Origin of the sequence: Paraclostridium bifermentans (assembly GCF_019916025.1) — a bacterium.
Lineage (GTDB): Bacteria > Bacillota > Clostridia > Peptostreptococcales > Peptostreptococcaceae > Paraclostridium > Paraclostridium bifermentans.
In genome coordinates, this window is the sequence record NZ_CP079737.1 from 980,413 (window position 1) to 1,038,083 (window position 57,671).

The 57,671-nt window shown below is 28.4% G+C and carries 52 protein-coding genes and 2 riboswitches (1 of these 54 running past the window's edge); of the genes, 48 read left to right on the forward strand and 4 right to left on the reverse strand.

The features are described 5' to 3' along the window. The 11 genes from KXZ80_RS04740 to KXZ80_RS04790 all read left to right on the forward strand — a co-directional run. Positions 1-719, forward strand: partial view of a glycoside hydrolase gene (locus KXZ80_RS04740; protein WP_021432309.1) — the final stretch only. The gene continues 1,594 nt to the left of window position 1, outside the view; only the last 719 of its 2,313 coding nucleotides appear in the window; the start codon falls outside the window, past its left edge; its stop codon occupies positions 717-719. Positions 720-933: 214 nt separating this feature from the next. After that, positions 934-1,809: an FUSC family protein gene (locus KXZ80_RS04745; protein WP_021432310.1), complete on the forward strand. Its 876-nt coding sequence runs from the start codon at positions 934-936 to the stop codon at positions 1,807-1,809. A gap of 115 nt (positions 1,810-1,924) precedes the next feature. Beyond that, positions 1,925-2,848 (forward strand): LCP family protein, encoded by a 924-nt coding sequence (locus tag KXZ80_RS04750; protein WP_021432311.1) that lies wholly within the window; start codon positions 1,925-1,927, stop codon positions 2,846-2,848. A gap of 452 nt (positions 2,849-3,300) precedes the next feature. Beyond that, positions 3,301-5,010: an AbgT family transporter gene (locus tag KXZ80_RS04755; protein WP_021432312.1), complete on the forward strand. Its 1,710-nt coding sequence runs from the start codon at positions 3,301-3,303 to the stop codon at positions 5,008-5,010. A 252-nt stretch (positions 5,011-5,262) separates the two neighbouring features. After that, positions 5,263-6,786 (forward strand): FAD-dependent oxidoreductase, encoded by a 1,524-nt coding sequence (locus KXZ80_RS04760; protein ID WP_021432313.1) that lies wholly within the window; start codon positions 5,263-5,265, stop codon positions 6,784-6,786. Positions 6,787-6,999: 213 nt separating this feature from the next. After that, entirely contained in the window at positions 7,000-7,725 is a 726-nt protein-coding gene (locus tag KXZ80_RS04765) for a gamma-glutamyl-gamma-aminobutyrate hydrolase family protein (protein ID WP_021432314.1), read from the forward strand. 329 nt (positions 7,726-8,054) lie between these two features. Further along, positions 8,055-9,053: an aspartate-semialdehyde dehydrogenase gene (locus tag KXZ80_RS04770; protein WP_021432315.1), complete on the forward strand. Its 999-nt coding sequence runs from the start codon at positions 8,055-8,057 to the stop codon at positions 9,051-9,053. An 18-nt stretch (positions 9,054-9,071) separates the two neighbouring features. Then, positions 9,072-9,950: a 4-hydroxy-tetrahydrodipicolinate synthase gene (dapA, locus tag KXZ80_RS04775; protein ID WP_021430862.1), complete on the forward strand. Its 879-nt coding sequence runs from the start codon at positions 9,072-9,074 to the stop codon at positions 9,948-9,950. Positions 9,951-9,960: 10 nt separating this feature from the next. Continuing rightward, positions 9,961-10,707, forward strand: coding sequence for a 4-hydroxy-tetrahydrodipicolinate reductase (dapB, locus tag KXZ80_RS04780; RefSeq protein WP_021432316.1), 747 nt, complete (start codon positions 9,961-9,963; stop codon positions 10,705-10,707). 14 nt (positions 10,708-10,721) lie between these two features. Continuing rightward, complete coding sequence (gene dapD, locus KXZ80_RS04785; RefSeq protein WP_021430864.1) at positions 10,722-11,435, forward strand: 2,3,4,5-tetrahydropyridine-2,6-dicarboxylate N-acetyltransferase; 714 nt, start codon at positions 10,722-10,724, stop codon at positions 11,433-11,435. A 214-nt stretch (positions 11,436-11,649) separates the two neighbouring features. After that, a complete protein-coding gene (locus KXZ80_RS04790) occupies positions 11,650-14,016 on the forward strand; it encodes an HAD-IC family P-type ATPase (protein WP_021432317.1) in 2,367 nt (788 codons plus the stop codon). A gap of 116 nt (positions 14,017-14,132) precedes the next feature. On the opposite strand, the gene KXZ80_RS04795 is transcribed toward KXZ80_RS04790, so the two are convergent. Then, positions 14,133-15,788 (reverse strand): ABC transporter substrate-binding protein, encoded by a 1,656-nt coding sequence (locus KXZ80_RS04795; protein ID WP_021432318.1) that lies wholly within the window; start codon positions 15,786-15,788, stop codon positions 14,133-14,135. Positions 15,789-16,229: 441 nt separating this feature from the next. Here KXZ80_RS04795 and KXZ80_RS04800 point away from each other — a divergent pair, with 441 nt between their 5' ends. The 12 genes from KXZ80_RS04800 to KXZ80_RS04855 all read left to right on the forward strand — a co-directional run bounded on the left by KXZ80_RS04800 (position 16,230) and on the right by KXZ80_RS04855 (position 28,731). Beyond that, positions 16,230-16,418, forward strand: coding sequence for a hypothetical protein (locus tag KXZ80_RS04800; protein ID WP_021430867.1), 189 nt, complete (start codon positions 16,230-16,232; stop codon positions 16,416-16,418). Between the two features lie 597 nt (positions 16,419-17,015). Further along, complete coding sequence (locus tag KXZ80_RS04805; RefSeq protein ID WP_021432319.1) at positions 17,016-18,464, forward strand: amino acid permease; 1,449 nt, start codon at positions 17,016-17,018, stop codon at positions 18,462-18,464. Positions 18,465-18,988: 524 nt separating this feature from the next. After that, positions 18,989-21,124, forward strand: a complete 2,136-nt coding sequence (gene fdhF / locus KXZ80_RS04810; RefSeq protein ID WP_082435282.1) for a formate dehydrogenase subunit alpha — start codon at positions 18,989-18,991, stop codon at positions 21,122-21,124. Between the two features lie 116 nt (positions 21,125-21,240). After that, a complete protein-coding gene (locus tag KXZ80_RS04815; protein ID WP_021432322.1) occupies positions 21,241-22,443 on the forward strand; it encodes a molybdopterin molybdotransferase MoeA in 1,203 nt (400 codons plus the stop codon). Next, entirely contained in the window at positions 22,421-23,716 is a 1,296-nt protein-coding gene (gene fdhD / locus KXZ80_RS04820; RefSeq protein WP_021432323.1) for a formate dehydrogenase accessory sulfurtransferase FdhD, read from the forward strand. The genes KXZ80_RS04815 and fdhD overlap by 23 nt, the downstream gene beginning before the upstream one ends. Positions 23,717-23,742: 26 nt before the next feature. Then, positions 23,743-24,300, forward strand: coding sequence for a 4Fe-4S dicluster domain-containing protein (locus KXZ80_RS04825; protein ID WP_021432324.1), 558 nt, complete (start codon positions 23,743-23,745; stop codon positions 24,298-24,300). An 11-nt stretch (positions 24,301-24,311) separates the two neighbouring features. After that, on the forward strand, positions 24,312-25,688 hold the full coding sequence (locus KXZ80_RS04830) for a [FeFe] hydrogenase, group A (RefSeq protein WP_021432325.1): 1,377 nt from the start codon (positions 24,312-24,314) through the stop codon (positions 25,686-25,688). Next, positions 25,688-26,230: a 4Fe-4S dicluster domain-containing protein gene (locus KXZ80_RS04835; protein WP_021432326.1), complete on the forward strand. Its 543-nt coding sequence runs from the start codon at positions 25,688-25,690 to the stop codon at positions 26,228-26,230. The genes KXZ80_RS04830 and KXZ80_RS04835 overlap by 1 nt, the downstream gene beginning before the upstream one ends. Positions 26,231-26,245: 15 nt before the next feature. Next, positions 26,246-27,010 carry a molybdate ABC transporter substrate-binding protein gene (modA, locus tag KXZ80_RS04840; RefSeq protein WP_021432327.1) on the forward strand — a complete coding sequence of 255 codons (765 nt, stop codon included), beginning with the start codon at positions 26,246-26,248 and terminating at the stop codon, positions 27,008-27,010. 1 nt (position 27,011) lies between these two features. Beyond that, entirely contained in the window at positions 27,012-27,653 is a 642-nt protein-coding gene (gene modB, locus KXZ80_RS04845; protein WP_021432328.1) for a molybdate ABC transporter permease subunit, read from the forward strand. A gap of 168 nt (positions 27,654-27,821) precedes the next feature. After that, positions 27,822-28,292 (forward strand): cyclic pyranopterin monophosphate synthase MoaC, encoded by a 471-nt coding sequence (gene moaC / locus KXZ80_RS04850; protein ID WP_021432329.1) that lies wholly within the window; start codon positions 27,822-27,824, stop codon positions 28,290-28,292. Position 28,293: 1 nt separating this feature from the next. Further along, positions 28,294-28,731 (forward strand): MOSC domain-containing protein, encoded by a 438-nt coding sequence (locus KXZ80_RS04855; protein WP_038285443.1) that lies wholly within the window; start codon positions 28,294-28,296, stop codon positions 28,729-28,731. 105 nt (positions 28,732-28,836) lie between these two features. On the opposite strand, the gene KXZ80_RS04860 is transcribed toward KXZ80_RS04855, so the two are convergent. Continuing rightward, positions 28,837-29,031 (reverse strand): hypothetical protein, encoded by a 195-nt coding sequence (locus KXZ80_RS04860; RefSeq protein WP_021432331.1) that lies wholly within the window; start codon positions 29,029-29,031, stop codon positions 28,837-28,839. A 261-nt stretch (positions 29,032-29,292) separates the two neighbouring features. Here KXZ80_RS04860 and KXZ80_RS04865 point away from each other — a divergent pair, with 261 nt between their 5' ends. The 15 genes from KXZ80_RS04865 to KXZ80_RS04935 all read left to right on the forward strand — a co-directional run bounded on the left by KXZ80_RS04865 (position 29,293) and on the right by KXZ80_RS04935 (position 43,230). After that, a complete protein-coding gene (locus KXZ80_RS04865; RefSeq protein ID WP_021432332.1) occupies positions 29,293-30,174 on the forward strand; it encodes an SH3 domain-containing protein in 882 nt (293 codons plus the stop codon). Between the two features lie 321 nt (positions 30,175-30,495). After that, the gene (locus KXZ80_RS04870) at positions 30,496-31,752 is read left to right on the forward strand and encodes a dicarboxylate/amino acid:cation symporter (protein ID WP_021432333.1); all 1,257 of its coding nucleotides are present in this window, start codon (positions 30,496-30,498) and stop codon (positions 31,750-31,752) included. A 54-nt stretch (positions 31,753-31,806) separates the two neighbouring features. Next, positions 31,807-31,909: riboswitch (TPP riboswitch) on the forward strand. A gap of 90 nt (positions 31,910-31,999) precedes the next feature. After that, on the forward strand, positions 32,000-32,803 hold the full coding sequence (gene thiD / locus KXZ80_RS04875) for a bifunctional hydroxymethylpyrimidine kinase/phosphomethylpyrimidine kinase (protein WP_021432334.1): 804 nt from the start codon (positions 32,000-32,002) through the stop codon (positions 32,801-32,803). 31 nt (positions 32,804-32,834) lie between these two features. Then, complete coding sequence (gene thiM / locus KXZ80_RS04880; protein WP_021432335.1) at positions 32,835-33,620, forward strand: hydroxyethylthiazole kinase; 786 nt, start codon at positions 32,835-32,837, stop codon at positions 33,618-33,620. Then, positions 33,620-34,297 (forward strand): thiaminase II, encoded by a 678-nt coding sequence (gene tenA / locus KXZ80_RS04885; protein ID WP_021432336.1) that lies wholly within the window; start codon positions 33,620-33,622, stop codon positions 34,295-34,297. Before thiM ends, tenA begins: the two co-directional genes overlap by 1 nt. Then, positions 34,285-34,887, forward strand: coding sequence for an energy-coupled thiamine transporter ThiT (thiT, locus tag KXZ80_RS04890; protein WP_021432337.1), 603 nt, complete (start codon positions 34,285-34,287; stop codon positions 34,885-34,887). Before tenA ends, thiT (KXZ80_RS04890) begins: the two co-directional genes overlap by 13 nt. A 12-nt stretch (positions 34,888-34,899) precedes the next feature. After that, complete coding sequence (thiE, locus tag KXZ80_RS04895) at positions 34,900-35,520, forward strand: thiamine phosphate synthase (RefSeq protein ID WP_021432338.1); 621 nt, start codon at positions 34,900-34,902, stop codon at positions 35,518-35,520. Between the two features lie 16 nt (positions 35,521-35,536). Then, positions 35,537-36,139 carry an energy-coupled thiamine transporter ThiT gene (thiT, locus tag KXZ80_RS04900; RefSeq protein WP_021432339.1) on the forward strand — a complete coding sequence of 201 codons (603 nt, stop codon included), beginning with the start codon at positions 35,537-35,539 and terminating at the stop codon, positions 36,137-36,139. A 233-nt stretch (positions 36,140-36,372) separates the two neighbouring features. Continuing rightward, positions 36,373-36,882, forward strand: a complete 510-nt coding sequence (locus KXZ80_RS04905) for a DUF6241 domain-containing protein (protein WP_021432340.1) — start codon at positions 36,373-36,375, stop codon at positions 36,880-36,882. 79 nt (positions 36,883-36,961) lie between these two features. Continuing rightward, entirely contained in the window at positions 36,962-37,219 is a 258-nt protein-coding gene (locus tag KXZ80_RS04910) for a hypothetical protein (RefSeq protein ID WP_021430879.1), read from the forward strand. 108 nt (positions 37,220-37,327) lie between these two features. Further along, a riboswitch (M-box (ykoK) riboswitch) is annotated at positions 37,328-37,484 on the forward strand. Between the two features lie 131 nt (positions 37,485-37,615). Then, complete coding sequence (locus tag KXZ80_RS04915; protein WP_160165091.1) at positions 37,616-37,759, forward strand: hypothetical protein; 144 nt, start codon at positions 37,616-37,618, stop codon at positions 37,757-37,759. A gap of 143 nt (positions 37,760-37,902) precedes the next feature. After that, complete coding sequence (gene mgtA, locus KXZ80_RS04920; protein WP_207643737.1) at positions 37,903-40,596, forward strand: magnesium-translocating P-type ATPase; 2,694 nt, start codon at positions 37,903-37,905, stop codon at positions 40,594-40,596. 164 nt (positions 40,597-40,760) lie between these two features. After that, positions 40,761-42,035, forward strand: a complete 1,275-nt coding sequence (locus KXZ80_RS04925; RefSeq protein ID WP_021432342.1) for a 5'-3' exonuclease — start codon at positions 40,761-40,763, stop codon at positions 42,033-42,035. Between the two features lie 102 nt (positions 42,036-42,137). Then, a complete protein-coding gene (mobA, locus tag KXZ80_RS04930; RefSeq protein WP_021432343.1) occupies positions 42,138-42,749 on the forward strand; it encodes a molybdenum cofactor guanylyltransferase in 612 nt (203 codons plus the stop codon). Between the two features lie 16 nt (positions 42,750-42,765). Continuing rightward, positions 42,766-43,230 (forward strand): MOSC domain-containing protein, encoded by a 465-nt coding sequence (locus tag KXZ80_RS04935; RefSeq protein ID WP_021432344.1) that lies wholly within the window; start codon positions 42,766-42,768, stop codon positions 43,228-43,230. Between the two features lie 142 nt (positions 43,231-43,372). Here KXZ80_RS04935 and brnQ read toward each other — a convergent pair whose 3' ends face one another. Beyond that, entirely contained in the window at positions 43,373-44,659 is a 1,287-nt protein-coding gene (brnQ, locus tag KXZ80_RS04940) for a branched-chain amino acid transport system II carrier protein (RefSeq protein WP_021432345.1), read from the reverse strand. 888 nt (positions 44,660-45,547) lie between these two features. On the opposite strand from brnQ, the gene yjeM reads away from it, so the two are divergent. From yjeM to KXZ80_RS04980, 8 genes are all read left to right on the forward strand, one after another. After that, entirely contained in the window at positions 45,548-47,092 is a 1,545-nt protein-coding gene (gene yjeM / locus KXZ80_RS04945; RefSeq protein ID WP_021432347.1) for a glutamate/gamma-aminobutyrate family transporter YjeM, read from the forward strand. A gap of 148 nt (positions 47,093-47,240) precedes the next feature. Continuing rightward, positions 47,241-48,062, forward strand: coding sequence for a hypothetical protein (locus KXZ80_RS04950; RefSeq protein ID WP_021432348.1), 822 nt, complete (start codon positions 47,241-47,243; stop codon positions 48,060-48,062). 118 nt (positions 48,063-48,180) lie between these two features. Then, positions 48,181-49,368, forward strand: coding sequence for a trans-sulfuration enzyme family protein (locus tag KXZ80_RS04955; protein ID WP_021432349.1), 1,188 nt, complete (start codon positions 48,181-48,183; stop codon positions 49,366-49,368). 180 nt (positions 49,369-49,548) lie between these two features. Beyond that, complete coding sequence (locus KXZ80_RS04960) at positions 49,549-50,055, forward strand: RNA polymerase sigma factor (protein ID WP_021432350.1); 507 nt, start codon at positions 49,549-49,551, stop codon at positions 50,053-50,055. Between the two features lie 12 nt (positions 50,056-50,067). Next, the gene (locus tag KXZ80_RS04965) at positions 50,068-50,928 is read left to right on the forward strand and encodes an anti-sigma-V factor rsiV (protein WP_021432351.1); all 861 of its coding nucleotides are present in this window, start codon (positions 50,068-50,070) and stop codon (positions 50,926-50,928) included. A gap of 290 nt (positions 50,929-51,218) precedes the next feature. Continuing rightward, complete coding sequence (locus tag KXZ80_RS04970) at positions 51,219-52,757, forward strand: phosphoenolpyruvate carboxykinase (ATP) (RefSeq protein ID WP_021432352.1); 1,539 nt, start codon at positions 51,219-51,221, stop codon at positions 52,755-52,757. A 198-nt stretch (positions 52,758-52,955) separates the two neighbouring features. Next, positions 52,956-53,495, forward strand: a complete 540-nt coding sequence (gene hpf / locus KXZ80_RS04975) for a ribosome hibernation-promoting factor, HPF/YfiA family (RefSeq protein WP_021431434.1) — start codon at positions 52,956-52,958, stop codon at positions 53,493-53,495. 166 nt (positions 53,496-53,661) lie between these two features. Then, positions 53,662-54,552, forward strand: coding sequence for a potassium channel family protein (locus tag KXZ80_RS04980; protein ID WP_021432353.1), 891 nt, complete (start codon positions 53,662-53,664; stop codon positions 54,550-54,552). Positions 54,553-54,563: 11 nt separating this feature from the next. Here KXZ80_RS04980 and KXZ80_RS04985 read toward each other — a convergent pair whose 3' ends face one another. After that, on the reverse strand, positions 54,564-55,856 hold the full coding sequence (locus KXZ80_RS04985) for an HdeD family acid-resistance protein (RefSeq protein ID WP_021432354.1): 1,293 nt from the start codon (positions 55,854-55,856) through the stop codon (positions 54,564-54,566). 189 nt (positions 55,857-56,045) lie between these two features. Here KXZ80_RS04985 and KXZ80_RS04990 point away from each other — a divergent pair, with 189 nt between their 5' ends. Both KXZ80_RS04990 and KXZ80_RS04995 read left to right on the forward strand, forming a co-directional pair. Then, positions 56,046-56,348, forward strand: coding sequence for a DUF898 family protein (locus KXZ80_RS04990; RefSeq protein ID WP_021432355.1), 303 nt, complete (start codon positions 56,046-56,048; stop codon positions 56,346-56,348). A gap of 167 nt (positions 56,349-56,515) precedes the next feature. Next, positions 56,516-57,589 (forward strand): efflux RND transporter periplasmic adaptor subunit, encoded by a 1,074-nt coding sequence (locus tag KXZ80_RS04995; protein ID WP_021432356.1) that lies wholly within the window; start codon positions 56,516-56,518, stop codon positions 57,587-57,589. Positions 57,590-57,671: the final 82 nt, after the last annotated feature.

Genomic DNA, 57,671 nt, shown 5'->3' on the forward strand with positions numbered 1-57,671 from the left:
ATCATATTACAACTCAAGAACAAGATTTAAATGCTAGATTAAAAAGAATGAGTTATATAAGCGATGATAAAAATATGGTTGTAGGATCAGAAGGTGGAAATGATTTTGCGAGTACGACTATAGCATTTGCACATGGGCTTGAAACACCTGCTTTTTCATGGATAGATCCAGATATGAATAAAAATAAAGATAGTGAGTATTATGTAGGTAGATATTATTCACCTACAGGAGGAGTTCCAGAAATTTTTGAAAAACAAGTTCCTGTTAAAGATTTATATAAAAAGATATTTATAGATCCAACATATTCACTTCCTTTATTTAGATTAGTTTATAATGATTCTGTTGTAACTTCAGATCAGTGGCTATGGGGTACATTTAAAATACAAGGTGAAGTGGAAAATAGAATGATGAAAGAAGTTTTATATAACACAGCTCCTATGTATCATATAGATAAAAGTGAATGGGAGAAACATAAAAAAGAAATTTTAAACCATGATAAAGTTTGGTCAGAGTTTGATAAAAAAGCTATAAATAAGCCTATGACTGACTTTGAGTTTTTAAGTAGTGATAGATTAGTTCAGACGACTTGTTATGGAGATGATTTGAGAGTTGTAGCAAATTTCTCTAATAAAGACTTTAAATATAAAAATGATACAGTAAAAGCAAATTCTCTTATTATATATGATAAGGAAGAAAAAACTGTTTATAATCCTCAATAAACTAAAGTAGAGTATCTAAATGAGATACTCTACTTTATTGTGCTATAATTGTATAGTATAATTATTAACTGATTATATTAAAAAAAGTGGGGTAAAAATAAATTACAAAATAAATGATTTTAAGTATACCAAAATGTTAAATAATAAATTATACTATATTAATGACAAAATAAAGAGTAAAGACTAATCGTAGATATACTAGGAGGTAAATATAGTGAAGCTACAGAAAATGGGCATGAGAACCATAAAAACAGGAATAGCTGTAATGCTATGTATATTATTAGGGCAATTTCTTGTTCAAAAAATTTTTTACTGCGCAATAGCATGTGTAATTTCTGTTCAAGATACAGTTAAAGGATCTATGAAAGCAGGTCTAAACAGAGTAAAAGGAACAATTGTAGGAGGTATAATAGGATTTTTATTTGCACTTATACAGCCAGGAGAACCTATTTTATGTGGAATAGGTATAATGCTAACTATATATGCGTGTAATTTATTAAAAGTGAACTCTGTAGTAGTATCATGTGTAACATTTTTAGCAATACACTTAGGCGTTGGAACATATAATCCGGCATACTATTCTATACATAGAGTTATAGATACATCTGTTGGGGTAGTAATAGGAGTAGTTACAAACTACTTAATAGCAAGACCTAATTACTTAGACAAGACTATAAATGAATTTAAAAATATAGAAAAATCAGCTATACAACTTATAGAGTCAAAAATTGTAAACGAAGAAAGCTTAGATATAAACATATTTAAAAAGAATATACAACAATTAGATAAAATATACTCTAAATTGTCTGATGAATTAGATTATGGTGGTAAATATGAAGCTGATATAGAAAATTTAGAAAGATCTATAAGTATATGCAGAGAAATTTATTTCCACATGCAGTCTATAGAGCTATTAGAAAATAAGTTATATCTAAATAAAGAAAATTTTAATGCAATAAAAGAATTGTACAACACAGAGGAAATTTGTTTTGATGTTGAAGAAAATAAGAGTCCTGTGTTCAATTACCATTTAAGTAAGATAATAGACGAAATAAAAACTTTAAAAGATTTTAATGAATCTATTCAATAAATGTCCTGGGTCAAAATACCTAGGATATTTTTTACGCTTAAGAAATTTTGAATTATTTATAAAACCTAGTTAATTATTAATAATTAAATCATAAATAAAATGAGGATGTGAATTTGTGAAACTTAATAAAAAAATTATTTTTATTTTATTAATAGTTATTATTTTGCCTATATCTGCATTGTACTTATTAATAAAAGATAGTAATAAAAAACAAAAAATTGATATGGAAAAAACACAAAGTGAAAAAATTGAACATCAAAAAGTTATTAATATAGCTTTATTTGGATTAGATAGAAGAAGTAAGGAAGAAAAAGCTAGAGCAGATTCTATAATGGTTGCTAGTGTGGATTTGGAAAATAAAACTGTTAACTTAGTATCTATACTTAGAGATACATTAGTAGATATCGAAGGGCATGGAAAGGAAAAACTAAATCATTCATATGCATATGGAGGAGCTAAGTTAGCGCTTGATACTTTAAACTCAAATTTTGATTTGAATTTAAAGAACTATGTAAGTGTAGATTTTTTTAGTTTAGCTAAATTAATTGATTTAGTTGGGGGCGTAGATATAGACCTTAAAGATTATGAAGCAAATCAAATAAATAAAAACTTAGATGAAATTAATAATATAGAAAAATTACCTTATGGAACTGATTACATTGAGGGAATGGAGAATAAAAATTTAAATGGAAGACAAGCTGTTGCATATAGCAGAATAAGAAAAGAAGGTAATGGAGATTACGAAAGAACTCAAAGACAAAGAACAGTTTTAAAATCTATAATAAATAAATATGAAAATTTAGATTCTAGCAAAAAGTTTGAAGTTAATATGGAAATGATGTCTCAAGTTAGTACGAATATACCAGTCAATGATATAAAATATATACAAGAAAAAATGCAAAATGAAAAAAATTATAAAATAAATCAGTATATGATTCCAGTTGAAGGTAGTTTTGAAACAAAAACAATCAATGGAATGTGGGTTATTGATGCTAACATGAAAGAAAATATAAATCAATTACATAAATATATAAAATAAAAAGACGGGTGTCAGTGGTAGCACCCGTCTTTTTTAAAGGAGAAATAAGTATAGTATGTTTAGTGATATAATTAAAAATTGCATTTGAAATTATATTAAAAGTATAAACAAAAAAATGAATTATATACAAAAAAATATTCAATTTTATAAATAAAACTGAAAAATAAGAAATCTTATTAAAAAAATTGAACAAAAAAATGAGCTTGAAAATTTATGTTTTTATTATAATAAGAAATCTAACTTGCTTTTTATACATAAAAATACTTTTATATATAAAATTAAATTTTAAATTTGCTAAAAATGAAACGAATTCGACAAAAAAACTCGAAATAAGAAGAAAAGTTTCAAATATTAAAATATTCTAAATTGTAGAAAAAATAAAATATATGTAGTATAATGAATCTCGGGAAAACGAATTCATATGTATAAATTTTTTTTTAGGAGGAATTATAATGGAATTAAATGTAACAAGTAAAAAAGAAAAACAGTCGAGGCTCCAGTCGTGTATGGGTGTTATCGAAAGAGTTGGGAATAAGTTACCAAGTCCAGCGTTATTATTTGTTTATATATCTGTAGCTGTACTTATACTATCAGCAATACTAGGAACTTTTAATGTAGTTGCTGAAACGGAACTTGGTAAATTCCCTATAAATAATCTATTAGGGCAAAAGCCTATAGAAGTTTTAAAAGTAACGGCAGCTGGAACTGCAGTTTCAGAGACTTACTCAAATGGATTATCATATATTATAGGTTCAGTTATCCAAAACTTTATGGGGATGACAGCTCTAGGAGCAATACTTATTATAATGTTATCAATAGGGGTAATGGAACAAAGTGGATATTTATCGATAGGAATACAAAGTATAGTTAAAGCTACACCAGCTAAACTTGTAACACCAGTTGTAATATTTTTAGGGGTTATGTCAAATGTAGCATCTGATGCAGGATATGTTGTGTTAATACCACTTGCAGCATTAGTATACTATACAATAGGAAGAAATCCTATGGTCGGATTAGCAGCAGGATTTGCAGGGGTTTCAGGAGGATTTAGTGCAAACTTACTTATAGGTTCATTTGATGCATTATTAATACCGTTTACTCAAGCAGCAGCGGAAACAGGTGATGCTTTAGTTGGGACAAGTTTTGCACCAATGTTAAAGTCTACATCTAATATGTTCTTCTTAATGGCATCAACATTTATAATCGTAGCAATAGGTACTTTTATAATAGATAAAATAGTTGAGCCAGGAATGGAAAAATATGATAAGAGTGAAGCTGATGTTGTTGAAAAATCAGGAGATTTAACTGATCAAGAAAAGAAAGCATTTAAAGCAGCTAATTTTAGTTTATTAGGAGTAATAGCATTTATAGTATTAACAGTTTTACCATTTGATAAAAATAATGTAATACCGATAGTTGGAGATTTATCTACTTCAGTTTCTTTAACATCAATAAGCCCTGAAGGAACTATGGCACTAAAGGGAGTAAATAGCTTCTTAGATTCTATATTCTTTAGTGGAGATATGATAATGATGTTAATGTTTATCGTATTCTTAGTACCTGGTTTAGTTTATGGATTCAAATCAGGAACATTTAAAACTAAAGATGATGTTATAGGTGCAATGGTTACATCTATGAAGAGTATGGCTTCTATAATAGTTATATTATTCTTTGTTGCACAATTCTTAAACTTCTTTAATGATTCGCATTTAGGTATATTAATAGCTTCATTAGGTGCAAAACTAGTAGCTCAAATACCAACAGACAATACTTTTATGGCTATGATGTTAATGATTGCATTTATATGGTTTACTGCAATAGTTAACTTATTTATAGCAGGAGGTACATCGAAGTATGGATTGCTAGCTCCAATATTTATACCAATACTTATGAGTGCTGGATTCTCACCTGCTGGAGTACAGTTAATGTATAGAATAGGGGACTCATCTACTAATATAATATCTCCACTTATGAGTTATATGGGAGTTATAGTTATATTCGGACAAAAGTATAAGAAAAACTTTGGTATAGGAAACTTAATGGGAATGATGCTACCGATATCAATAGGATTTTTATTAGCATGGACAGTATTTGCAGTAGCATGGGCATTATTAGGAGCTCCTATAGGACCAGGAGAATTCTTCTTTATAAATCAATACTAAAAAGTGTAGATATGGCTCAGTATTATATCTAATATTCCTTAACTAAAGCCTATAAATCTCGGCTTTAACGTTTCGTCATATTAGATATAATACATTCGCCTAATATCTTTAAATGAAAAAATAAAGTATCGCATTTGCGATACTTTATTTTTTTGATCTAATTTAGATTAAATTTAATAAAATGGGAATTATACAAATATAAGGAAATAATATAGAAAGGAGTAACTAGGTTAGCTAGTTATATATAAACTTATGAAAGAATCATATTGGATATTAAGTTCTAAAGGTGAATGCTATGAAAAGCTAAAAGAAGATTTAGAGGTGGATACTCTTATAGTTGGAGGTGGAATAGTAGGTGTAACAACTGCTTACTTATTATCAAAAAAGGGAATAGAAACTGCAATTGTTGATGCTAATAAAATAGGATATGGAAGTTCAGGAAGAAACACAGGAAAAGTAACCTCACAGCATGGTATTGTATATTCAAAAATAAGAAATAAGTATGGATTAGATAGTGCTAAACTATATCATGAAGGAAATGAAAGTGCTATAGATTTAATAGAAGAAATTGTAAAGAGTAATAATATTGATTGTAATTTTGAAAGATTGTCTTCTTTTATATACTCGGATAATGAAAACTACATAGAAGAGCTTGAGGAAGAATATCAAACTTGTAAAAAATTAGGAATTGATTGTAAATATCATAAGAGTTTAGATATACCATTTGATGTAAAAGGAGCAATAGAATTTTATAATCAAGCTCAGTTTAATCCTAAAAAATACTTAGATGAATTAACTAAGGAATGTTTAAAATTAGGAGTTAAAGTGTATGAAGAAACGCCTATAGTAGATCATGAAAAAGAAAATATATACAATTTGAAGACTAAAGATGGAAAAACAATAAAAGCATTAAATGTTATATTAGCTTCTCATGTTCCTTGGTATGATGGATTAAACCTTTATTTTGCTAAAGAAAAAGGTGAAAGATCATATTTATTAGCTGGAGAATATGAAAGAGATATTCCAAAAGGAATGTATTTAAGTGTTGAAGACAGTGGATTTACATTTAAACCTTATTGTGGAGATGGCCAAAATCTAATCATTTTAGGTGGAGGAGATCATAAAGTTGGACAATGTAAAAATGAAGGTGAAATATATGAAGATTTAATACATGAATTAGGAGAAAAATTTAAAGTTAAGCAATTTAAATGTAAGTGGTCAGCACAAGATTATATAAGCTTTGATAATATACCATATATAGGGTATGTAAATAAAAAAGAAGATAATTTTTATGTTGCAACAGGTTTTTGCAAATGGGGAATGACAAACGGTACATTAGCATCTATGATAATTAGAGATTTAATATGTTATAGAGAGTCAAAGTTTGAAGACATATTTAATCCATCTAGGAAAGGTAGCGTATTTACAACTGAATTTATAACTCAAAATGTTAATGTGGCTTGGGAGTATATAAGTGGAAAGTTAAAAATAGGGGATAATAATTTAATATTAGAAAAAGGCGAAAGTAAAGTAGTTAATGTAGATGGTAAAAGATGTGGTGCATACAAAGACTATGATGGAAAGCTATATATAGTAGATATTACTTGTACACATTTAGGATGCGAACTAACTTTTAACTCCGCAGAAAAAACATGGGATTGTCCATGTCATGCATCTAGGTTTGACTATAAAGGAAATGTAATAGAGGGACCTGCTTTAAGAAATTTAAATAGATATGATGAAGAAAAAAATGATATAGACCCTAAAATACTGTAAATAAAAAAACCTACCATATAAATCTTTATATATAGATTTAATGGTATGTTTTTTATGTTTAATGAAAGAATTAATTTAAAAGAAATTAAATATATTATAAAAGAAATCAATTTAGAGGGAGGAAACTTAGGTAAATAGAATCATAGTATAAATGTAGCAGTAAATTAAAAGATATTTTAATTTAAATAATTTTATAAGGTGGGGGGAATAAGTATGAAACCTTTAATAGGTATATTGGCAAATTTAGCTACTATAGATAGCGGAGCGTTTACTGGAATAGAGAGAGTTCACTTGCCAAATTCGTATATACATGCAGTTGAAAAAGCTGGTGGGGTTCCAGTTGTAATTCCTGTAAATGGAGACAAAGAAAATATAAAAATACAAATTGAAGCTATGGATGGAATTCTAATTTCAGGTGGAGATGATGTAAATCCTACATTATACAAAGAGGAACCAGTTAGAGAGTTAGGTTATATTTACCCAGATATAGATGAATTTGATATAGAGGCTATAAATGTAGCATTAGAAAAAGATAAGCCTATACTTGGAATTTGTAGAGGGTTACAAATACTAAATGTAGCATTAGGAGGAAGCTTATATCAAGATTTAAAATATATAAGAAGTAGTCATATAAAACATAATCAACAAACAAAGCCATATTTAGGAACTCACTATATAGATATAAAAGAAGAATCTATATTAAAAGAGATTATTAATGAAAAAGTTTTAGTAAATAGCTATCATCATCAAAGTGTAAAAACATTAGGAAATAACTTAAAGGTAATAGCATATTCAAATGATGGTGTAATAGAAGCTGTTCAAAAAATAGGTAAAAAATTTGTTCTTGGGATTCAATGGCATCCAGAATTAATGGTGGACCATAGTGAGCATATGTTAAATATATTTAAAAGATTTATAAAAGAGTGTAAAGAAAATTAAAGTTAAAACAAAAAGGAAAAACCGATAGAAATAAATCATTATCTATCGGTTTTTCCTTTTGTGATGTATTCAAATTAAGTGAATTATATCATAATTGCTAAGCGTTTGCAATATAAATTAAGATACTAATTAGTTCACTAAAGAAATATTAATATCATAGTATAAATTATAGATGATAGTAACATGGATATTAGTGCTTAAATTTTCTAAATTATTGCGATTAATGCTATGTTTATCTACAATATATTGATATTTAAAATAATATATACTAGAATTACGTATATATTATTTAGATGATGAAATTTTTAAGTAGAAAGAGGCGTATGGATATGAAAAAAGTAAACGTTGCTATAGTTGGAGCGACAGGTATGGTAGGAAGAACATTCTTAAAAGTATTAGAAGAAAGAAACTTTCCAATAGATAACTTATACCTATTTTCTTCAGCTAGATCAGCAGGATCTAAAGTAGAATTTGCAGGAAAAGAATATACAGTAGAAGAACTAAATGAAAATTCATTTGATAGAGATATACAAATAGCACTTTTCTCAGCAGGAGGAAGTATAAGTGAAAAATATGCACCGATAGCAGCATCAAAAGGTGTAATAGTTGTAGATAACTCAAGTGCATGGAGAATGGATGAAAATGTTCCTTTAGTAGTACCTGAGGTTAACCCAGAAGCTGTTAAAGAACATAAAGGAATAATTGCAAATCCAAATTGTTCTACTATCCAAGCAATGGTTCCATTAAAACCTCTTCATGATAAATATAAAATAAAAAGAATAGTATACTCAACATATCAAGCTGTTTCAGGATCAGGCGTAAAGGGTACTAAAGATTTAGAAGATGGAATAAATGGTGTTGAAAACCAATTTTATCCACATCCTATAGCTTATAACTGTTTACCTCATATAGATGTATTTATGGAAAATGGATACACAAAAGAAGAAATGAAAATGATTAATGAAACTATGAAGATTTTAAATGACTATAATTTAAAAATTACTGCAACTACAGTAAGAGTTCCAGTAGTAAACGGACATAGTGAGTCAGTTAACGTTGAGTTTGAAAATGATTTTGAAATAGATGAATTAAAGAATGTATTAGCTAATTTTGAAGGATTAGAGTTAGTTGATGATATAGCTAACAACGTATATCCAACTGCATTTGAATTAAGTGGAAGAGATGAAGTATTTGTAGGAAGAATAAGAAGAGACTTCAGTGTAGACAGTGGAATAAATATGTGGGTAGTAGCTGACAATATAAGAAAAGGTGCGGCAACTAATACTGTTCAAATAGCTGAACTTCTTTTAAAATATGATTTAGTATAAAATTGGGAGGTATAAATTATGTTATTTAAGGGATCTGGAGTTGCTTTAGTTACTCCTTTTAATGAAACTGGTGTAGATTTCAATAAACTTGGAGAATTAATAGAATACCATATAGAAAATAAAACGGATGCATTAATAGTTTGTGGGACTACTGGAGAATCTACAACTATGTCAGATGAAGAGCAATTTGCAGTTATAGATTTTACTGTTAAAAAAGTAAATAAAAGAATACCTGTTATAGCTGGAACAGGTTCTAATAATACTATGCATTCAGTTTACTTAAGCAAAGAAGCTGAAAAATTAGGAGTAGATGGATTATTAGTAATAACTCCTTATTATAATAAAACAAATCAAAGAGGATTAAAACTTCATTTTGAAACAATAGCAGCTAGCACTAAGTTACCAATAATATTATATAACGTTCCAGGAAGAACTGGGGTTAACATAAAACCTAGTGTCATAGCAGAACTTGCTGAAATTAAAAATATAGTAGCTGTTAAAGAAGCTAGTGGTGATTTAGCTCAAGTAGCAGAAATAGCTAGATTAGTTCCAGAAGGATTTGCAATATACTCAGGAAATGATGATTCAATATTACCTCTATTATCTCTTGGTGGAGTAGGAGTTATATCAGTAGTTGCTAATATATGTCCTAAAGAAACTCATGATTTAGTAGAAAAATTCTTAAATGGTGATGTTGAAGGTTCAAGAAAATTACAATTGGGTATGAAATCATTAATAGATAAACTATTTATCGAAGTAAATCCAATACCTGTAAAAACTGCTATGAATTTATTAGGTTTTGAGGTTGGAGATTTAAGACTTCCTTTAGCTCCAATGGAAGAAAGTAATTTAAAAACATTAAGAGACGAACTTGTAAACTATGGGTTTGAGTTATAGGAGGAAAGACATGATAAAAGTTATAGTAAATGGCGCTCTTGGTAAGATGGGAAAAGTGCTTACTAGATGCGTTAATGAAGATAAAGATTTAGAGTTAGTTTGTGGATGCTCAATGCCAACAGGTGAGACAACTGATTATAAACTATACACTAAAATGAGTGAAATACAAGAAAGTGCTGATGTTATAATAGATTTTTCACATTTCTCTGCACTTGATGATGTTTTAGATTATGCACTTAAAACAAAAACACCTTTAGTAATTGCTACAACAGGATTTACTAAAGAACAATTAGAAAAAATAAAAGAAGCTTCAAAGATAATACCAATATTCCATTCTTCTAATATGTCTTTAGGAGTAAATGTAATGTTAAAGCTTGTAAAAGAAGCTGCAAAAGCATTACAAGGATTTGATATAGAAATAATAGAAAAGCATCATAATAAGAAAGTAGATGCTCCAAGTGGAACTGCTATAATGGTAGCAAATGCTATGAAAGAAGTTTTACCTGATTCTATATATAACTATGGAAGACATGGTAGAGATGCCAAAAGAAATGAAAATGAAATTGGTATACATGCTATAAGAGGTGGAACAATAGTTGGAGAACACGAAGCTATATTTGCAGGATTAGATGAAGAGGTTATGATATCTCATAGAGCTCAATCTAAAGATATATTTGCAAATGGAGCAATAACAGCAGCTAAATATTTAGCAAATAAAGAAGCTGGATATTATAATATGGATGACATGTTAAAGTAATTAGGAGGGTACAGATGATAAACTTAAATGACGCATATGAAATAGCAAGGTATATAAAAACAGTAGAAAAAAAGACACCAGTGAAGGTTTATGTTAATGGAGAATTAGATGCTAAGTCAACTGAAGACTACAAAGTATTCGGAAGCAACGGATCATACACTATAATAGGAAACTATGATTCTATAAAATCAGTTTTAGATGCTCAAAAGGATAAATTAGTTGACATACACATGGAATATGACAGAAGAAACTCTGCTATACCAATGTATAACTACTTACATGAACATGCAAGAATAGAGCCAGGTGCTCATATAAGAGACATGGTTACTATAGGTAAAAATGCAGTAGTAATGATGGGTGCAGTTATAAACATAGGAGCTGTAGTTGGAGAAGGTTCTATGGTAGATATGAATGCAGTAATAGGAGCTAGAGGTACACTTGGTAAAAACGTACACCTTGGAGCTGGAGCAGTAGTAGCAGGTGTTTTAGAACCACCTTCAGCAGATCCTGTTATAATAGAAGATGATGCAATGATCGGTGCAAACGCAGTTATACTTGAAGGAGTAAGAATAGGAGAAGGTGCAGTAGTAGCTGCTGGATCTGTAGTTACACAAAATGTTCCTGCCGGAGCGGTAGTAGCTGGTTCTCCTGCTAAAGTAATAAAAATGAAAGATGAGAAAACTGCTGATAAAACAAAATTAATGGATGATTTAAGAAATCTAGATTAATAAAAAGATAAAAAAGCTGATATTAATATCAGCTTTTTTTTATTTATAAAAATTATATGATAGTAGAAATTTTAAATATGTGAAAAAATTTGAAAAATATAGTTTAATTAGTTTTTTATAGGTTAATATATTTTTATATTTAAATGTTAAAAATAGTATATAACTATGGTACTAATAAATGTTTAAAAATTATGCGGAAAGGATGGTTTAGTCTATGAGTATAGAGTTTAATCAAGAGGGATTATCGACTAAAGAAGTCATAGATAGAATTGAACGTGGGGAAAGAAATGTTCCAATAAAGCCATTAACTAGAAGTTATAATAAAATATTTAAAGATAATATATGTACATTATTTAATCTTATAAATATTATAATTGCTACTTTAATCATATATACTGGAAGTTATAAAAATCTATTGTTCTTAGGCGTTTTAATCTCGAATGTATCTATTGGTATATTCCAAGAAGTAAGAGCTAAAAAAAGCATAGATAAGCTATCTTTATTAAATCAATCAAAAATAACAGTTATAAGGGATAATCAAAAGAGTAAAATTAATCAACATGATTTAGTAAAAGATGATTTGATGGTAATAAATAGAGGTTCTCAAATTTGTGCAGATGGAGTAGTTGTTAAGACTGATGGGATAGAGGTAGATGAATCTCAACTAACTGGAGAATCTGATCCAATTTTAAAGACAGTAGATTCTAAAGTTATGTCAGGAAGCTATGTTATAAGTGGGATGGCATATGTAAAAGTTGTAAATGTTGGAGAAGAAAGCTATTCGTCTAAAATTGCAATGGAAGCAAAGAAAGAAAAAGATATAAATAGTCAATTAATAAAAACTCTTAAACAAATTATAAAAGGACTTGCTTTTTTTATAGTGCCAATTGGAATAGCACTATTTTTATCAAAGTCAACTTCGGGTATAAATACAAATGAGGTTATATTAGGTGTTTCAGCAGCTATGATTGGAATGATACCAGAAGGTTTAATATTAATAACTTCTATTGCATTAGCAGTTGAGGTTATTAATCTAAGCAAGAAAAAAGTTCTTGTAAAAACTATGGGGTCTATTGAAAACTTAGCTCGTGTAGATTTATTATGTTTAGACAAAACAGGTACTATAACTGATGGAAATATAAAGTTAGTAGACATAATCACATGTGAAGATTTTGAAATAGACAAGTTGAAAGAAGGAATTTCAACTTTAGTAGAAAATTTAGAAGAAAACGCAACAAGTAAAGCCTTAAAGGTAGAACTTCCAAGTCCGAAATCTTGGAAAACTATTAATAGGGTGCAATTTTCATCAGCTAGAAAGTGGAGTGGAGTTACTTTTGAAAATGAAGGTAGTTATATAATGGGAGCTCCTGAATTTGTTTTTGAAAAAATATCACCAAGTATTCAAAGCATAATAGATGAAGCTACTAATAAAGGGGAGAGAGTTTTAGTTTTTGCACATTCAAATGACCCTATAGTTGATAATGAGTTTCCAAAAGGTAGAAAATTAATAGGTATTTCTATTATGGAAGATACAATAAGACCAGAGGCTGCAAATACATTGAATTATTTTAAAAAACAAGGAGTAGCAATCAAAATTATATCAGGAGATAATCCAAAAACTGTTTCACAAATTGCAAAACGAGCTGGTGTTGATAATTCTGATAAATACATAGATATGAGTAGTATTTCAGATAATGATGACTTAAAAAACTATACAAGTAAATATGAGATTTTTGGGAGAGTTAGCCCCGAACAGAAAAAGGAGCTTGTAAAAATATTTAAAGATGAAGGACATACTGTTGGAATGACAGGTGATGGAGTGAATGATATTTTAGCTCTTAAAGAGTCTGATTGTAGTATAGTGATGGCAGAAGGTAGTGATGCAGCAAAGGGAGTTTCTGATTTTGTACTTTTAGATTCTAATTTTGATTCCATGATAGGGGTTGTCATGGGAGGGCGAAGAGTAGTAAATAATATACAGCAAGTAGCATCTCAGTATTTAATGAAAACCGTATATTCAATTATATTAGCTATAATTTTTATATTTATGAAGGGATCTTACCCATTTCATCCTATACAGTTGATGCCAATAACTTCACTTGGAGTTGGAATTCCATCGTTTTTTTTAGCATTTAGACCAAACTATTCACAAATAAAAGAAAATCTATTATTAAATATTTCAATACCAGCATTAACATCTGGAATTTGTGCAGTTTTTTATATAATGATAATTTCAGTAGTTGGGAATATGTTAAACTTTAATGAATCAGTTATATCAACTTTATGTGTATTACTAACAGGATCAGTTTGCTTCACATCCTTATGGCATATATCTAAACCAATTGATAAAAAAATAGGATTTATGATAATTACATTAGTTACTCTATTTGTTTTAACTATTGTACTTTTTAGGAATATATTCTCGTTTGTAAATATTATTAATTTAAAAATGATGATACTATATATACCTTTAATTTTGTCAGTTATACCTATATACAAGTTTATTAGAAAAGTGGTAACTTACATTGTGATGAAATACGTTAAATACAAACATGAACTGAAGCAAAACAAAAAAAGCTGACACCCGTGTGTCAGCCTTTTTTATTGGCAAGATTCACCTCTATTTCAAGGCAGCTATCTTTATATATATACACTATAATTAGGTTTCTAAACATTTTTTTGGAATTTATAGAAAAATTATTTAGAACCTTTATTGTTAATTAATAAGAAGAATGTTTCGGCTTTTTTAGTTGTCATAAATTCTTTAGAATCTTTATATTTATCAACATTTTCAGAAGATAAACCAACTACATCTATTTGATCAGTTTCATATAAATTTATAGCTGCATTAGGGTCTTTAACAACTTTAAGATTGACTGTATCTAATTTTACAGCATTTTTATCCCAATAATTTTGATTTTTACTTAAAACACATAAATCATCCATTTTCCAAGTTGACATAGTAAAAGGTCCGTTATATACAGAGTTTTCAGCTGTAGTACCATTTTTACCATCTTGAGCTTCTACAAATTTTTGGTTTTGAGGGAAGAATACACAGAAAGACATAAGTTGGTCAAAATAGTTAACACGTCTATTTAATTTAACTTCTAAAGTATAATCATCTACTGCCTTTACTCCAACATTATCAGCATTTTCAGATTTACCACTATTATAATCACTAGCACCTTCTATATCATACATAACGTATCCATATTGTGATGCAGTTTCAGGTTGTAAAGTTCTTTTCCAAGAGTATTCAAAATCACGAGCTGTAACGAGGTCACCATTTGACCATTTAGCATCTTTTCTAATTTTAAACGTCCATGTCTTCCCATCATCTGATTGTTCCCAGCTTTCTGACATAGCAGGAGTTGCAACTCCGCTTGCATCTACTCTTGTTAGACCTTCCATAGTATTTGTTATCATATAAAATGAGTCCATATCTGATGCTTTACTAACATCAAGCGTAGGAATATCTCCAGCTAAAGTTAAATTTAATTGTTTGGATTCTTTATCTACATCAGCCCATTTATATGAAGCTGGAGAACCATAAGTATATCTAACTACATCTTTAACACAACTTTTTTGTAAGAATGATGTCCCTTGTTGATAAAGCGGGGCAGCATTGGCAGAATCTAAGAATATTTTTTCAGCTTCTCCAAATTTTTCAAAACTTTCCTCAGGTGTTTCAGCTACCTTTGCTTCTTCAATTAATTTATCGTAATCAGGATTAGAATAAGATAATCTTTGTCCATACATACCTTGCGTTGTAAAAATTTCTAAAAATGTTAGAGGATCTGGATAATCAGCAGACCAACCATTTAAATCTATATGATAATCTCCTTTAGATGCTAAATCTAGTTTTTGCTTTAAAGGTTGCTGCTTAATTTCTAAATTTAGACCTTCTAAATTAGAATTAAGTTCTGATTGTATAAATTCAGCTGTTTTCCTTCCAGATTCACCTTCATAAGATAGTAATTCAAGTGTAACAGTATCAAACCCTAACTCTTCTTTAGCTTTAGCCCAAGCTTTTTTAGCTTCTTCATCATTTGATTTATATCCCATATCTCCTACTATATCTCTATAATCTTTTCCATCTTTCGTAAATGCTAACTCCTTAGGTGTAATAAATGAAACTGGTTCAGAACCATTGTTTAATAGCACATCGGTAATTTCAGATCTGTCTATTGACATGACTATGGCCTTTCGAGCATTTTCATTTGCAAGCACTGCATAAGGGTCTATAGATTTTGAAGAACCTTGATTTGAATCTGTACTAGAACAACCGACTAAAGACAATGCTCCAACTGACGAGAGTGCAAATATTAAAGCTAATTTTTTTCTTAGTACCATAAAAATACCCCCTAAAAACATATTAATTATAATAAAAAATTTAAGATAAACTAAAGAAGTTATTTGTGAGTAGTAAATTTGAAAAGTAGATAAAGATTAGATTAATTTAAAATTAGTTAAAATTTTTAAGTAATACTAATATTAGATTGCAAAATAATCAAATGTTAATTTGAAAAATTTATGTCAGAAGTAAAATATATTATGAGTATAGCAGTATTTAATAATATTATAAAGCAATTAAATATAATTTTTGAAAAGTATTGAAAATTATAAAAATTTACTTAAATTATTTCATTATGATGAAATTTATATAAGGGTAATTTTATATTATATACTTTTAAATTTAAAAATAATTTAGTTATATTATTTGAAATTTTAACCATGAATAATAAAGTTTGAACATTGGAATAATATTAATAAATACATAGTGAGGTGATAATTATGGAAATGAATACACAAGATTGTTTAAAAAAAGCATTATTAGATACTCAAGAAAAAGTAAGAGATTTTATGCAATATGCTGATAATGTTGATGACAAAGAATTAAGTAAATGTTTTAAAGACTTTGCGGAAGCTGAAGGGTTACAAGCTCAAAAGTTACAAGAACACATTGAAAAAAGATTTAAATAATGTAAAAAGAAAGGCTATTGAAGCCTTTCTTTTTTTACGCTTAAGAAAATTATACTTAATTAAATTTCGTGTATAACTTATGTAACATAGTGATACAAATGTTTTGGTGAAAGTAAAAAATAACATTTTGAGCAACGGACGGAGTCGTTGGCGACATGAGAGAAGCGAATTTTTTATTTAATAATAAAGATAGGTATAATAACTTAAAAAAATAAATGATTTAATTCAAAAAATATATATAAATTATATATATTGAATAAATAGATTAATAAAAAAATTTTGAAGAAAATAAAAAGTTAAAAATTAAAATTAAATTATATAAAATGAAAGAAGTAATAAAAAATATATCAAAAAAAATTAATATAATATATAACTAAATGCATGAATAATACTAATTTTAAAAAATAATGAAAATTGATAAAATACATACGTTTAGATTTTGAAAAGATTATGAATAGAAAAAGTTAATTGTCAAAAAATTGAGAATAAAGAAGGAAAATACAGGAAGAAAACGATTTACAATAGTGTATTGACAATAAATTATAACGATATATAATAGAAACCGTAATCATACAAATTTTGGGAGGTAAAAGATCAATGTCTGATCAAAATAGAAATTTAACGTGGCAAAATATTGCTTTAATGGGATTTGTTATGGTATGGGGATTTGGAAATGTTGTTAATAACTTTGCAAATCAAGGACTTACTGTAGTATTCTCATGGATATTCATGATAGCTTTATACTTTGTACCATATACATTAATGGTTGGGGAACTAGGGTCTGCATTTAAAGATTCTCAAGGTGGAGTTTCAGCTTGGATAAGTTCAACTACAACACCAATGCTTGCATTTATGGCAGGATGGACTTATTGGGTTGTTCATGTACCTTATTTAGCACAAAAGCCACAAGCATTATTAATAGCACTTTCTTGGGCAGTTAGTCCATCAGGAGAACTTGCTACAACATTAAAGGAATTAAACCCTTTAATATTACAAGGAATGGTACTTGTTGTATTTTTAATATTTTTATATATTTCAACAAAGGGAGTAAAAGTATTAAAGGTTATAGGTAACGTAGCAGGTATGTCAATGTTTGTTATGTCTTTATTATACATAGTATTAGGATTAGCAGCTCCAGCTATAACTGGACATGTTGCAACACCTGATATAACGCCTAAGTCATTTATTCCTAAATTTGACTTTGCATACTTAACAACTTTATCAATGTTAGTATTTGCTGTTGGAGGATGCGAGAAGATAGCTCCATACGTAAACAATACTAAAAACCCATCTAAAAACTTCCCTAAAGGAATGTTAGTTTTAGCTGGAATGGTTGCTGTATGTGCACTTTTAGGATCAATAGCTATGGGTATGATGTTCAATGCTAACGCTATACCAGAAGACTTAATGATGAATGGTCAATACTATGCATTCCAATTATTAGGAGAACATTATGGATTAGGTAGTTTATTTGTTATAGTTTATGCATTAGCAAATACTGCAGCACAATTATCAGCTTTAGTATTCTCAATAGATGCTCCGCTTAGAGTATTATTAGGAGAAGCTGACTCTAGATTTATACCTAAGAAATTATCTAAAACAAATAAAAATGGTGTTTTAGTTAATGGATATATAATGACAGCTGTATTAGTTTCTATATTAATAGTAATTCCAGCATTAGGAATAGGTAACACTAATGAGTTATTTAACTGGTTGTTAAAATTAAACTCAGTTGTAATGCCAATGAGATACTTATGGGTATTCCTAGCTTACATGGGTCTTAAGAAGATGAGTAGTAAATTTAAAACTGAATACAAGTTTATAAAGAGTGATAAATTAGGTTTCATAGTTGGAGCTTGGTGTTTTGGATTTACAGCATTTGCTTGTATAATGGGTATGTTCCCAACTGATGTTCCTGCATTTAGTAAAGAATGGATATTTAGAGTTTCTTTAAATGTTATAACACCTATAGTGTTAATGGGAATAGGATTAATATTACCTATTATAGCTAAGAAAACTAATGGAAGTGAAAATGCATCTAACTAATAAACTTAGTTAATAAATAGAGAAAAAAATGAGTGAAGGAGACTTCACTCATTTTTTATGTTTAAGGAAACTATATTTAACTAATATTTGTGGATAATATTTGGATTATAGTCAATAAAATATGTTTTTTCTATGTATAAAAATAATTAATGGTAATATATGGTAAAAATGTAATTTATATAAATTAAAAATAAAAAAATTTTAAAAAAATTATTCATAAATTAAAAGATTTGTAATATTTAATCTAGTTTGAAATATATTGATACATACGAAAATACATAATCAACAGTAAAGAGGTATATACAAAATAATATTGAATTTATATATAAAAGCATATACAAAAAGCAAATATTGGAATATAAAGAAAATTTAGGTATTTATGAGTCGAATTATTAATATATACTTTTGGAAATTTATAGTATTGTAATCTGAAATTTAGAGTAGTAATATATACATGTTACATACATTATACAAATTAAATACATTAAATATTAAGAAATAAAACTTAGAGAGGTGGAGTACGTTTGGAAAAAAAAGTTTTAACTGTATGTCCATATTGTGGGGCAGGGTGTCAGCTTTATTTAGTTGTTAAAGACAATGAAATAGTTAGAGCAGAACCTGCAAATGGAAGAACTAATGAAGGAAACTTATGCCTAAAAGGATATTATGGATGGGATTTTCTAAATGACCCCAAAATTCTAACATCAAGATTAAAAAAGCCTATGATAAGAAAAAATGGGAAGTTAGAAGAAGTTGAATGGAAAGAAGCTATAGATTATACAGCATCTAGATTAAATGAAATAAGAGAAAAATATGGTCCAGATGCAATAATGGGAACTGGTTCTGCAAGAGGACCTGGGAATGAAGCAAACTATGTAATGCAAAAATTTATGAGAGCGGCAATAGGAACTAATAATATAGACCATTGCGCCCGTGTTTGACATGCGCCATCAGTAGCCGGTCTGGCTTACTCATTAGGAAATGGGGCTATGTCTAACTCTATACCAGAGATAGAGAACTCAGATTTATTATTTATATTTGGATATAATGGAGCAGATTCACACCCTATAGTTGCTAGAAGAATTATTAGGGCAAAAGAAAAGGGTGCTAAGTTAATTGTTACAGATCCAAGGGTAACAGAATCTGTAAGAATTTCAGATATGTGGTTACCTATAAAAGGTGGAACTAATATGATTTTAGTCAATGCATTTGCTAATGTATTGATAGAAGAAAATCTTTATAATAAAGAATATGTTGAAAAATACACTGAAGGATTCGAAGAATACAAAGAAATGGTTAAAAAGTATACTCCAGAGTATGCTGAAAAAATGACAAACGTACCAGCAGAAGATATAAGAAAAGCAATGAGAGAATATGCAAATGCTAAAAATGCTACGATTTTATATGGAATGGGTGTATGTCAGTTTGGTCAAGCTGTGGATGTTGTAAAAGGGCTTGCATCATTAGCTCTTTTAACTGGAAACTTTGGAAGAGAAAGTGTTGGAATAGGACCTGTACGTGGACAAAATAATGTTCAGGGAACATGTGATATGGGAACTTTACCTAACTTATTCCCAGGGTATCAAAAGGTAACAGATGACAAAGTAAGAAAGAAATTTGAAAAAGCTTGGGGAGTTAAACTTTCTTCTAAACCAGGTATTACATTAACTGAAGTACCTCATTTAACATTAAAGGATAACAAAGTAAAAGCTTATTATATATTTGGAGAAGATCCAGTACAAAGTGATCCACACGCAAGTGAGGTAAGAGAAACTTTAGATGCTATGGAATTTGTAGTAGTTCAAGATATATTTATGAATAAAACAGCTCTACATGCAGATGTAGTACTTCCTGCAACTTCATGGGGTGAACATGATGGAGTATATTCATCTGCAGATAGAGGATTCCAAAGAATGAGAAAAGCAGTAGAACCTAAAGGTGATGTAAAACCGGACTGGCAAATTATGTGTGAAATATCTACAGCTATGGGCTATCCTATGAGTTATAATAACACTAAGGAAATATGGGATGAAATGATATCATTATCACCATTATTCGCTGGAGCATCGTATGAAAAAATAGAAAAGCAAGGAAGTGTTTTATGGCCGTGCACAGATGAAGATCATAAAGGTACACCTTACTTATATGAAGGAAATAAATTTGAAACTGAAAGTGGAAAAGGAAAACTATTCGCATGTGAATGGAGACCTCCTAAAGAAATTCCTGATGAAGAGTATCCTCTTGTATTATGTACAGTTAGAGAGGTAGGACATTATTCAGTAAGAACAATGACAGGAAACTGTAGAGCACTTAGAGCTTTAGAGGATGAGCCAGGATACATACAATTAAGCATAGAAGATGCTTCAAAGCTAGGAATTAAGGACAAAGAATTAGTTAGAGTAAGTTCAAGAAGAGGAAGTATATTAACTAGAGCCTTAGTAACAGATAGAGTTATAAAAGGTGCTACATATATGACTTACAGCTGGTGGATTGGATCTTGTAATGAGTTGACTATAGATAACTTAGATCCAATATCTAAAACTCCAGAATATAAATACTGTGCAATAAAAGTAGAAAGTATAAAAGACCAAGATTCAGCAGAGCAATATATAAAAGATGAATATGAAAAAATAAGAAAACAAATGTTAATTGAAAAATAGACTATATATCTGATTTTAAAGATCTATCTGATTAATTATAAAAATGATAGGTCTTTAATTGGGTTATAAAATAAAAGTATATTGTTAAGTTAAAAATAAAACAAAGGGGAATAGGTATGATAGATATTTCTACGGCGATTAATAAAGTTATTGAAGGATCTAAATTAATAGGGACATGTGAAAAAGATTTAATGGAATCGATAGGATATACATTAGCTGAAAATATATATTCTAATGATAATTTGCCCCCCTTTAATAAATCAGCTATGGATGGGTACGCAATAAAAAGCAAGGATTCTTTGATTTGTAATGAAAATGAAAAAATTTGTTTAGATATTGTAGGGTTAATAAAAGCAGGAGATTGCTTTGAAGGTAAAGTAGATGATAATCAAGCTATAAAAATTATGACAGGAGCTCCTGTTCCAGATGATACTGATGCAGTTATACAAATAGAAAATGTAGAATTAGATGAAAATAAGATTATATTATCGGAAGTAGTTAAAAAAAATAGAAATATAATTAATATTGGTGAAGAGCTTAAAGTTGGAGATTTAGCATTAGAAGTCGGGCAAAAAATTAGGGCTAGTGAAATAGGACTTTTAGCATCTCTAGGATATTCAAAGGTTAAGGTTTATAAAAAACCAACTTTATCAGTATTAACTACTGGGGATGAACTAGTTGATATAACTGATTCTATAGAAAATGGTAAAATAAGAAATAGCAATGAATACTCATTAAAGGCTTTAGCAAAAGATTTAGAAGTGAAATCATTTGGAATAATTGAGGACAAAAAAGATGTTATAAAAGAAAAATTAAAAGAAGCTATAGAAATTTCAAATATAATAATAACATCAGGTGGTTCTTCTACAGGTGATTATGATTTTATAGAAGATGTATTACTTGAGTTAGGTGCTGATATTAAATTTAATAAAATAGCAATAAAACCTGGCAAGCCAGTTATATTTGCTACTATTGGTGAAAAATTAGTTTTTGGATTACCAGGAAATCCTCTATCATTTATAACTACCTATGAAGAGTTTGTAAAGCCTGCTATATTAAAAATGAGTGGTGAAGATATAAAAGAAAATAAATTTCCTGTTATATTAAAGCATGATATAAAATGCAAAGTGGGAAGAACAAACTATGTTTATGTTGATATAAAAAAAGAAGATGGTAAATTTTATGCATATGAAACGGGTTCTCAATGTTCTAATCAACTTTTAATGATTACAAAATCTAATGGAATAGTGATAGTTCCAAAGGATAAAGGATTTGTAAAAAAAGGAGAAATATTAGATGGGAAATTTATATTCCAATAATAAACAGAAAATAATATCTGTAGTTTCTACAAAGTCTGGAATGGGAAAAACAACTTTGGTGGAATCATTAATAAAAGAATTTAAGAAAAAAGGATATAAAGTTGGAGCATTAAAGCATGATGCTCATAAGTTTGATATAGATAAAGAAGGTAAGGACAGTTATAGGTTTACAAAGGCAGGGGCTAAAGATGTAGTTATAGCTTCAAGTGAAAAAATAGGGGTAGTAAAAATCCTAGAAGAAGATAAAAGCTTAAGTAAAGTATTAGAACTATTTGACGATGTAGATATTATATTTACTGAAGGATTTAAACAAAATCCTTATCCTAAAATTGAAGTTCATAGAAAAGAAGTCGATAAAAATTTTCTTTTTAAAAATTCAATAAATAAAGATACATTTATAGCTATAGCGACAAATGAACATATAGAGGGTATAACCAACTTAGATATAAACAATATAGATCAAATAGTTAATTTTATTGAATCTTATATAAAAACAGAGGAACTTAAGATTCCATTAATAAATTATGATTATGATAAAACTATAAAAATAGATGTGGTTAAAATAGATAATCAAAATGCTAAAGAAGAAAAAGAAACTATAATATCAGAATACCCATTAAGTTTAATTTTAAACGGAAAATATTTAAATACTTTCTTATGTACTCCAGATAAGCTGGAGGAATTGATTGTTGGATTTCTAGCTACAAAAGGCTATATATCTAATAAAAATGATATAGAAAGTATAATTATAGATGAAAAATTAAAGGTAGCACAGGTTATATCGAATAAATCTAACACTAATTTAAACTTAGAAAAAATATTTTTAAATGATTTAGATTTTATTGAGTGTAATCCAGTTAAAAATAGTTTTGAAATAGATATAAATACAATTTACAATTCAATGCACATGAACTTGACATCATCTCAATTATTTAAAGATACTGGAGGAGTTCACAGTGTAGCACTGTTTGATGGATCTGATCCTGTAGTGATATGTGAAGATGTTGCTAGACATAATGCTATGGATAAGGTAATTGGATATAGTGTATTAAATGATGTAAATTTTGAAGATAAATTTATAGTAGTTAGCGGAAGAATTTCTCTTGAAATGATGCAAAAGGCATGTAAGATGCAAATTCCTATAGTAGTTTCAAAGTCAGCCCCTACAAATCTTTCAGTAGAGCTTGCAAGAAAGTTAAATATAACTTTAGTTGGATTTGTAAGAGGAAGAAGAATGAATATATATGCTAATGGATATAGAGTTAAGTATTAAAAAGTAAACTTAAAAGGTGGGAAAATATGAAAAGTACATTAAATTCGTTTGTAATAGCAGACGCAAATAAATGCGTAGGATGTAGAGCTTGTGAGGTTGCATGTTTTGTTGAGCATAATAAGAATAATAATGTTGGATATACTGTTGGAACTGTAGAAATACCTGTTATACCAAGATTATATTTAGTTAAACAAGGCAATTTTTATATGCCTATACAATGTAAACATTGCGAAGATGCACCTTGTTTAAATACATGTCCAAATAAGGCAATAAAAAAAGAAAATAATGCAATAATTGTAAAAGAAGAAGCATGTGTTGGGTGTAAAACATGTATATTAGCATGCCCTTTCGGAGCTATAGACCTATTGCCTCAATATAAAGATAGAAAAAAAGTAGAACAAATAGAGTTAGAAGATGAAAAAGTAATAGCATATAAATGTGATTTATGTAAAGATAGCGATAAACTAGCATGTATAAATGCCTGTCCAGAAAATGCATTAAAACTAGTATCTCCTATAGAAGATAAAAAATTAAAAAATAAAAAAGCAGCACTTGCTTTGCTTGGAATTTCAAATAATAAATAGGAGGATAAGTTATGATTGTAAATATAGATAAAGACTTATGTACGGGTTGTAAAAAATGTAGTGATGTTTGTCCAGTAGATGCAATACAAGGAGAAAAAGGAAAGGCTCAATTTATAGATGAAGATAGATGTGTAATCTGTGGTCAATGTGTACAGCAATGTAAATCATTTGCTCCTATATACGAATTAGGACAAGATACAATAGAAGCAAAGAAAGAAGAAAGAGGTATGCTAGAAAGCGTACAAGAACCTCTATTTGCAGCTTATAATACATGTGATGTCGAAAAAGTTAAAGAAGCTTTAGCTGACCCGAATTCATTTACAGTGGTTCAATGCGCTCCAGCAGTAAGAGTTGCATTAGGAGAGGAATTTGGTTGTGATTTAGGAGAATTAACATATGGGAAGATGGTTGCAGCATTAAAACAACTAAAATTTGATAGAGTATATGATACAAACTTTGCAGCTGATTTAACTATAATGGAAGAAGGTAGTGAACTTATAAAAAGAATAGGGGAAAATAAAAATCTTCCTATGTTTACTTCTTGCTGTCCTGCATGGGTAAAGTTTATGGAAGATAATTATCCTGAACTTACAAATCATTTATCAAGTTGTAAATCTCCTCAACAAATGGGTGGAGTAGTATTTAAAACTTATGGTGCTCAAATGAATAATGTAGATCCTAAAGATGTATTTAGTGTAGCTGTAATGCCATGTACTTGCAAAAAATTTGAATGTGATAGAGAAGAAATGAAGTCAAGTGGATACAAAGATGTAGATGTTGTAATCACAACTAGAGAATTAGCCTATTTAATAAAAGATATGGGAATTGACTTTAATAGTTTAAACAATGAAGACTTTGACTCTCCTCTAGGAGATTATACTGGAGCAGGAACTATATTTGGTGTTACAGGTGGAGTTATGGAAGCTGCTATAAGAACCGGATATGAGCTTATAACTAACCAAGAAATTCCTAACGTAGAGGTAACTCAAGTTAGAGGTGGAGAGGGAATAAGAAAATCTGTTATAAAAGTAGGAGACTTAAGTCTAAAAGTTGCAGCGGTAAGTGGTTTAAAAAATGTAGTTTCTATATTAGAAGATATTAAAAAGGGTGACTGTGACCTACACTTTATAGAAGTTATGACATGTCCAGAAGGATGTATTAGTGGTGGAGGGCAACCTAAACTTTTACTAGATGAATATAGAGAATTAGCTTATTCAAATAGAAGAAAATCAACTTATAATCACGATAGAGATATAGAGATAAGAAAATCTCATGAAAGTCCTGCTATAAAGAAAATATATGATGAATTTTTAAAAGAACCATTAGGAGAAAAATCACATCATTTATTACATACAAATTATTGTACTAGAAAGGAAGTGGCTAAATAATGAATTGTTTTGTTATATCAGACCCAAATAAATGTATAGGATGTAGAACATGTTCTATTGCATGCGTAGTAGCTCACTCTGAAGAAAATATATTTTTACAAGACCCAAATCATATAAACTTTAATCCAAGACTTACTGTTGTAAAAACTGCAGAAGTAAGTGCGCCTATTCAATGTAGACAATGTGAAGATGCGCCTTGTGCAAATGTATGTCCTAATGAAGCTATAAAAAGAGAAAATGGGGCAATAGTAGTTAAGGAAGAAAAATGTGTTGGCTGTAAAACATGTATTATAGCATGCCCTATAGGAGCTATAGAAATAGTGAGTAAAGAAATTAAATTAGATAATATAGATTCAGATAAATTATATTTCAAAGAGCAAATGGTAGCAAATAAATGTGATTTATGTGCAGGGAAGGAAGACGGTCCTGCATGTGTAAATGTATGTCCTACTAAAGCATTTAAAATAGTAAAAGAAGAGGATGTAAAAGTAATCATAAATGATAAAAGAAAACAAGCAGCAGAATGCATTTCCAACTTATAATAAGGAGTATAACTAATGAAAAAAACAAATAAGATTTTACTTATTGTAAGTGTTATATTAGCATTAGGTTTAAGTGGGTGTAGTAAAGTTTCTAAAGAGAAACAAAATATAACTATATCAGCTGCGGCAAGTTTAAAAGAACCTTTAGAAGAAATAAAAGGTATATATGAAAAAGAAAATGATGTGAATATTACCCTTAATTTAGGTGCATCTGGAACTCTTCAAAAGCAAATAGAACAAGGTGCAGATTGTGATATATATATATCTGCTTCACCTAAGCAAATTAATGTATTAGAAAAGAAAAACCTTATAAAAAAAGATTCTAAAATAGATTTATTACAAAATAAACTTGTGATAATATCAAATAAAGAATCAAATAAAAATTTAGATCAAAATGACAGCAATCTGAAGTTCTCTATAGGAACACCCAAAGTAGTTCCAGCTGGAGACTATGCTAAAGAATCATTAGAGAATATGGGAATGTATGATAAATTAAAAGATAAAATAATATATGCAAAAGATGTAAAGCAAGTATTGTCTTATGTTGAAACAAATAACGTAGACTTTGGAATGGTATATAAGTCAGATGCATTAAGTTCTGATAAGTGTAAAATCTATGAAGTAGTGGATGATAATATGCATAAGCCAATAATATACCCAGCAGCTATTGTAGCAAGTACAAAGAATGAATCTCAATCGGATAAATTTATTAAATACTTAAATAGTTCAAAGTCTAAAGAAATATTTAAAAAATATGGATTTGAATGTGTAAATAATTAATATGAAAGATGCCATAATCTTATCCATAAAAATTTCTGTAGTAGCTACAATGATAACTTTAGTAGTAGGTATTTTTTTGGCTAGAATATTTACAAAATATAATTTTAAATTTAAAACAATTATAGAATCTTTTATAATTATTCCTATGGTATTACCACCATCTGTTGTTGGTTATGGACTTTTAGTAGTTCTTGGAAAAAATGGTCCAGTAGGAGAGTTTGTATATAATTTATTTGAAAAATCATTGATTTTTACTCCACAGGCGGCATGTATAGCATGTATAGTAGTTGCGCTTCCGATGATGTATCAAAGCTGTAAAACTGCTTTTTTAGAAATAGATACCACATATGAAGATGTAGCTAAAGATCTTGGAGCTACTGATAGTAAGGTTTTTTGGAAAATAATAATACCATTATCTAAAAAAGGTATTATAGGCGGAACTATATTATCATTTGCGAGGGCTTTTGGAGAATTTGGAGCAACTTTAATGGTAGCTGGAAATATACCAGGTAAGACTCAAACGGTACCTTTAGCCATATATTTTTTCGTAGAAAGTGGCGATATAAGAGAAGCAAATATATTAATAATAATAACTATAATAATAAGTTTTACTACTATATTTATATTAAATAAATTAAAATAGAATATAAGATTATGTTTTAATTAAAAAATAAAAGCACAAAGCTTAAATATAACATTAGATTTTAAATTGTTTAAGTTTTGTGCTTTAAACATTTTTATTTACAAAGATAATACAATTTAAAAAGTAGAGAATATGTGGAAATAGACATGGTACGAATAGGAGGTTAATATGGAGTTTACTCACTTTAATGAACATGGGAAAGCCAAAATGGTAGATGTAAGTGAAAAAAATGAAACAAAAAGAACTGCTACAGCTAAAGGTAGCATATCTATGAAGTCAGGAACTATAGAGATAATAAAGCAAGGAAAAATAAAAAAAGGCGATGTACTTTCTGTAGCACAAGTCGGAGGAATAACAGGAGCAAAGAAAACATGGGATTTAATACCTATGTGTCATAATATATTTTTAACAGGAGCGGATATTAAATTTAATATATTAGAAACAGAAATAGAAATAGAAGCTACAGTATCTACTGTAGGTAAGACTGGAGTAGAGATGGAGGCTTTAACAGCTGTGTCTATGGCAGCACTTACTATATATGATATGTGCAAAGCTATAGATAAGGATATGGTTATAAATAATATAAGACTTGTAAAAAAAGTAGGTGGAAAAAGTGGGGAGTACATTAGAAATGAATAATATAGGAAAAGTAATATCTATAAATATAAGTGAGAAAAAAGGAACTATAAAAAAACCAATAGAAAAAGGTATGTTTAAACAAAATCATGGTCTTGTTGGAGATGCTCATGCAGGTGAGTGGCATAGACAAATAAGCTTACTTGGAATTGAAAGTATAGAAAAAACAAGAAAACAAGGAATAGATGGTTTAACTCCTGGAGTTTTTGCCGAAAACCTAACAACTGAAGGTATAGTTCTGTATGAGTTACCTGTAGGAACGAAGTTGAAAATAGGTAATACAATTCAAGAAGTTACTCAGATAGGGAAGAAGTGCCATAAAGGCTGTGAAATAAAAACTAAAGTTGGGGACTGTGTAATGCCTAGAGAAGGAATATTCACTAAAATAATAAAAGATGGTGAAGTTAAATGTGGAGATAAAATAGAAATTATTGAAGCATAATATAAAAGCAACTAAGAAATAAATATATCCATTTCAAGTGGACACATATAAAAATCACTTTTAAGTGGCATGAGTACGGTATTTAACCGGACTCATGCCATTTATTTATTTATTTAATATTTCTAGAGCCTGAGCTATAAAGTCTTCTTTATCTTGTGCTGTTATTAATTCAGTATCTACATAAGCTGTAAATTCTGATCCACATTCACATATACAATCTTCTTTTATATCAACTTCTAATAAAGCTTTTTTTAATTCATACTCGCTAATACCAGAACACATTGAGCAAAAACTTATCATACATAATACCTCCATATTAATATATGGATATTTATACACTCATCCTTAGGGGTATGAAACATTAAATTGTTACTAAAATTGTAACTAATTTGTAACCCTTTTTCTGGTAATTATAGAAAATGTGTTTACAAAGGTCCAAAAATATATTATCATTAATTAAAAGTTACAGAAAAGTAACAAATTCATAAAATACGAATTTTACAAGACATAATGGTCAATAATATATAATTTTTATTTATTTAAATTAACTGGAGGGATACTATGAGTATGAATAAAAGAGCGAGGAAATCATCATTAATATTAGCATTAGGATTAGTTGTAGGAGGACTTTATACATCTACAAGTAATATATATGCAGCAGAAAGAGAAGTAGTTAAAGCAGAAAAATTAAATGTAAGAAAAGGTCCATCAATAGAAGAACAAAGAGTAGGATCATTAGACAGAGGTATGGTAGTTGAAATATTAGAAACAAATAATGGATGGAACAAGATAAAGCTTACTGATGGAAATGAAGGATGGGTAAGTGGAGATTACACTGATAAAGAGAATGCAACTGTAACTGCTAGTAAATTAAACGTAAGAAAAGGGCCAGCTACAGAACATGATAAATTAGATACATTAGATAAAAATACAGAAATTAAACTTTTAGAAGAACAAGATAATTGGTATAGAATTAAATTAGATGATAAAAAAGAAGGATGGGTTTGTGGTGATTATGTGTTAACAGAATCTCAAGCTAAAGAACAAGAACAAAACCAAGCTAAACAACAAAACAATGATGCTGTTAAAGAAGTTAAGAGCGCATCTACAGTATCTGATGCAACAACAAATGAATCTTCTAACTCACAAGCAGAAACTTCATCTAATAACAACAATGGAACATTAATGTCTATAGAAGCAACAGCATATGCTGGAGATACTATAACTTCAACAGGAACAACTCCTAAATGGGGAACTATAGCAGTTGACCCAACTGTAATACCATATGGAACAAAAGTATATATACCTAAGTTTGACATGGTATTTACTGCAGAAGATTGTGGAAGTGCTATAAAAGGTAAAAGAATAGATATATTTATGAACAGTGAAGCAGAATGTGTTAAGTTCGGAAGACAAAATATGGAAATAAAAATATTAAAATAGTTAAAATAAAAAAAGACGGTACGTTAAGTAAAGTTACTTACGTACCGTCTTTTTTTATTAAAAATATAAGGAATAATCGTATATGTATGAATAAAAATAAGTTAAAATATGTAATAGTTTGAAAATTAAGTTTTTTAAGCTGATTTTAGAATATATATAAAGTTATATCCAAGATAGACAAAATATAATAAGGTTAAAAATGTACTTACTTAATTATATTAAGTTAAAATGTGTTTTGATGTCCTTGAACTTTAAAAAATTACAAAAAAGTCGGGTTTTAGTGTATAATATTAATATGATAAAGAGATGGAGGAAACACATATGAGGAAACTTGGATTAACGAGTAAGATATTAATTGGATTATTTTTAGGAATGTTATTTGGTGTAATACTTAGCAAAATGCCAGGTAGTTATATTAAAGATACAGTTTTATTAGGTGGAATTATAAATGTAATAGGAAATGGATTCACAAAAGCTATAAAAATGATGGTAGTGCCACTAGTATTTGTTTCATTGGTATGCGGTGTATCTGCTATGGAAGATATAAAGAAATTAGGTAGAATTGGATTTAAAACTATGGGATTCTATTTAATGACAACAGCTGTAGCTATTTGTATATCATTAGCTTTAGGAGTTTTATTAAAGCCAGGTGCAGGACTTGATTTAGGAACTGTAGCTAGCCAATCTACTACGATAGCAAAAAATCAGTCACTATCAGAAATAATATTAAATATGATACCATCAAACCCTATAGAGGCTTTTGCAAAAGGTGAAATGCTACAAATAATATTCTTTGCAATGCTTACTGGAGTATCAATAAGTTTAGTAGGAGAAAAGGCAAAACCTTTAAAAAAATTATTTGAGTGTGCAAATGAAGTTTGTATGAAAATGGTTAGTGTAATAATGATGTTTGCACCTTTTGGAGTATTTGCACTTATTACAAATACTTTCTCTACAGTAGGAGCAGATGCAATAGGATCATTAGTTAAATATATATTAGTTGTATTATTAGGGCTATTACTACATGTAGTAGTGGTTTATGGAGGATCGTTAAAAGTATTTACAAAAGTTAGTTTTATCGGATTTGTACGTAAATTTTCAAAAGTAGCTGCAGTTACTTTTTCAACTGCATCAAGTAATGCTTCTGTTCCAGTAAGTTTAGAGCTTATGGAAGAAATGGGAGTTAGTAAAAGTATACGTTCATTTACAATACCTATGGGAGCTACTATAAACATGGACGGAACAGCTATAATGCAAGGTGTAGCAGCTTTATTTATAGCACAAGTTTATGGAGTTCATTTAGGTATAAATGATATGTTAACAATAGTTTTAACAGCGACTTTAGCATCAGTTGGAACGGCAGGAGTTCCAGGTGTTGGTATGATAATGCTATCAATGGTGCTTCAATCAGTAGGACTTCCACTTGAAGGTATCGGACTTATAATGGGAGTAGAAAGAATTATAGATATGTTTAGAACTACAGTAAATGTTATGGGAGATAACACTTGTACACTTGTAGTTGCAAGTAGTGAAAAAGAGTTAGAAGTAACTAATATAGATGCGGCAGAAGTAGCGTAATAAATTTTTATTGACATATAAATTTAGTGAGCTATAATTAAACTGTAATCTAAAATGAATAGCTAGGGGTGCCCCAACGGCTGAGAGATGAATTTATTCATTAACCCTCAAACCTGATCTGGATAATACCAGCGTAGGAAAGCTTTACTAAATATACAAATGAAATTTATTTGCATAGTAAATTAAAAGCTATATTCCTACAGGAATATAGCTTTTTTTAATACAAAAATCAAGGGGGAAACATCTAATGGAAAAGTATAAATTGCCAACACTTACAATAGCAGGCTCAGATTCATCAGGAGGTGCAGGTATACAAGCAGACTTAAAGACATTTAGTGCTATAGGAACTTATGGAATGAGCGTAATAACAGCTATAACTGCTCAAAACACTTATGGAGTATTTTTAGTAGAAGATTTAAGCAAAGAAATAATACAAAAACAAATAGAGGTAGTATTTGATGACATACCACCTAAAGCAGTAAAAATAGGAATGGTATCTAGTCCAGAAATAATAAAGGCAATTGTTGAATCTTTAGATAAGTATAATCCAAAGTACTTAGTAGTAGATCCAGTAATGATATCTAAAAGTGGATATTCACTTTTAAAACCTGAGGCTAAAGACAATTTAATAAAATATCTTATACCTAAAGCATACATAATAACGCCAAATACATTAGAGGCTGAGGAAATAACAGGGATTAAAATTGACAATGTAGACGACATGAAATTAGTTGGGAAAAAAATATTAGAACTAGGGCCTAAATACGTGTTAATGAAAGGTGGACACTTAGACGGGGATGCAGTAGACGTTTTAATAGGCCAGGATACATTTGAAATTTATAAAAGTGAAAGATTAGATAGAAAAAATACTCATGGAACAGGATGCACTTTATCATCTGCAATAACTGCAAATTTAGCACTAGGATTTGATATAGTACAATCTGTTTCTAATGCAAAAGACTATATAACTAATGCTATAAGACATAGCTTTGATATAGGTGGAGGAGTAGGACCAGTACACCATTTTTATGAATTTGACTCAAATAAATAGATATAAGCATTTAAAAGGGAGAGATGAAATTATGTTTGAATTATTAAATAAAGTTAAAGAAATTAACCCATTAGTACTTCATTATACTAACGAAGTTACAATTAATGATTGTGCAAATATAACTTTAGCGATAGGTGCAAGTCCACTGATGAGTTATTCTTATGAAGAAGCAGAAGAGATAATACCTATTGCAAGTTCTGTAGTAATAAATATTGGAACAATGAATTCCTCTCATAGAGAATTATTTATAAAGGCTGGGAAAATAGCAAATAAGCATAAAAAGCCAGTTATATTAGATCCAGTAGGGGTGTTTGCTACACCTTCAAGATCTTTGTTAGTGGAAACTTTATTAAACGAAGTAAAGTTTGACGTAATTAAAGGTAATGCAGCTGAAATTAAGTACATAGGTGGATTTAATGTAAAAGGAAAAGGTGTAGATTCATTTGACGATGATGAAAACATAGACGATATTATTAAGAAAGTTGCTAAAAAACTAGAATGTGTGGTAGTAGCTACTGGAAAAGTAGATGTAGTAACTGATGGCGATAAAATTATAAAAATACACAATGGAACTCCTAAATTAAAAGGAATAACAGGAACTGGATGTATGAGTGCTAGTTTAATAGGGAGTTATTTAGGAGCGAGTAATGAAATTTTAAATTCTGCAGCAATGGGTGTTCTTACAATGAGCTTATGTGGAGAATTAGTAGATATAGATAATATAGGAATAGGAAGCTTTAAAGTAAATTTAATGGACAATATATACAAATTAAATGAAGATGAGTTAAAAGAGTCTTCAAGGGTGGAGGTATTTTAATGAAATTTACAGATTGCTTATTTGAAGAAGTTAAAGACATATGGGAAAGTTATTTAAATCACCCATTTGTAAGAGAAATAGGAGAAGGAACTTTACCAAAAGATAAATTTAAAAGATATCTTATACAAGATTACTTATATTTAAAAGAATTTGCTAAAGTTTTTGCAATGGGAGTAATAAAAGCAGATACAGTTAAAGAAATGAAGTTTTTTAATAAAGCGGCTAAGGGGTCTATGGAAGATGAAACTGCTATACATGTTGAATATATGAAAAAATTAGGAGTGCCTCCGATTGAGGCTGAAAAATGTAAATATGAACTAGTTTCAAGTAGCTACACAAGTTACATGCAAGCTGTTTCATTAACAGGAGGAGTTAAAGAAATTGTAATGGCTACATTACCTTGTAACTGGAGTTACAATTATATAGGTCATTATTTATATGAAACTTATAAAGATAGTTTAGATAATAATTATTATAAAGAATGGATAGAGATGTATGCAGATCAAGAATTTGATGATGTATTAATAGATTGGTTAGAATACACAAATGAGTTATGCAAAGATTTAACTGAAGATGAGACAAAGAAGCTTAAAGAAATATTTGTTAAATCGAGTTTATATGAATTAGATTTTTGGAATATGGCATATGAAGAGGCGAAGAAAAAATGTCAAGCGTAGTAATTATAATAATAAGTTTAGTACTGTTATTTATGTATGCAAAAGATATAAATAAAAAGAAGTTTTCTACTAAAGAGATAGTAATGATCGCTATGTTTAGTGCTATATCATTTATACTGTATATGATACAATTCATAAGATATCCGCAAGGTGGAGGTATAACGTTATTTTCGATGCTACCTACGATGCTACTAGCTATATTATATGGTAAAGAGGCAGGGCTAACAGGTGGATTAATATTTGGATTACTAAAACTATTAAATGGAGCTTATGTAGTTCATCCAGCACAATTTTTACTAGATTATATATTATCAAATATGGCACTTGGATTAGCTGGAGAATTTGGAAGAGAGAAAAAAAGCGATATGTTCAAAGGATGCTTATTTGCAAGTAGTTTAAGTGTATTGATAAGTATAATATCAGGAGTCGTATATTTTGGACAGTATGCTCCAGAGGGAATGAATATAGTACTTTATTCTTGTATATATAATATATCAAGTGCAGGAGTTGAAGGATTACTTTCTAGTATAATACTAGTTTTATTACCTATAAAAAGATTTCAAAAAGTGTTGAAATTATCAACTAATTAAAGGGAGAACAAAATGAAAGAAAAATTAAAATTATATTTAGTGACTGACTCAGAAATACTAAATGGAAGAGATTTTTATAAATGTATAGAAGATGCATTAAAAGGTGGGGTAACAACTTTACAATTAAGAGAAAAAAATGCAAATGGAAAAGAGTTTTTAGAAAAAGCATATAAATTAAGAGCTCTTACTAAAAAATACGATGCTTTATTTATAATAAATGACAGAGTAGATATTGCTATGCTTTGTGATGCAGATGGTGTTCATGTGGGACAAAGTGATATACCTTTAGAAGAAGTAAGAAGATTAATAGGAAAAGATAAAATTATAGGAATATCAGCTCATAATATAGAAGAAGCTACTGATGCAAAAAATGGTGGAGCAGATTATATAGGGGTAGGAGCTATGTTTAATACAACTACTAAAAATGATGCTACCATAGTTACAGTAGATGAACTAAAAGAAATTGATGAAAATCTTGATATACCTAAAGTTTTAATCGGTGGTATAAATTTAGATAACATAGATACATTTAAGGGTATAAACATAGATGGATATGCAATAGTATCAGCGATATTAAAGTGCGATGATATATATAATGAATGTTTAAAATGGACAAAGTCTTTACAAAAATAGATACAGGAGGTGAATTATGATAAATGCAATCATAATATTAGGTAGTATAGGATTTTTTATATACTATCTAAAAGGTTTGAAAAATACTAAATTCACTACCAAAACAGTTGTTATGATAGGTATGTTTAGTGCAATATCATATATACTTAGTATGATAGAGTTTATAAAATATCCACAAGGTGGAGGAATATCTTTATTTTCAATGTTACCAACAATGTTACTTTCAGTTTTATTTGGAAACACGGTCGGTATAACTGGTGGACTTATTTATGGAGTATTAAAATTATTAAAGGGCGTGTATATAATACATCCAGCACAATTTTTACTAGACTATATATTACCAACAATGTTACTTGGATTAGCAGGATCATTTGGAAAAGATAAGAAATCAAAGGTTATACTAGGTTGTTTACTTGCTGTAGTTCTTAGTGTATCTATGAATATAATATCAGGATGTGTATTCTTTGGAGATTATGCTCCAGAAGGAATGAATGTATTTGTATACTCATTCTTGTATAATGTATCAAGTCAAGGCGTAGAGGGGTTATTGTCTGCACTTATAATTGGGATACTTCCACTTGAACGATTAAATAGAGCAATAAATGCAAGTGGTAACTAAAAAAGTTAAATAGAGTTACGAAAAATAGATGTGGGTGATTATATAAGTTTTGCTTCTAAAGCTGGGAAGATGCTTTAAAAGGCGCTAAAACTTATATAGTCACCCACACTTTCGTTAACTTATATTTATCTTTTTTTTAGGAAGTGGTATGTGGATGGGGGAGCAAGGGTGTACATAATCCTACAAAAATATTAAAATAGAGGAGTATGTAAATATAAGTTTGGAGGGGTTTAATGGGGAAGAAAATAATTATAGGAGTAATGAGTTTAATTTTAGTTGGAGCTTTGTTTGTTGGGTTTAATGTTTTAAAAGACGATAAGAAAGTGAAATTAGATGAAAGTGTTAGTAGCAGTCTTGAATATTCAGGGTCAATTCAAGAAATTTTAAATAAGACGTATGATAGAGCAAAATCTTCAGAAAAATTTGAGTATAAAGACGAAGAAATATATAGCTTGGTGCATTGGATATCTAATCCAGTTATAAAGTCTAAAAAGAACAAAAGGATAGGATTTTTAGAACCGAGTCCAGAGAATGTAGATAAGATGATATATATATTAGGAAAAGCTCCATTAGGACCTCATAAATTTTTTATAAAATCTTTAAATGAATGGAAAAAAGGTAACTTTGTTGAGGTTGAAGAAGTTCATAACACAGCTTGGAAGATGTTAGATGGAAACGTAGGAAGAGCTATCGACAGAGATGAATATGAGATAAATAGATTAAAAGAAAAGTATTATAAATAAAATATGTATATATAGTTGACAATATATAAAAACTGATTGTAGACTGTATTTTATAGATATATAGAAAGAAGGTAAATAAATGGAAGAAATATATAAATTAATAGAAGATAAAATAAAAGCTGCAGGTTATAATGGCTATGTAAGTGGAGAAGAAATATACGAAGAAATATGTGATGAAATAGAAGAAAAAGAGAATGGAAGCTACATATTTATGTCTAAGAAAGAAGATGATTTATTCTTTGAATATAAGATAGATGTTATGGATGAAAACTTTAACTTATCTTACATAGATATAAACACTCCGATAGGAAAAGTTCATGTAGACTTTGATGCATAGTAAGTAATAAAAGAAGTTCTAAGACTAAAAAACCTTAGAATTTTTTTGTTTTCAGAGTTGACAATTTTAAAAGTTGTGAATATAATGAAAGGGAAGTAAGATATAACTAAATAGTTTCGGTAGGTGAGGTTACCTTAGGGATACGGGTTGCTGCCGCGAAATAGTGGAGACACTATTAGATGGTTAGCAGTATACGTCGGAGAAGGCGTATTCTAATGCAATTACATTGCCCTAAGAAGCTAAAGCTTGGACGAAGATTATTAAGTATATGTAAAAGATACTTTTTAATTACGCTTTCATTATCCTCGTTTGCCAAAAGAAACGAGGATTTTTTAATGCTAAAAAATCAAAAAACATTAAAAATGAATTAAATTAAAATACGGAGGTGAAAATAAAGTGGACTTAGAAAGTAGGTTGTGTATGAGAACAGATGGCATAGAATTTGAAGAAGACTCAGATTGGCTCTATTTTTATTATAAAATTGAAAACAAAACAGTTAGTAAAAGTAATATGCTATTTACTTGTATACTAACTATGTAAGTTCATTTTGTTTTCACTTTAAAAATAAAGTACAAGAGTTTTATTTATGCTGCCTGTTTACTAAAAATATAGTAACAGGCATTTATTTTGTCATTTATTCTCATGCACTTGCAAAATAGTGAGGAGGGAATAATATGAAAATCATGAACATGAAAACAAAAAAAATAGAAGTGAAAAAAGAGGAAAGAAAAAATTTAACAGAAACTAAATTAAAAAAAGCTGCGGTATTATCACAAACAGAGTTATTTGATTTTTTACAAACTGATTCAAATGGACTAAGTGATAAAATTGCTAAAGATAGAATAGAAGAATATGGATTAAATGAAATAACAGATAAAAACAATGATACATGGTATAAGAGATTATTTAATTCATTTGTAAACCCATTTACAATAATACTTGTAGTGCTTGCACTAATATCATTTGTAACAGACTTTGTTATAGCTGCTCCAGCGGATAGAAGTTTAACAGCTGTAATTATAATAGGTAGTATGGTCACATTAAGTGGAGTATTAAAGTTTGTTCAAGAAGGAAAATCAAGTAATGCAGGTAAAAAGCTAAGAGAAATGATAATAACTACAGCTACAGTATTACGTGGTGGAAAAGAAGTAGAAGTTCCAATAAATGAACTAGTTCCAGGCGATATGATAAAATTAGCTGCAGGAGATATGATTCCAGCAGATATAAGAATATTATCATCTAAGGATTTATTTATAAGCCAGGCATCAATGACTGGAGAATCTGAACCTGTTGAAAAGTTTGGAAAAGAACTAGAAACAGTTTCTGTGATGAGCCAATCTATACTTGAACTTGAAAACTTAGCGTTTATGGGAACTAATGTAATAAGTGGATCAGCAACAGCAGTTGTAGTAGTTACAGGAGATGACACTTTTATAGGTAATATAGCTGATATAGTTACAGAAAAAAGAGAAGAAACAAGTTTTGATAAAGGTGTAAACTCAGTAAGTATGATTTTAATCAAATTTATGGCAATAATGGCTCCAACAATTTTCATAATAAATGGATTAACTGATGGGGACTGGTTAGAAGCATTCTTATTTGGTATATCAATTGCAGTAGGATTAACTCCTGAAATGTTACCGATGATAGTTACTACAAATCTTGCAAAAGGTGCAGTAGCAATGTCTAAGAAAAAAGCTATAGTTAAAAATTTAAACTCTATTCAAAATTTCGGAGCTATAGATGTATTATGTACTGATAAAACAGGAACTTTGACAGAAGATAAAATAATATTAGAACGTCATTTAGATGTTGAAGGTAATGAAAATTTAAGTGTTTTAAAACATGGATATTTAATAAGTAAATTCCAAACAGGACTTAGAAATTTACTAGATGTAGCTATACTTGAATATGGAGAGAAAAAGAATTTATCTGATATTGTAAGTTCATATGAAAAAGTTGATGAAATTCCATTTGACTTCACTCGCCGTAAAATGTCAGTAGTATTAAGTGATGAAAATAATAATAATCAGCTACTAACAAAAGGTGCGGTAGAAGAGATGTTAGATATTTCAAGTAAAGTGGAGTATAGAGGAGACATAGTTGATTTAACTGAGGAATTAAAAGAAAAAGTTTTAAAAACAGTAGAAGATCTAAACAGCAAAGGTATGAGAGTTATAGGTGTAGCTAGAAAAGCTAACGTATCAAAAAATACAGAATTCTCAATAGCTGATGAAAAAGATATGATTTTAGTTGGATATATAGCTTTTTTAGATCCTCCAAAAGAGTCTTCATATGAAGCTATCAAAACTTTAAATGAATATGGAGTAGATGTAAAAGTATTAACTGGAGATAATGAACAAGTAACAAAGTATGTATGCAAACAAGTTGGAATAGATGTAAGTAATATAATACTTGGGCATCAAGTTGAAGTAATGTCAGATGAAGAATTAAAAGAAGTAGTAGAAAGTACAAATGTATTTGCAAAACTTTCGCCAGAGCAAAAATCTAGAGTGGTATCAATGTTAAGAAGCAATGGTCATGTAGTTGGATTCATGGGAGATGGAATAAACGATGCACCAGCTATGAGAAAATCAGATGTTGGTATATCAGTTGATACAGGTGTAGATATAGCGAAAGAGTCAGCAGATATAATATTACTTGAAAAAGACTTAATGGTTCTTGAAAATGGAATAAAAGAAGGTCGTAAGACTTATGCAAATATAATTAAGTATATAAAAATGACTGCAAGTTCAAACTTTGGTAATATGTTTAGTGTATTAGCATCAAGTATATTCTTACCATTTTTACCAATGCTTCCAGTTCAATTATTAATGCTAAACCTTATATATGATATATCTTGTATGTCAATACCATGGGATAATGTAGATGAAGATTACTTAAAAGTACCACGTAAGTGGGAAGCAGCATCAATTGGTAACTTTATGAAGTGGATAGGACCTACAAGTTCAGTGTTTGATATAACAACATATTTATTAATGTACTTTGTTATATGTCCTGCTGTATTAGGTGGCGGATATAATGATCCGGGAGTAGACAAAACTTTATTCATGATGTTATTTAATGCAGGGTGGTTTGTTGAATCATTATGGTCTCAAACATTGGTAATTCACATGATAAGAACACCAAAATTACCATTTATTCAAAGTAGAGCATCACTTCCACTACTTATATTAACAACTATGGGTATAGCTGTTGGAACAATAATACCGTACACTCCATTTGGAAGTGCATTAAATCTTTATCCTATGCCAATGATATACTTTGCATGGTTAATAGCTACAATAATAGCATATATGGTTTTAGTTACTATAGTTAAAAAGATATATATAAGAAAATATGGGGAATTATTATAAATGACTGAATAAAAAAGAAGGATATATTGATCTGACGAAAGACAATATATCCTTCTTTTTCTATAGTAAATATAGTTAATATATCTATAATTTTAAAATAATAAAATGTATATGTTATAATTAATACATTGAGATTAATGACCATTAAAAAAGAGGAGAGAATTATGGATTTATTTGATTTATTAGAACAAAAAGAAGCTAACGAAAAAATCAAAGAATCTGAATTATCTAGAGGAGATCATATAAGACTTAATAGTTATGTTGGATCTAGATTAAATACAGATTTTAGAACGAAAAATAAAAAAACTAATAATATAAAAGAAGAAATAGATACAATAAAAGATGCTAAGGAAACTAAAAATATTGAAATAAAAGAAAGTGAAAAAGTTAAATATTTAAAAATAGATGAAGACAATAATAAAGAAAAACTACTTGTTATAGATGGATCATCATTACTTAGTACAAGTTACTTTGCAAGACTTCCAAGACAAATAATGTTTGCTAAAACAATTGAAGAAAAAGAACAATTTTATGATAAGATACTTCAAACAAAAGATGGAATATATACAAATGGAGTTTTTGGGTTTATGCAAATTATGCTATCTATGATAAAAGAGCAAAAGCCTACACACTTAGCAGTTTGCCTAGATTCTACTAGAATGACTTTTAGAAAGTTAATATATGATGATTACAAAGGGACAAGAAAACCTATAGAAGTTCCTTTAAAAGAACAATATGATTTATTAAGAGAAATGCTTGAAACTATAGGGGTTAAGGTTTTAATTTCAACTCCAAGTGAAGACTATAGCAATGTATTTGAAGCTGATGACTTTGCAGGAAGTTTATCAAAGCAATTCCAAGATCAAATTCCAGTTGCGCTATACACTAAAGATGAGGATTATTTACAACTAGTTGATCACAACACAGTTGTATGGATGAACACATCAAAAGCAACTGACATAGCTAAAACTTGTGATATAAACTTGAAAGAATGTAACTTACCAAACAATACATTTGAATATACAGTTGATTTATTAAAGAAAGTTAAAAAATTAAAACCTCATCAAATAATTGACTATAAATCTATATCTGGAGATTCTTCAGATAACATTCCAGGTATAAAAGGATTAGGAGATACAACAAGTATACCTCTACTTCAAAAATATAATACACTAGAAGATATATATAAAGCTATAGAAGGATTAGATGAAAAAGGATTAAAGTTAAAGGCAACAGATTGGAAAAATGAACTAGGAATAAGAAATCCTATGAAAAAGTTAGTTGCAGAAAAAGACAATGCATTTATGTCTAAACAGTTAGCAACAATAAAAACTGATATAGATGTAGGGTTAACTTTAGATGATTTAAAAATAAATATAGACAAAGACATATTAAGAGAACAACTAGATAAGTACGAAATGAAAAGTATAAAATTATAAAAAATAGAAAAACCTCAAAATAGTAGAATGAATAGCAAAGGATAGATATGTAAGTTTTAGCGACCTTTAAAGCGTTTTACTAGCTTTGGGAGGGAAGGTATTATGAGCGTATGTAAAAGTGCAGTTATATTGGCTGGTGGGAAGAGTAGTAGGATGAAATTTGATAAGCAGTTTTTAGTAATAGATGAAAAAAGGCTTATATATGATTTAGCCAATAAATTAGAAAATCATTTTAATGAAATTATAATTGTTACAAACAAACCTGAATTTTACAATGATTGTAGTTATAAAGTTGTTGTAGATGAGATAAAAGAATGTGGACCTCTAAGTGGAATACATATAGGTCTTAAGAGTGCTAGTAGCGAATATGTTTACTTCTTAGCGTGTGATATGCCTAATATTGATAACAATTATATTAAGTTTATGAAAGAAAACATAAGTACATTATATGATATTTATATTACTAAGTTAGATAAATTTGCAGAACCATTTCATGGGGTTTATAAAAAAAGCTTATATGAAGATATAGAAAAATTTCTATTAGTGAGTGAGAAAAAATCTATAAATAGATTTTTATATGATAAATCGATTTTTTATTTAAATGAAGATGATTTTAATAGAAATCATTTTGATTTAAATATTTTTATCAATTTAAATAATCAGGAAGACTTAAATAATTTTATAAATGAAGTAGATTTAAATAGACGTTACTAAAACATAGGTGGAAAAAGTGGGGAGTATAAAAGACATGAATAAAAAAGGAACTGTATTAGCTATTAATATAAGTGAGAACAAAGGAGTTATAAAAACTCCAATAGAAGTAGGGGCTTTTAAGGAAGATCATGGGTTAGTAGGAGATGCTCATGCAGGCAACTGGCATAGACAAGTAAGTTTACTAGGAGATGAAAGTATAGAAAAAATAAGACAAATGGGAATAGAAGGTTTAGATACTGGAAAATTTGCTGAAAACATAACTACAAAAGATATAGTTTTATATGAATTGCCAGTAGGTACTAAGCTTAAAATAGGAGATACTATTCAAGAAGTAACTCAAATAGGTAAAAAATGTCATGCAGGATGTGCTATAAAAAATCAAGTAGGGGATTGTGTAATGCCTAGAGAAGGTATATTTACAAAAATTATCAAAGGTGGAGAAGTAAGACCTGGAGATACAATAGAAGTAATAGAAGAATAGGTATAAGGGTAAGTTTTAAATAGTAAGACGCTTAAGACAAATATATAAGTTTTGCTTCCAAAGCTGAAAAGATGCTTTGAAGGTCGCTAAAACTTATATATTTATCTTTTGCTATCTATTTAAAACTTACCCTTATTTTATTTTAAAGGGATGGAGTTGTAGTGGTAGATTTTGATTTAGCTGGAATGAAACTAAATACTATGCCTCCTATTATTGCTGGCAAAATCCAGTTAAATCCTAAGTTTGCAAGTGGAATCTGATGTACAAATTGTATACTTATACCTAAACTATCTATGACATTAAGTAAACTTATTAAAAGTGTTGCGTAAGCTGCACCTTTTAATGTCATATCATTAGTAATAATCTTTTTAAATATATTCATAACTACTAAAACTATAGTTACAGGATAGATTAAACTTAATATAGGTATTGCTATTTGTATAATTTTATCAACGCCAAAGTTTGAAACTATTGCACTGAATACACAAATAAATATAACTATATGCTCGTATTTTAACTTTTTATTAGTGAAATCTTCGAAAAATTTAGCTGTAACAGAAGTTAAACCTATTGAAGTCGTAAGGCATGCAAATCCAACTACAATCGCTAACATAATAGTTCCAGTACTTCCTAATAACTGATGAGTAATATTTATAAGTAAAGCTGTTTGAGATATATTTGTATCGTATAAGCTAGAAGCTGTAGCTCCTAGGAATGTTAACCCACCGTAAACCACTGTAAGCCCAACACATGCTATTAAAGCTGATTTTATTGCTAGTGATATATTTTCATTTTTATCTGTATACCCTTTACTAACAAGAGAAGTCATAATTAAGGCTACTATTCCGCCTATTCCTAAGGCATCCATTGTTTGGTATCCTTGAGTAACTCCTGTTATAAAAAGATCTGAAGAATTAACATCTTCTAAATTTCCAATAGGAGATACTATGCCCTTTACTATTAAAAATGCAAGTGATAGTAATAAAATTGGAGTTAAAAATTTACCTATTATATCCATAACTTTAGTAGGCTTTATTGTAAGTAACAGTGTTATAGAGAAAAATATTAAAGAGAATAAAAGTGGATTAAAATTCTTTGTAAGTGGTAATACACTCATTTCAAATGTTGTTGCTCCAGTTCTTGGAATAACCAATATAGGACCAAGACATAACATCATTAAAAATTCTAAGGTAATTCCGAACTTCTTACCGGCTCTACCTATTACATTTTGAAGACTTCCAGCTTTAGAAATTGCAATTATTGATAATAAAATTATTCCAACATCAGCTAATATGAAACCTAAAAAGCTTATTAACCAGCTACTTCCAGAGGAAATACCTATATATGGGGGGAATATCAAGTTTCCTGCTCCAAAGAACATCGAGAATAGAGCAAATCCTATTATTAAAATATCTTTATTTTTATTCATAATTAATCCTCTTTTCTTAATAATTTATAAAGTATATGCAAAAAGGCCACATAGTGGATACTATGCAGCCTTTTTTGCCTAGGATTAAAAAAGCCACATAGTATTATCTATGCGGCCTAAGTACAAGCTAAATTTAGCCACCATAGATACAAACAATTTTCCGTTTGTACCTATGATTTTCGATTTATATCATAAATACAAACTTAACTATAATAGCTAAAATAAAACTTATTAAATTGTAAGTTGTTAGTTAAGTTTATATTAATCATCTTCATTTAATCTCCTCATTAAAATTTGTTTTTGTTAGAAATAATTATATGACTTAATTATAAAAAATGCAATAGAGAATTTTAAAAAAATTTAAAAAATTAAAAAAATGAAATTTTTAATTAAATTAAAATTAAAAAATCTAAAAAAAATTTTTTACTTCAATTTAAAGATATTTGAAGGAGGTAAGTTAAAAAATAATAAAGTTGATTGGAAAATAACATTGTACTTAATGTATTGAAAAAATAAAAAATTATTCGAAATAATCAAAAGTAAAATTTAATCATGGTTAATTAAAATAAAAAGTAATAATATATAAAATTCAGCATAGAAATATGTAGAAAAATGGAAAAAATATGAGCATTTCGATGTAAATACTGATATATAGTATAAAATAATAAAAAATAGGGGGATTTGGAATATAAACGTTTAAAAAAAATGTTTTCAAATATCGGATTCTTTTGAATAGAAGTAAAAATCACAATATTTAAATTAAACTAAAATCTATTGAAAAGCAAAAATAATGATGATAATCTAACAATAAATAAGGGGATGATAAATTAATGACATAAATGTTATTAATTTGTCAAAATAAAGAAATCATATTTAAGGGGGATTCACATGTCACAACCAAGCAATAATAATGTTAAAAAGCTTACGCTAGTACCATTAATACTTATGATATTTACATCAGTATTTGGATTTGGTAATATGCCAAGAGCATTCTACTTAATGGGGTATGCAGCTATACCATGGTACGTATTAAGTGCTGTACTATTTTTTATACCATATGCGTTTATGATGGCTGAATATGGATCTGCATTTAAAAAAGAAAGTGGAGGTATGTATTCGTGGATGGAAAAATCTGTAGGAGCTAAATATGCTTTTATAGGTACATTTATGTGGTACGCATCTTATGTAATTTGGATGGTAAGTGTTTCTTCTAGTTTATGGATACCATTATCAAATGCTATATTTGGTACAGATGTTACAGGAAGTTGGAGCTTATTTGGATTAACATCAGTTCAAACTTTAGGAATATTAGGTGTAATATGGATAGCAGTTGTTACATTTGTAGCTACTAAAGGAGTTGACAAAATAAGTAAAATAACTTCTATAGGTGGAACTGCTGTTGCACTACTTAATATAGTCTTATTAGCTGGAGGTATATTAGTAGTAGTTTTAACTGGGGAATTAGCAGAACCTATAAGTAATGCGGCTCAAGCCTTCACTATATCACCAAGTCCTGATTACCAAGGTTTTGTGCCTGTTTTATCATTCTTAACATTTGCAGTATTTGCATTTGGAGGACTAGAAGTTTTAGGTGGTCTTGTTGACCAAACTGAAAATGCTGAAAAAACGTTCCCTAAAGGGCTTGCAATATCTGCAGTGGTTATATCTGTAGGATATGCAATTGGGATATTTGCATGTGGTATGTTTACTAACTGGAGTGAAGTATTATCTGGAGAAAATGTAAATATGGCAAATGCTACATATGTATTAATGGCAAATTTAGGATACAAAGTAGGAATCGGATTTGGATTATCTGAAAGTATAGCTCTTACTATGGGAGCTTGGACTGCTAGATTTGTTGGTTTCTCAATGTTCTTAGCATTAACTGGAGCATTCTTTACATTAACTTATTCACCGCTTAAAACGTTAATACAAGGAGCACCAAAAGAGTTATGGCCTGGCAAATTAGGAGACTTAAAAAATGGTATGCCTGTAAATGCTATGAAAGTTCAAGCAATTATAGTAATATGTATTATTTTATTAGTATCTTTTGGAGGAAGTAATGCAAAACAATTCTTTACAATATTAACTTTAATGACAAATGTTGCAATGACTATAACATATATGTTCTTATCAGCAGCATTCCCAGCATTTAAGAAAAAGCAATTAAAGGGAGAAATACCAAAGGAATATGTTGTGTTTAAGTCTCAGGCTAGTGCTACTATATCAGCTATAATAGTAACTGGAATAGTAGGGTTTGCTAATGTATTTACTATAATAGAACCTTTAATGGATTCTCCTGCAAGAGTAAGTGATACATTAACTATGGTAGGTGGACCATTACTATTTGCATTGTTAGGATTTGTATTGTTTACAGTATATGAGAAAAAAGATAGTTTAAGAGAAAGTAAAAATGAAAAAGTTGTAGGATAGATAAGAAAAGAGAGCAATCTGCTCTCTTTTTTATTTTTTATGCTTAAAGAAATTACATATATAAGAAATTGTTGATAATAGTTTTAGAAAATTTAAAATTATTGTATAATAAATTGAAAATATAATTAGTATTTAAGGATGTGTGTAAATGAGTGTAAAAATATATGATAAGGATAACCCAAGTTTAGTGAACTCTATGGTATGTGCAATAGATATACTTGGATTTTCTCAAATGATAGTAGATTCTTGTGAAGAAGGATATGGAGATAAACTACTTAAAGAAATCAATTATCTTATAAATAAAAATAAACAATGCATAATCCCTAATAAATATAGTAAAGGAAAGATTAAAATATTTACTGATAATATGGTTGTTGCATATCCTATAAATGGAGATGGAGAAGAAGAATTAGATGAGATATTAGAAAATGTATCAGAGTATCAGTTTAACTTATCTTTAGAAGGTTTATTTGTAAGAGGTGGCGTTAGTGTTGGAGACTTTTATATAAATGATGATATAGTATTTGGTCCAGCTCTTTTAGATGCTCATAATACAGAGAGTAAAGTATCTTGTTATCCAAGAATTGTACTTGATGACAAGACTGTAAAAAGGCTACAAAAATATATAAACTATTATGATGTAGCTCCACAAAAAAATAAGATACTTATAGATAGTGATGGTCAGTGGTTTTTAAATTATCTAAATACTATATTTAAATATTACACAGAGTGTAGTAATGACTATGAATTTGAGAGAGTACAACAAGAGCTATTGTTTAGACATAAAAAGAAACTTGAAGAACTATTAAATAAGCATAAAACAAATATAGTAGTTTGGGATAAGTATGTTTGGACAGCTAATTATCATAATTATTTCTGTGATTTACATTTCCCAGATGAAAAATGGCTTAAAATAGCTAAAAAAGATTTATTATCATGGCCAAGACAAATTTTAAGTAGCGATATATAATATAAAAATAGCTGTATTTAGTATAAAATGGACTAAATACAGCTATTTTTAATTTTTCAAAAGGATATATATATAAACGCATCAAACTCTATAAATAAGTATATTTAGGAGGGGTTTTATGAGAGAAAGTAATTATGATGAAACTATGCTTTTGCATTATGATGAGGATAAAAAAGATTATAAAGGAGCAGTAGTACCACCTATATATCAAAATAGTTTATTTACTTTTGAGGACTGGGATTCTATAGATAAAGCTTTTGATGATCCTGTAAACAATTGCATATATACAAGAGGAAAAAATCCTACTGTATCAATTGTTGAAGAAAAGCTATCTAAATTGGCAGGTGGAGAAAAAGCGAAGCTTTTCACATCAGGAATGGCTGCCATATCTTCTGCTATTATGCACTTTGTAAAACCAAATGGACATATAATTACATTAAAAAATATATATGGACCAGCTAACAACTTTATGGGGAGTTATTTAAAAGAAAAAATGAATATCGAAGTTACATACATATCAGGTAAAGACATAAATGAGTTTAGGGAAAATATAAAAGAAAATACTTGTTTAATATACCTAGAAAGCCCTTCAAGTGTAGTTTTTAGTTTACAAGATATAAATGAAATTTCAAAACTTGCAAAAGTACATAATATAAAAACTATTATAGACAATACTTGGGCTACACCTATATATCAAAAACCTTTAAAAATGGGAATCGATTTAGAGGTTCACTCTTGTTCTAAATATATAGGAGGACACAGTGATATAGTAGCAGGGGTTATAATAGGAAGTGAAAAAGATATAAAAGATATATTTGAAAAGGAGCATGCTTTATATGGTGGTAAAATAGCTCCATTCGAAGCTTGGCTAATAATGAGAAGTTTAAGGACATTGCCTATAAGATTAGCTAAACATCAAGAAAATGCACTACAAGTTGCAAAATTTTTGGAAAGTCATCAAAAAGTAAAAAAAGTATATTATCCAGGAATTAAAAGTTTTGAGCAATATGAATTAGGAAAAAAACAAATGGATGGATATACAGGACTAATGGCTATAGATTTAGATTGTAAAGACCTTGATAAGATAAAAGCATTTGTAAATAGATTAGAGTATTTTTACATAGGCGTAAGTTGGGGAGGGTTTGAAAGTTTAGTTTATGCTCCGGCTATAAGTTATTTAAAAGAGATGACTCCAGACAAGTTTGATGCTATGGGAATTAGTTTAGGAAGCATAAGACTTTCTATAGGTTTAGAAAATTATAATGACTTAATATATGATTTAGAAAAAGCACTTAGCATATTATAAATTAAAATTAGAAAAACTATTAAAAATAAAAGTTAAGTTTTTTAGAGTATCATTAGATAATGATGCTCTTTTTAAATTGATGAAAAGAAAAACCGAATAATAAATTAAAAAAATTAAAACTTTTTAGTATGTATAAAGCGTCTATATATATGTAAGGTGAAAGGAGGTCTATAGATTTAGATGAAATTATTGAGCTCAAATAAAAAAATTAAAGAAAAGAAAGTTAAAGACTATATAGTAAACAATCAAGCAGGTTTTTACAAGGTAGCATATAGTTATGTAAAAAATCAAGATGATGCATTAGATATAGTACATGATTCTATATGCAAAGCACTTTCAAAATTAGATTCTCTTAAAGATGAAGAATCTATTAAACCATGGTTTTATAAAATTTTAATAAATAGTTCTATAGACTATATAAGAAAAAATAGTAAGTATGTAACTTTAGAAGAAGAATTGTTATCTGATGAATATAACTCAAATGACACATATACGGATATAGATCTTCAAAGAGCATTAGAAAAACTGCCAGAAGAATATAGAGTTATTATAGTTTTAAGATACTTTGAAGATATGAAAATAGATGAGATAGCAAATGTACTATCACAAAATACAAATACAATAAAAACTAAACTTTATACTGGACTTAGAAGACTTAAGATAAAAATAAAAACAGAAGATTATTAAGGAGTGAAGTTTATGAAGGATATAGATAAAATAAAAAAATTAAAACAAAATTATAATGATATAAAAATACCTAAAAATTTAAATGAGGTTGTAAATGATGCTATAAATTCAAAACACAGAAATAAGAGGGTTAATAAAAAATGGATAGTAGCTGCAGCATCTGTATGTGTTGTTATAGGAGCAGTTAATATAAATAAATCATTTGCACAAAGTTTAGAAGAAATACCTGTAATAGGCAGTGTAATAAAGATAATAAACTTTTCCAATTATGAAATAAAAGAAGATGGGTACGAGGCATCTATAAAAGTACCAAAAATTGAAGGTTTAGATAATAAAGATTTAGAGTATAAATTAAATAAAGAATTTGAATCGGAAGGTAAAAAATTATACGATCAATATCTACAAGAAGTTAAATCTTTAAAAGATTCTAACTCGGCAGGTCATAAAGCAGCAGAATCATGGTATGAAGTTAAAACTGATAATGATAAAATACTATCTTTAGTAATCTACAATTATGAAGCACAAGGGTCTTCTAACACTACAAGAAAATTCTATAATATAGACAAGAAAAATCAGGTTATATTAACACTAGAAGGTATGTTTAACAATGATAAATATATAGATGCTATAAGCAATAATATAAAAGAGCAAATGAAAAATCAAATGAAACAAGATGAAAATAAAATATATTGGTTAGATGATAAAGAAATGGGAGATGAAAATTTCAAGTCTATAGATAAAAATCAAGATTTTTATATCAATAAAGATGGAGAACTTGTTATTTGCTTTGATAAATACGAAGTAGCACCAGGATACATGGGCTTAGTTGAATTTACAATTCCAAATGATATTATACAGCCACTAATGAATTAGGGAGGATAATAATGGAAACGAGAGCTTATATTAGGGTTTTATTTATTATAGGGTGGATAGGGCTATTTTTAACCATATTTATGATAGTTCCTAGTTTGACTATTTAAAATTAAGGTATTAATATGTAAAGGGTCTATTAAAGGATAGGCTCTTTTTTTATGTAAAATAATAGTTAGAAAATAAATTGTATGAAAGAATATAAAAAATACGTAAAATTAGTAGACATTTTTGGAAAAAATGATATACTAATAATGTAAAAAAGATACACTAATTGAAGGTGGAGGGGACGTATGTTTAGTATAAATAATATAAATGATGGGTTATTTGGAAAGGTTATAGCAAATCCAACTAGAAAAGAATTAAGAGATTTAGCAAAAGATATGGAAAAAACAACAGAATTTAAAAGTGCTAGTTATATAAGTGAAGTTAGAAGTAGAAGTGCTAAAAATACTTATATAGTGGATGAAATAAAAACTGGTGTAGATCAACAAGAAATAAGTAAAGCTAAAGCTGATGAAATTGCAGCTAAAGTATTTGAATATATAAAAGACAAAGAAATGATAAGAGTAGATAGAAAAATGGGTATGAGCGATAAGTTTTCATATAACTGTAGATTATATATATCTAAAAAATATGCAAGAATAGCTCATATGTGGAACAATACATTATTTAATCCAACTGATAGTGAAAATCCAGATTTAGTAAGTATATATGTTCCAGAATGGCCAGAAAGAATAATGTTTGCATATCCAGAAAGTGGAGTTACGTTTATACTAGGAAGTGACTACTTTGGAGAATCTAAAAAATCTTTCTTAAGAATGGCTATGTATAAGGTAAAACAAGCTGGAGGATTAGGATTCCATGCAGGTAGTAAAGTCCTTAGAGTATATGATAAAAACAAAAAATTAAAAGATGTTGGTTTCATAATGTTTGGACTAAGTGGAACAGGAAAAACAACATTAACTATACATGATCATGAATTAACTGGAGAAGAAAAAGCCATAGTAAGACAAGATGACGTTGTATTCATGGATGAAAATGGATATTGCGTAGGAACTGAAAATGGATTCTATATAAAAACTGAAGGATTAAATCCAGAACAACAAAGTGTGTTATATAAAGCAGCTACTAGTGAAAATGCAGCATTAGAGAATATTAAAGTTTATGAAGATGGAAAAGTAGATTTTTATGATACAAGTTTAACTTCAAATGGTAGAGGAGTTATATTAAGAGAAGAAATAGATACAACAGATGACACTGTTAATTTAGAAAAGGCAAATAAGATAATATTTATAACTAGAAGAAAAGATGTAGTACCGCCTGTAGTTAAGTTAGGTCCAAAACAAGCTTTAGATACATTCATGTTAGGAGAGTCTATAGAAACTTCAGCAGGGGACCCAACAAAAGCAGGTCAATCAAAAAGATGCGTTGGAACAAATCCATTTATAATGGGACCTGAAATAGAAGAAGGTATAAAACTTAGAGAAATATTACAAAACAACCCTGATATGGAATGTTTCATACTAAATACAGGAAGTGTTGGAGCTAAAGATGATTTTGATGGTGAAAAATTAACTATCAAAGTATCTACTACTATAATGAAAGAAATAGCAAGAGATAACATAGATTGGGTAGAAGATGAAGAATGGGGTTATATGATTCCTTCAAAAGTAGATGGAATAGATATAAATAAATATAATCCAAGAAATTATTACACTAAAGAAGAATATGATAAAATTGCAAATAAATTAAAATTAGAAAGAAAAGTGTGGTTAGCTAAATACGAAGGGTCTCCAGAGGAAAAAATAGCTGCTACTGTTTCAATATAATAAAGAAAGAGCTATCTTTTTAAGATAGCTCTTTTTGCATTTGGTAAAATACCCCACAATTAATATTATACCACGAAAAAAATATAAAATATAGAATGGAAATCTGGAAGAAGTTGCTATAGAATTAAGGTAAGTTAAATATAAAACCTTACAAAAGATTAAGTATTTAACAATTGTTTATACAAGGAGGTACTACTTATGAATATAAGAGTAATCGGTAAAAATATAAATCCAACAGAAAGCATCAACGCTAAGATTGAGAGTAAGATGGAGAAATTACAACAGTACCTAAACGTAGATACAGATGTAAAAGTTACTATAAGCGCTGAAAAAGAAAAACAAACAGTTGAAGTAACTGTATTACCAATAAAAGGACCTATAATAAGAGCCGAAGAAGGGCAAAAAGATTTATACTCAGCTATAGATGGAGTTTATGATAAGTTATATAAACAACTTAGAAAGTATAAAACTAGATCAAAAAATAGAAAAAATAGTCATCAAAGTATAAGATTTGAAAATATAGAAGATTATAATTTTGAAAGTAATATAGATGAAAAAGATATTCACATAGAAAGAGTTAAAAAGTTTTCAATAAAACCTATGAGCAGTGAAGAAGCAATACTTCAAATGGAATTGCTAGGGCATGACTTCTATATGTTTAGAAATTCAGAAACTGATAAAATAAACACTGTATATAAAAGACATGGATTAGGATATGGAATAATTGAGGAACAATAAAATAAAAAAATCGATTGCTTTATTGCAATCGATTTTTTTACGCTTAAGGAAATTATACTTAACTAATTTTTATGGATAACTTATGTAACATAGTGATATAAATATTTGACATAAAAGTAAAAGTAAGTAATATTAATAATAGAATTATTTATAAGGTGGAGAATATATGGGAAGTTTTATAATTATTATAGTTACTATGATTACTATAGGAATTTTATTAACTAGGAATAGAAGAATTAATAAAAAATTAAAAATATCAATTTCACAATCTATAAAAGAGATAAATTATACCTATAAAGTTTTATTTACAGATAAAGCTATTTTAACAAGGATAATTCAAGCTACTCTTATTGTCGTAGCTGAAGGGACTAGCTTTGTAACTATTTATGCAGGAATTATTAAGTATTTACATATAAATTTATTAAATAGAAATATTGAATTAATTTTTAATTTTTTTTTAGCATTAATTTGTATCGTTATAGTGCATTATGCAATTGGTTATATTTTGGCATTGAGTCTCAAGATACAAACATTTATACATAATGTAGAACATAAAAATTTAAAAGTAGATTTTATACTAAGTTATTTTCTGATAAGCAGTTATTTAACTGTAGCTTTAATTTTCCCAAAAGAGTTTACAAATCAGGTATATATAGGTCTAATAGGGATGATAGTTTGCTATTACTTAAATGTAAAAACATTAATAACATTAATAGCAAATCCTTCAAATATTAAATCTATAAAAAAAGAAGATAACGGATATTCTAGAATTATTATAGCCTCTATACTTATATTAATAATGCTAATTATTAATTTATATTTAATAGTATGCTTAGTTAATGGACTAGAATCTGGTGCATTTTTACATGCTAATAATAAATTTGATTTATTTTACTATACTGTAATAACCTTTACTACTATTGGGTATGGGGATATAATTCCGGTTACAGTACTTGCTAAAATTACATCAATGTTAATATCTGTAACTAGCGTTGTTTGTTTGAGTGTGTTTTTAAGTAGTATGCTTTCATATAAAGATGAGTTATCTAATAAATAGATAACTCATTTTTAATTATTGATATGTTTTTTATAAATTTTCTTTTCTATTACAATAGTATTTTTTCTTCTAAATAAATTTTCTAAATAATTATAGTAGGTTCCAGGGGTGATGATTCCATTAACTGCTATTAAATCTAGACCAGCAGAACCTACAATTGTGTCAGCTAACCTAACACAATTTGATGTTAAGGTAAAATAAGTTTTAAAATATCCTGATTTAAATTTATAGTATTTGCAATTTGCTTCAATATACATTATATTTGTCTCATCTTTATAGTTTACATTGGGATCTAATTGAGCGGGACATTTCCACGAGTAGCAATTAGATTTTATTTTATTTATTCTATTTTTTATTAACTCATGTTGATCTTTAGTTAAAGCTAATGTAAAACCAATTAATGATCTATTAAATTGCGTATTTAAAATTTCGATATATTTATCAGTTTCAACTTCAATTAAAACACCATCACTTACAAGTGTAAATAACCTATTAGAGCTACTGTCATAAGTCCCATATGAGTATGTAGTATTTTCAAATGATATATCTATATGGCCAAATCCGTTTGCACAATCTGGAGCAAGATGTATAAATATATCAACAGTTGAATAAGGGTTGCTTGCATTTAAAACAGCTTTATTTTCTATAAATGTGTCTTCATCAGAATCTAATTTAACAAATCCATTTACTTTTTCAAGAAGTTGCTGAGGTATAAATGCCGAATAAAGTAGGGGCAATCCTATTCTAACTTTTCTTTTTAATTTGTCTGGAACTATATTTTCATCAGAAATTTCTTTGAAAAAATCAGCTAAAAGAGTAAGTGAATAAAGTACAACATAAATACCTGCTAGCTTTGAAACAAATATCATGTATTCTTGAGGGTGAAATAAAAGTACAAAGCTAAAAATTAAAGACATAAGGCTAACTATTAAACCAAATAACCACCCTTTAACTTTATTTTTATATAAAATTAACGCAGCAGTAGTTCTGGCTAAAAAATTTAAAAATGCATATATACCAATTATTCTGACTGCTGAAATCCTAAAAAATTCAGGATGGAGCTTTATAGATAGGGAAAGTATTATGTATAACATACCTAGGCTAAGTTTGCCTAACATAGTATTTTTCTTATTAAATAGATAAGATAGTATATGTAAAACTCCTATAATTAAAAGATATATAGATATCATATTTAAAGTTAGTTTACTTATAAAACTTATATTAAACAGAACTACTATTCCAAAGATAAACACAGCTATAGAAGATAATAATATCGTAAAGGGTGAAATAGTTTTTACTTTCATGAAGACCTCCTAAATTAAATTGTATAAGAAAATTATAACATTAAATGTAAGAATGTATAAATTAGAGTTAATTTAGATAATTCATAAAAAATTTAAGGTTTAGTTAAGAGTTATTTAAAGTTTAGTTTATAGACTATAATTTTACCTGAATATATAATATAAACATAAACAACAAAGGAGGAAATAAAAATGAAATCAAGATTTGAAGGAAATATATTAGGATTTATAGGTGTTAATATTTTAGCAGCAATTATAACTTTGTTAACATTAGGTATAGCAACTCCATGGGCTATGTGTATTAAATATAGATGGGAAATAGATAACACTACAATAGATGGTAAGAGGTTACAATTCATAGGGACTGGTGGAGATTTATTTGTACATTATATTAAGTGGTGGGTATTAACTATAATAACTTTTGGTATATACGGATTTTGGCTATATATAAACTTAATTAAATGGAGAGTTGAAAATACTGAGTTCATAAACTAATGAGGATTTTATCCTCATTTTTTTGTGAAATAGATAAAATTTTAAAAATATATAGGATATAAGTAAATCAAATTTTTTTATTTTTAATTTAAACATATTATTACAAAAATAACCAAAAAATGGTATAATGGGCATTGAGTAAAAGTATACAAATGGGAGGAATTGTTTTGAAAAAAACAGAAATATCTAAAAAGCAAAAAGCTATTATAGGTGGAGTGGTAGTAATAGCTATTTTTGCAGTGGTTTTTTTAGGAATTAAAATAAAAAATAATATGAATAAAGCGTCTGAAGAATCTAAAACTCCTGAAATTTACACGGTTCCAGAAAAAGAAAAAATATATGTAGATGGAAAAGTTATGCCAGCTAAATCAAAAAACTTTTTTGAAGATTCTAATAAGGGGGAGTTAGATAATATAGCAGTAGAAGATGGACAAAAAGTTGATGAAGGGCAAACATTATTTACTTATAAAAACGAAAAAGATATATCTGAAATAGATACATTAAAAGAAACAGTTAAATTAAAGGAAGAGCAATTGAATACTATTCAAGATGAAAATATGAAAAAAAGTTTAGATGAAGAGATTTCTAAATTAAATAACCAAATTAGTAGTCTTGAAGATAGAAAATATGAATCAATAAATGCTCCTTTTGCTGGTAAAGTTTATATAAACCAACAAACGAGTCAAAGTCAAATTTCACCTATTATGACTTTAGAGAGTGAAAATTTTTATGTAAACGGTCAAGTCAGTGAAGATGAATTGTCTAAAATAAATTTAAATCAGGAAGTACAGGTACTAATAAATTCAACAAAAGAAAAATTTAAAGGTAAAATTACATCTATAGGGGAAAGACCATCATCTGACAACGTTGCACCTAAAAAAGATTCAAAACAAAATGTATCTTATTATGATATAAAGGTTAACTTTTTAGAAAATCAAGATTTAAAAAATGTAAAAAATGGATTTCATGTTAAAACTACTATAGAAGTGCTTAATAATCCTATAAAAGTTCCATATACTTCATTATTACAAGAAGATGAAAAAAGATTTGTATACAAGATAATAGATGGAATTGTATATAAACAAGAAGTTAAAACAGGAGAGACAAATGGAGAGTATGCAATAATAACTGAAGGCGTAGGAGAAAAAGATAAAATTATAAAATTTGCAAATGACAAAAGTATAAAAGAAGGCGAAAGCATTTATCCTAATAAAGATAATCAATTAAAAGAGCATAAATAATATAAAAAATGATTATTTGTATAACATTTTGTAGAAAACATGCATATATATTATTAAGATGTTGATATTTATATGTCGCATT

What these genes read in the sequence shown, in the direction of transcription:
- KXZ80_RS04755 (WP_021432312.1), top strand. Translation starts at nt 3,301, where the DNA reads ATGGAATTAAATGTAACAAGTAAAAAAGAAAAACAGTCGAGGCTCCAG.
- KXZ80_RS04760 (WP_021432313.1), top strand. Translation starts at nt 5,263, where the DNA reads ATGAAAGAATCATATTGGATATTAAGTTCTAAAGGTGAATGCTATGAA.
- KXZ80_RS04765 (WP_021432314.1), top strand. Translation starts at nt 7,000, where the DNA reads ATGAAACCTTTAATAGGTATATTGGCAAATTTAGCTACTATAGATAGC.
- KXZ80_RS04770 (WP_021432315.1), top strand. Translation starts at nt 8,055, where the DNA reads ATGAAAAAAGTAAACGTTGCTATAGTTGGAGCGACAGGTATGGTAGGA.
- dapA (WP_021430862.1), top strand. Translation starts at nt 9,072, where the DNA reads ATGTTATTTAAGGGATCTGGAGTTGCTTTAGTTACTCCTTTTAATGAA.
- dapB (WP_021432316.1), top strand. Translation starts at nt 9,961, where the DNA reads ATGATAAAAGTTATAGTAAATGGCGCTCTTGGTAAGATGGGAAAAGTG.
- dapD (WP_021430864.1), top strand. Translation starts at nt 10,722, where the DNA reads ATGATAAACTTAAATGACGCATATGAAATAGCAAGGTATATAAAAACA.
- KXZ80_RS04790 (WP_021432317.1), top strand. Translation starts at nt 11,650, where the DNA reads ATGAGTATAGAGTTTAATCAAGAGGGATTATCGACTAAAGAAGTCATA.
- KXZ80_RS04795 (WP_021432318.1), bottom strand. Translation starts at nt 15,788, where the DNA reads ATGGTACTAAGAAAAAAATTAGCTTTAATATTTGCACTCTCGTCAGTT.
- KXZ80_RS04800 (WP_021430867.1), top strand. Translation starts at nt 16,230, where the DNA reads ATGGAAATGAATACACAAGATTGTTTAAAAAAAGCATTATTAGATACT.
- KXZ80_RS04805 (WP_021432319.1), top strand. Translation starts at nt 17,016, where the DNA reads ATGTCTGATCAAAATAGAAATTTAACGTGGCAAAATATTGCTTTAATG.
- KXZ80_RS04815 (WP_021432322.1), top strand. Translation starts at nt 21,241, where the DNA reads ATGATAGATATTTCTACGGCGATTAATAAAGTTATTGAAGGATCTAAA.
- fdhD (WP_021432323.1), top strand. Translation starts at nt 22,421, where the DNA reads ATGGGAAATTTATATTCCAATAATAAACAGAAAATAATATCTGTAGTT.
- KXZ80_RS04825 (WP_021432324.1), top strand. Translation starts at nt 23,743, where the DNA reads ATGAAAAGTACATTAAATTCGTTTGTAATAGCAGACGCAAATAAATGC.
- KXZ80_RS04830 (WP_021432325.1), top strand. Translation starts at nt 24,312, where the DNA reads ATGATTGTAAATATAGATAAAGACTTATGTACGGGTTGTAAAAAATGT.
- KXZ80_RS04835 (WP_021432326.1), top strand. Translation starts at nt 25,688, where the DNA reads ATGAATTGTTTTGTTATATCAGACCCAAATAAATGTATAGGATGTAGA.
- modA (WP_021432327.1), top strand. Translation starts at nt 26,246, where the DNA reads ATGAAAAAAACAAATAAGATTTTACTTATTGTAAGTGTTATATTAGCA.
- modB (WP_021432328.1), top strand. Translation starts at nt 27,012, where the DNA reads ATGAAAGATGCCATAATCTTATCCATAAAAATTTCTGTAGTAGCTACA.
- moaC (WP_021432329.1), top strand. Translation starts at nt 27,822, where the DNA reads ATGGAGTTTACTCACTTTAATGAACATGGGAAAGCCAAAATGGTAGAT.
- KXZ80_RS04860 (WP_021432331.1), bottom strand. Translation starts at nt 29,031, where the DNA reads ATGATAAGTTTTTGCTCAATGTGTTCTGGTATTAGCGAGTATGAATTA.
- KXZ80_RS04865 (WP_021432332.1), top strand. Translation starts at nt 29,293, where the DNA reads ATGAGTATGAATAAAAGAGCGAGGAAATCATCATTAATATTAGCATTA.
- KXZ80_RS04870 (WP_021432333.1), top strand. Translation starts at nt 30,496, where the DNA reads ATGAGGAAACTTGGATTAACGAGTAAGATATTAATTGGATTATTTTTA.
- thiD (WP_021432334.1), top strand. Translation starts at nt 32,000, where the DNA reads ATGGAAAAGTATAAATTGCCAACACTTACAATAGCAGGCTCAGATTCA.
- thiM (WP_021432335.1), top strand. Translation starts at nt 32,835, where the DNA reads ATGTTTGAATTATTAAATAAAGTTAAAGAAATTAACCCATTAGTACTT.
- tenA (WP_021432336.1), top strand. Translation starts at nt 33,620, where the DNA reads ATGAAATTTACAGATTGCTTATTTGAAGAAGTTAAAGACATATGGGAA.
- thiT (WP_021432337.1), top strand. Translation starts at nt 34,285, where the DNA reads ATGTCAAGCGTAGTAATTATAATAATAAGTTTAGTACTGTTATTTATG.
- thiE (WP_021432338.1), top strand. Translation starts at nt 34,900, where the DNA reads ATGAAAGAAAAATTAAAATTATATTTAGTGACTGACTCAGAAATACTA.
- thiT (WP_021432339.1), top strand. Translation starts at nt 35,537, where the DNA reads ATGATAAATGCAATCATAATATTAGGTAGTATAGGATTTTTTATATAC.
- KXZ80_RS04905 (WP_021432340.1), top strand. Translation starts at nt 36,373, where the DNA reads ATGGGGAAGAAAATAATTATAGGAGTAATGAGTTTAATTTTAGTTGGA.
- KXZ80_RS04910 (WP_021430879.1), top strand. Translation starts at nt 36,962, where the DNA reads ATGGAAGAAATATATAAATTAATAGAAGATAAAATAAAAGCTGCAGGT.
- mgtA (WP_207643737.1), top strand. Translation starts at nt 37,903, where the DNA reads ATGAACATGAAAACAAAAAAAATAGAAGTGAAAAAAGAGGAAAGAAAA.
- KXZ80_RS04925 (WP_021432342.1), top strand. Translation starts at nt 40,761, where the DNA reads ATGGATTTATTTGATTTATTAGAACAAAAAGAAGCTAACGAAAAAATC.
- mobA (WP_021432343.1), top strand. Translation starts at nt 42,138, where the DNA reads ATGAGCGTATGTAAAAGTGCAGTTATATTGGCTGGTGGGAAGAGTAGT.
- brnQ (WP_021432345.1), bottom strand. Translation starts at nt 44,659, where the DNA reads ATGAATAAAAATAAAGATATTTTAATAATAGGATTTGCTCTATTCTCG.
- yjeM (WP_021432347.1), top strand. Translation starts at nt 45,548, where the DNA reads ATGTCACAACCAAGCAATAATAATGTTAAAAAGCTTACGCTAGTACCA.
- KXZ80_RS04950 (WP_021432348.1), top strand. Translation starts at nt 47,241, where the DNA reads ATGAGTGTAAAAATATATGATAAGGATAACCCAAGTTTAGTGAACTCT.
- KXZ80_RS04955 (WP_021432349.1), top strand. Translation starts at nt 48,181, where the DNA reads ATGAGAGAAAGTAATTATGATGAAACTATGCTTTTGCATTATGATGAG.
- KXZ80_RS04960 (WP_021432350.1), top strand. Translation starts at nt 49,549, where the DNA reads ATGAAATTATTGAGCTCAAATAAAAAAATTAAAGAAAAGAAAGTTAAA.
- KXZ80_RS04965 (WP_021432351.1), top strand. Translation starts at nt 50,068, where the DNA reads ATGAAGGATATAGATAAAATAAAAAAATTAAAACAAAATTATAATGAT.
- KXZ80_RS04970 (WP_021432352.1), top strand. Translation starts at nt 51,219, where the DNA reads ATGTTTAGTATAAATAATATAAATGATGGGTTATTTGGAAAGGTTATA.
- hpf (WP_021431434.1), top strand. Translation starts at nt 52,956, where the DNA reads ATGAATATAAGAGTAATCGGTAAAAATATAAATCCAACAGAAAGCATC.
- KXZ80_RS04980 (WP_021432353.1), top strand. Translation starts at nt 53,662, where the DNA reads ATGGGAAGTTTTATAATTATTATAGTTACTATGATTACTATAGGAATT.
- KXZ80_RS04985 (WP_021432354.1), bottom strand. Translation starts at nt 55,856, where the DNA reads ATGAAAGTAAAAACTATTTCACCCTTTACGATATTATTATCTTCTATA.
- KXZ80_RS04990 (WP_021432355.1), top strand. Translation starts at nt 56,046, where the DNA reads ATGAAATCAAGATTTGAAGGAAATATATTAGGATTTATAGGTGTTAAT.